Genomic DNA, 57,671 nt, shown 5'->3' with positions numbered 1-57,671 from the left:
CGATTTCATTTAGGATATCCTTGGCAACGGCGGCCTTGGTTTTTAATTCAAACGTTTGTATAGACAAATTGGTATCCAAAAAGCTAATTTTATTGGTATTGCCCCCAAATCCGGCTCCTGGGTCATTGAGTGAATTGAGTACGATGGCATCCAAATTCTTACGCTTTAGCTTGGCTTTGGCATTCTCAAGTTCATTTTCCGTTTCCAGGGCAAAGCCTACCAGATATTGGTTTTTTTTCTCCTGACCGAAGGAATACAGGATATCCCTGTTTTTTACCAGATCGATTTGTAGCTCGTTATTGGATTTTTTAATTTTCTGTTCTGACCTAACCTTCGGTTTGTAATCCGCCACCGCGGCGGCACAGATGACGATATCCGCATTGGCATAATTTCCGTAGGCAGCCTCATACATGTCATCCGCAGAAACGACCCGAATCAATTGTATCCCGTCATTTTCAACATTGTATTTTGAAGGCCCCGATACCAAAATCACATTAGCACCCAGCGCTGCTGCAGCCCTAGCCAATTCAAAGCCCATCAAACCGGAGGAATGATTTCCTATAAAACGTACAGGATCAATGGCCTCATAAGTAGGACCTGCAGTTATCAGAACCTTTTTTCCTTTAAGAGGCAGTCCTTCCGATAGATAATCTTTGATAAAAGTAACAATGTCTTCCGGCTCCGCCATTCTTCCTTCCCCGTGCAGACCACTTGCCAATTCGCCCGAAGTAGCGGGTATCATAATATTCCCGAAGGATTCCAAGGCCTTAAAGGATTTTTTGGTCGTGGGATGTTGGTACATGTCCAGGTCCATTGCCGGGGCAAAGAAAACCGGACACTTGGCGGAAAGGTAGCACGCCAACAATAGATTATCCGCAGCACCATTGGCCATTTTGGATAAAGTATTGGCGGTTGCCGGGGCAATCAGCATCATATCTGCCCAAAGGCCCAAGGCCACATGGTTGTTCCAATCCGTGGTATTGTTTTCCACCTTTACAAAATTGGAAACTACCGGATTTTTGGAAAGGGTAGCCAGAGTCAATGGGGAAACAAAAGAACTGGCGCTATCGGAAAGAACAATCTTCACGTTAGCGCCAGCTTTTATCAATAAACGGACGAGAAAGGTCGTTTTATAGGCTGCTATCCCTCCGGTAATGCCTAAAAGGATGTTTTTGCCGCCTAACATAATCCTTATGCGTCTTTCTCCGTATTTCTGTGATAAATTTTATCGTTCAACCACTCCTCTACGGCCAGAGCATGTGGTTTGGGAAGTTTTTCGTAGAACTTGGAAACCTCAATTTGTTCCTTGTTCTCAAAAACCTCCTCCAAGCTATCGCTGTAGGTGGCGAACTCTTCCAATTTTTCCAACAATTCCTTTTTAATTTCGGAATTGATCTGTACGGCACGCTTGGCCGTTATGGAAATGGCCTCGTAGATATTATTGGTAGGGGCATCAAATTCATTTCGATTGACGGTTACCGTTGAGACGGGCGCTTTGGAACTTTTTAAATCGTTCATGTTCATAATGAAAACTAGTTATTTAGATTCTTCTATTGTATTGAATTTCTGTAATTCCCTGTTGATCCGCTCCAATAGCTGCGCGGATTCCTTTTCATATTTGGTACTGGGATATTGCTTTTTTAAGGTCTGATAGGCTTCCATGGCTTCCGTGAGACGTTCCTCCTGAAGGCTTTCAAAACTATTCATCGCCAAATGGGTTAGGGCTTGTACCTTTACAAAATAAGCATCCTCCCTGTATATGGAACCTGGAAAATCCGAAATGAAATTATCGCTTGCGGCTATGGCCGATTTCAACATGTCATAATTAAATTCCCCCAGCTTGTTATACTGCTTTAATATCTCAAACGCCTTTTTCTCCTTTTTTCTTGTAAGCTCCTGTGCCATGGCATTGGCTTCGGCAAAAAATTCCGACTCGGAATACGTGTTAATAAAGTTCTGCAGTTTTAAGAGGGCCTTGTCCGTATCGGTCTGATCCAAGGAATAGGTCGGGGAAAGCTCATAATAACTCTTTGCCCCTAAAAAGGTTGCCTCGGCCAACTTATCACTCTTGGGATAGGATTTTATGAAACGCTCAAATTGATAACCAGCCATGTTATAGTCCCCTCGCTTGAAATAACTATCGGCCAAAAAGAACATAACCCGCTCCCCTTGGGGCTTGCCCACATATTTGGGTGCTATTTGCTCGAAGAGGCGGTTGGCACGCTTGAAGTCCTTTTCTTCGTAGAATTTTTCGGCCATATCATACTTGGCCTTTAAATCCTCGTTCTTGAGTACTTTTTGGTACTCGCTACAGGATTGGAGAACCATTAGAAACAGCCCTAAAACAAAAAAATGTCTCATTTTAAAAAACATTTTGCAAAATTAGTGATTATCAACGGATTTAAAAAACATTTTTAATCGGTCAAAAATAAGGGCATTCACCGTTACATCCACTTCATTTGGCATGGATTTAACGCACCGTTCTAAGCAGGAATTTTGGTAAGCGAAGCGATAAAGTTGGCGATTTTATTCTTTAGGCCTGGGGTTGCCTCCAACAACGGCAATCGTACAGACGCCCTGCAAATACCCAGAATCTCGAATATAGCCTTGATGCCGGCTGGATTCCCCTCCTCAAAAATAAGGCCCATACCCTCCTGCATCATATAGTGCAGCTCGTAGGCTTCTTCACTGTTGCCGTCCATACCCAAACCTACCATTTGTGAAAATGCAGATGGCAATCCCTGGCCGATTACGGAAATTACCCCTTCCCCACCGGCCAATATGGTGGGCAAAGCCGTAATATCGTCCCCTGAAAGAACCAAAAATCCATCCGGTCTCTGCTCAATCAACTCCATGACCTGAACCATATTCCCACTGGCCTCCTTAATTGCTACGATATTGGAAAAATCACGTGCCAACCTCAGGGTTGTATCGGGTAGCATATTACTGCCGGTCCTCCCGGGCACATTATACAGTATGATCGGCAAGGGAGAAGCTTCCGCGATTGCCTTGAAATGTTGATAAATACCCTCTTGGGTAGGTCTGTTATAGTAGGGCGAAACGGAAAGAACGGCATCAAAATGGGAGAGGTCCGTTGTCTGAAGTTCCTCGACAAGGGCCGCCGTATTATTCCCCCCAATGCCAATGACCACCGGAAGCCTTCCACTATTGGTCTCCAAAATGGTGTCTATGACCATTTGTTTTTCTCGTTTGGTAAGCGTAACGGATTCTGCCGTTGTTCCCAAAGCCACCAGGTAGTCCACGCCCCCTTCAATATTAAAGGATACGATTTCTGCCAAAGCATCCACGTCCACTTGGCCCTCCGTTGTAAACGGGGTTATCAGCGCCACTCCTGTTCCCTTTAATTTTTCCATACTAAATTTCCTTAAAAACGCTTAAATATTTTTTCAATTCTTGTTTGAACGTTTTAAAATCGGATATTGGGGTGTTCAAGATAAGATCATTGTAAGCAGGGCCCACCGACCCAAAACCTACTTTGATCCTTGCCTTTGTCCTAACGGACATTAGGTTCAACAACAGGTTATTATCATCATAGTAGTTCACCAATAAATCGTATTCCCTGTTTAAGAACTCCAACGCGTAGCTATTTTGGATCTCACCGTTCCATCCCAAATCCTTATTTGAAAATATGGGAGTGGAATACGGGGAATTTTTGTCATAATAACTTTTATAGCCTATGATCTTTACCGCATTGGGCCTTAAGGAGAAATCATCCAAAAATTGATAGAACACGTCAGAGGTATCAAACTTGTCCAGATCCACAATACAACCCAAAGAACGTATCCCTTTCCCACGGGTACTTACATACCCCGGTTTTTCCAGCTCCTGCTTTATAAATTTAAGCCCGGATTTCTGTTTAAACTTGTCCTTAATTCCTTTTAAAAACATGTATTTTTACATTTCTACAAATGTAAATAATATCCGTTCAACTGTATGGCGAAGTTAAAACACTTTGAATGTTTAAAAATACAACATTTTGTTATATTTACAACAATTCTTGGGCTTGTATCCTGTAGCCAGACCTCCAGAAACTTACGGAAAATCAACGGGATTAAGGTAGTGGTGGACAGCGCCTTTGCCCCTGTAGATTCCATTTCAGAATATATACTTCCGTACCATGAGCATGTGGAGTCGGTTTTGGACAGTACTTTGGCATACGCCTCATGGGACATTAGCAAAACGGATGGTACCTACAATACCAGTGCCGGGAATCTAATGGCGGATATCATTCTGGAACAGGCAGCCCCCATTTTTAAAAGCCGAACCGGTAAGGATTTGGATTTTGTGTTGTTGAACCATGGCGGTATCCGTTCCAATATATCAAAGGGAAGTGTATCCGCTCGAACGGCCTTTGAGGTCATGCCCTTTGAGAACACTACCGTGGTAGTGGAATTAAGCGGTAAATCCGTCAAGGAAATGCTAGCCTATCTCATCAAATCAAAAAGGGCGCATCCCGTGGCCGGCATACAATTGGTTTTGGACAAGGAGGATCGTATAAAATCCCTGGATATTAGAGGCGAACCCTTTGATGATAATAGAAATTATTATGTGGCCACATCAGACTACTTAGTGTCCGGCGGTGATGATATGGTGTTTTTTAAGGATGCCTTGGAAGTGACGGACATCGACTATAAAATTAGGAGTGCCATGATCGATTATTTTAGAAAGGTAGATACGCTTTCGCCCAAGGTAGATCTAAGATATTATAAGGTGGAATGAATGTTGGATTTTGGTAGTTAGTGAACTAGGGGTTAAAAAATTAGTGGACTAGTGGGTGAAAACAGATTTGATACTTGTATTTGGTATTTTCATCTTACAACCAACAACGAACAACCAACAAAGAACAACCCACAACTAAATTGAACTTGATTTTTGAACTTAAAAATGGATAGAAGAAAATTTGTTTCACGAACGGTGGCGGGGTCGGTAATGGTATCGGCAGGAGGGCTTTGCCTTAATTCCTGTACGGACAGAAAAAAACACCTCACCGTCCTGCACACCAATGACGTACATAGCCACATTGACCCCTTTCCAAAAAATCATGCGGATTTTCCAGGTTTGGGAGGGCTAGCCAGAAGGGCGGGTTTGGTGCAAAGCATACGGAAAGAAAATCCAAATACCCTGCTGCTGGATGCCGGTGATATTTTTCAAGGTACCCCTTATTTTAATTTTTACGGCGGCGAGTTGGAGTTCAAGCTGATGAGCAAATTAAAATATGATGCCTCTACTATTGGGAACCATGACTTTGACAATGGTATAGACGGCCTTTTGGCCCAGCTGCCCTATGCTAGTTTTGATTTTCTCATCGCCAATTATGATTTTTCCAATACGGTCCTGGACGGTTACACAAAACCCTACAAAACCTATATACGGGATGGTATCAAAGTGGGCATATATGGTATTGGAATCCGATTGGCAGGATTGGTGACCAAAAATTTGTACAAGGAAACCGAATATCTGGATCCCTATGAAATAGCTTCGGACATGGAAACCCTGTTAAGGGAAACCGAAAAATGTGATGTGGTTATTTGCCTATCCCATTTGGGCTATAGCTACGAAAACGAAAATAGACCAGACGACCTTACCCTAGCCCAGCGAACCAGGTATACCGATTTGATCATCGGCGGCCATACCCATACCTTTTTGGAACGCCCCACGATTGTGGCCAATGCCGTCGGACGTGACATTTTAGTGAATCAAGTGGGTTGTTTTGGTGTGAACCTGGGCAGGATCGATTTTTATTTTGATGCTGGTGGCCCTAGTGCCCAAGGCATCTCCATTTCCGTTTAAATAAATGAAACAGGAAGAATTTCTTAGAACGGATTCCGGGAACGGCGACTTTCAAAAGTTGGTTCAATTGTTGGATGCGGATTTGGCCGAGCGCGATGGTGAGGACACTGCCTTTTATTCCCAGTTTAATGGCATTACCCAGCTAAGGCACTGTATAGTTTATTGGGCAGATGGCATTGCGCTAGGCTGCGGAGCCTTTAAACGTTTTGATGAACATAGTGCGGAGGTAAAGCGCATGTACGTGGACCCAGAAATGAGGGGCAAGGGCATTGCCTCCAAAATTTTGAAGGCCCTAGAGGAGTGGGCCCGTGAACTGGGCTTTACCTATTGCGTACTGGAAACAGGGCTTCGGCAACCGGAAGCCATCAGTCTGTATAAAAAGAACGGTTATGCCGTAACGGCCAATTACCCACCCTACGTGGGCGTGGGGAACAGTGTGTGCTTCAAGAAGAAAATTGGACAATCAAAAAATTAGGAATTTAAACACCATACCGTTCTTAAACCTACTTCTCATCACTATTCTTGGGATCATAGATAACAATTATCTGAATTAGTATGGCGAGAACAATCAGCACATAGATTTCAAGTTGGGTAAACAATTCTACAGCGTCCACCGCCTTTTTACTAATATTCATTTGTCGGTTACCTTCGCTCAACTGAATTTGTGAAAGGTCGTATAGATTTTCATTAATATCATTAATACTTGATTGAAGAAGTTCCTTTTGTGTCTTCCCAGATTCAACAAATTTCGTTTCTTGAGCTTCCAGTTTCACAAGATTTCCTTTGAGTTCGCCAAAGACTTTTGCTTCTTCTTTGGTCAATTTGGTTTCTTGATATCGAAGCATCAAATTTTGAATCTTGTCATCTATCACCATGGTCCTGCCTGTGTAAAAAGTGGAGTCCTTCCGTACCATGGCAAGCTCCTTTTCCTGTAGATATCGGGCAATTTCATAAATGATATCCTTGACTACCAGGCGATCCTCATAGATAGAGGTGACGGAATCCCTAACCCTTAAAAAATTATTTCGGTCAATGAGATTTGTGGCAATGATCAGTACAAAAATCATTAATATACCCAAAACCCATTTAATCTTGTTCAGTATGGTCATTTCCAATCCTTTTAAGAGTTATTATTTAAAAATACAAAACGATTCTGAATTACATTGGCTTTTAAACATCCTAGAAATTAATTTGATATCACTTAATCTAATTAAGTATTCGGAGTTTGTATTTTATTTAAATAGAAAAATCAATGATAGTTATGCTACCAAAAATGACCTGTATTTTCATAATGAAGCAGTGAAAGTTTTTCAATAATCCCTTATAAAAAGGAATTCATACATAAAACCAGAAAACAATTTAATCCTTAAATTTCCTGTTTTTAAGAAATTAGAAAATCCAAATGGGAAAAAAGTTGCCAGGAATAGGTTCCGAACACAGGTCATTTATAGAAAATCAGCATATATTCTTCGTTGGGACGGCCGCTTCTGATGGCCGAGTGAATATATCCCCAAAAGGAACCGATAGTCTTAGGGTTATCGATAAAAATAAAGTAGTTTGGTTAAACTTGACCGGGAGCGGTAACGAAACGGCTGCGCATCTTATCAAAGATAATAGAATGACTATCTTGTTCTGTGCTTTTGAGGGAAAACCTATGATTTTAAGGCTTTACGGGAACGCAGCAATTTTCCACAAGCGTGATGAAGGATTTAAAAAATATGTCCATTTATTCCCCCCAAATGCTGGTGCCAGACAAATTATAGAAATGCAAGTGGATTTAGTCCAAACGTCCTGTGGCTTTGCCGTACCCTTTATGGATTACAAAGAGGAACGCACCACCTTAAACCTCTGGGCTGAAAAACAAGGCGAGGAAAACATCAGGGAATATTGGAAAAACAAGAACACCCAAAGCATTGACGGATTCGAAACGAAGATTTTAGAAGAATAAATAATAAGGTTTGTAACACCAAAACAACCAACAAAAAATGAAAAAACTATTAAGCATTGTCCTAATTTTCGGCCTAGTTTGTTCCTGTGATTCCAACAAAAAGAAATCCTTGCCCAAAGCTAAGTCCCATGCCTAGAATGATTGGATCGTCATTTTTGATGGATCATCCACCAATGCCCTAAGAGGGTACGGAATGGATGAGTTTCCGAAAGAAATCTGGTATGTTGAAAATGGGGCTTTAATTGCCAATCCGGATACGACCAATAGGGATTTGATTACAAAAGAACGTTTTAAGGATTTTGAATTGGAGTATGAGTGGGCCGTGGATACTGCCGCCAATTCCGGTGTCTTCTTTCACATGCAGGAAGACTTGACCATGGAATCTGGAAACGGAAACAGTCCCAATTGGTTGGACAATTATGAACTACAAATCTTGGATGACGAGAATTTTTATGATACCCTCGCTGTGCGGTCCGCTGGTTCCTTGTATGATTTAATCAAACCCGTAAACAAAGAATTGAAACCCATTGGAGACTTCAATACGGCCAAGCTTATTCATAATAATGGCCATGTTGAGCATTGGTTAAATGGTAAAAAAGTGATTGATTTTACCATGGACAGTCCGGAAATGAAGGAATTGCTGGGGCAAAGCAAGTTCAAGGAAAATCCAGAGTTTCATTCAGATAAGGAAGGGCACATTATGTTTCAACATCATGGACAGCGGGTATATTTTAAAAATATTAGGGTAAGGCGACTTGAACATTAGAATACTCTAAATTCCTTATTTCTTACGCTTCATCAATTCGGCTTCAATATCCTTCAAGGTAAATCCTTTCGCCTGTAGTAGAATCAAATAGTGAAAAAGTAAATCGGCACTTTCATATAGAAACAAATCATCGTTATTGTCCATGGCCTCGATAACGGTTTCAACAGCCTCCTCCCCTACTTTTTGCGCAATTTTGTTGATTCCCTTTTCAAAAAGGGACGCAACATAGGAAGTGTCGCCTTTGGCCGCTTTCCTACGTTGCTCAATCGTATTTTCCAATTCTGAAAAAAAACCGAAACTAGAAGTATTTATCTCATTCCAACAGGTATCGCTTCCGGTATGGCAGGTAGGTCCAACCGGATCGACAGAAATCAAAAGCGTGTCGTTATCACAGTCGTTCTTTATGCTTACCAAGTGTAGAAAATTTCCGCTTTCCTCCCCTTTGGTCCACAGACGTTCCTTGGTTCGGCTAAAAAAAGTAACTTTTCCACTTTCTTGGGTCTTTTGCAAAGCTTCCTCGTTCATATAGCCCAACATGAGCACATTTTTTGTTCTGGCATCTTGGATGATGGCAGGAACAAGTCCGTCCCTATTCTTTTTAAAATCAACTTTCATGTGATAGTTCTATTTGGCCAGTGAAAATTTCACGGCTGCATTTGCATGTATTTGTGTCGTATCAAAGGTAGGAATATTGCAATGTTCCTGTTGTATCAACAGCGGGATTTCAGTGCAGCCTAAGATTACTCCTTGTGCCCCAAGTTCTTCCGCTTTACCTATAATGGCTTGGTACTCCTTTCTGGAATCTGGCAAGATAATTCCTTTTGCAAGTTCTGTGTAAATGATGTTATGGACCAACTCTTGGTCCGTTTCACTGGGAACCATGGTCGTTATTCCAAATTGATTCTTTAGGATATTCTTATAAAAATCAAGCCCCATGGTATATTTGGTACCCAACAAGAGCACTTTGTCCAACTCTTGGGCTATAATGGCCTCCCCAGTGGCTTCGGCTATATGCAATAGAGGGATACTGGTACTTTCCTTGATGCTGTCCGCACAAAGATGCATGGTATTGGCGCCGATTAGAATAATCCCAGCCCCCGCATTTTCCAATCTCTTTCCAATTTCGGCAAAATCAGTATTCAAGGATTCCCAATCTCCCCTACTTTGCTTTTCCGATATTTCTTGAAAATCCACCGACTCCAGTATCAACTTGCAGGAATGCGATTCGCCCAGGGCTTTATTCACGGCTTCGTTTAAGTACCGATAATACAATTGCGTCGATTGCCACGTGATACCACCAATTAGTCCAATTTTTTTCATCGATTCTTTATTGCTTGATTCTAAATCCTAACTGGGATTCCTTGGTTGTTTAATTCCTCCTTTAAATCTTTGATGTTTATTTCCTTAAAATGAAATACACTGGCGGCCAAGGCTGCATCGGCCTTTCCTTCCTTAAAGGTATCTATGAAATGTCGCATCGTTCCGGCACCACCCGAAGCAATGATAGGAATATTAAGTTCTGTGGACAACTGGGCCAACGCCGTATTGGCAAAGCCGTCCTTGGTGCCATCGTGATCCATGGAGGTAAACAAAATTTCTCCGGCTCCACGTTGTTCAACTTCTTTTGCCCATTCAAACAACTTACGTTCCGTAGGTACTTTTCCACCCACTAGGTGCACAATCCATTCTCCTTCTATCATTTTGGCATCGATTGCCACAACGATACATTGGGAGCCGAATTTGGCCACCAAATCGTTGATTAATTGGGGATTTTTAACTGCCGAGGAATTAATGGACACCTTGTCCGCCCCATTCTGAAGCAAAATATCAACATCCTCCACAGAGGATATTCCACCACCTACCGTAAAGGGAATACTCACCTTTTCCGCTACGTGATACACCAAATCCGCTAAGGTTTTCCTTTTTTGCTCCGTTGCCGAAATATCCAAAAATACCAACTCATCGGCACCTTCCTGGCTATAGATTTCCGCTAATTCCACGGGGTCTCCCGCATCTCTTAAGTCTACAAAATTGACTCCCTTTACGGTTCTTCCGTCCTTGATGTCCAAACAGGGTATAATTCTTTTTGCTAACATAATTACAGGTGGAAAGTTAAAAGTACAAGGTACAAATGTGAAATTTTAGGAAAATCAATCAATTTTTGTTCTTTCTGGCAGTTTTAATGGAAGCCACTGTAATTGCCAATAATTCTTTCCCTTCGCCTATCAGTTTATTTATTTCTGTTTCATAGTTGGGCAATATTTCAAGTAATAATTCCAGCCAATAGACGGACTCGTCAACTTCTTCTTCAACAATTTTTAATTTATTGATAAAATCCGCAGTAGATTTAGCTCTCTGAGAAGCACGGTAGTTCGCTCCAACCGAACTGGAACTTTTAATTAATTGTCTTACCCAAGCATCAAACTCCCTTGATTTGGGTAATTTTTCACATAAAACCCAGCAGTCTATAGCAAATCTTTTGGTCCTAGATTTCAAATCTTGCATACCTTTCTTTAAATAAAAAACTATTACTTCTAATCTCGTATTTTCAACCTTGTTCCTTAGAAATTAATTTTCATTTATAGAGTTTAAATCAATTCCATCATAAAATCCAAGATCCTTGTCCCTCATAAACTTTACCCAAAAAGCGATTTGGCCCGTGTGGTAGGAAAAATGCTCCACCGCATGCATAATGACCCCTACCCCGGAAAAGGAAAAGCCTTGAACGGACCGAATCTTAATCAGTTGCTCCGGCTTGGCATCAAAAATGACCCTTTTGGCATCATCCACCGTATTCTCCAGTTTTTTAATCAATTCCTCCTTGGTAAGTCCCCCTTTGGTTTGAAACTCGGCATCCCTATCTCGCACATCGTCCACTTCCCCCAGGGAAGAAATTATGTATTGGGTCATATTTCCACATAGGTGAAGGATAAGGTTCCCGATACTATTGAGGGAATCATTTGGTTTTTGCCAAATCTCCTTATCTGTTACGATTCCAAGGCTTTTTTTGATCATCCGTGTACTTTCGTCCATCCGGTACAGGGCGTTTTTGACCAGTTCCTCTATTAACTGTGATTCCTTATCCATTGTTCAAAATATATTCTTCCAATTGTTTTAACGTAATTCGGTTTTCATAAATGGCTTTGCCAATTATGGTCCCCTCACAACCTAGCTCCGCCAGTTTTGGAAGCTCGTCAAAAGTTGAAATTCCACCTGAAGCGATTAAATTTATGTTATTTTCAGGTGAAGTTTCCTTAAGTATTCTTTTATACAATTGAAACGAAGGTCCTTGCAGCATTCCGTCCTTGGAAATATCGGTACAGATCACATAGCGAATACCTTTCTTTTGATATTCCTGAATAAAAGGAATGAGGTCTTCCGTCGATTCTTCCTGCCATCCGGAAACTGCCACTTTTTCGTCCATCGCATCGGCCCCAAGAATTATTCTTTCCGACCCATGTTCATTCAGCCAACCAAGAAATACTTCTCTGTTTTTTACAGCGATGCTTCCACCGGTAATCTGGTTTGCGCCACTTTCAAAGGCGATTTGCAAATCCTTATCGGTTTTCAAGCCACCACCAAAATCGATTTTTAATGTCGTACGTGATGCAATTTGTTCCAATACTTTATGGTTTACGATATGCTTGGATTTTGCACCATCCAAATCCACTAAGTGGAGGTATTTTATACCATGAGCCTCAAACTCCTTGGCGACCTCAAGCGGATTCTCATTATAGATTTTCTTGGTATCATAATCTCCTTTGGAGAGTCGTACACACTTCCCTTCAATGATGTCTATGGCTGGGATTATCCGAAGCACTTTAGCTCCCAAAGGGGGGGTACTGTTTTCAATTTCCATTTTTATAGGGCTAAAAAGTTTCTTAATATGTTTGCTCCATAATCCCCAGATTTTTCCGGATGGAATTGGGTGCCATAGAAATTATCCTTTTGCAGTGCGGCGCTATAGTCCGACCCGTATGTACATTGGGCAATCGTTTCCTTGCACAGCGGAGCATAAAAGCTGTGCACCAGATACACATAATCCTCTTGAAGCCCCTTAAATAAGTCTGATTCTAAATGTTCTATTTTATTCCATCCAATTTGGGGTATTTTTATGGTGCCCTTCGGGCTTTGCGGGACGAATCTTTTAACATCAACATCAAAAATTCCTAGGCCATTTGTATTGCCCTCTTCCGAACGGTTGCACATCAACTGCATCCCCAAACAGATACCCAAAACCGGTTGGGTAAGATTGGGAATCAATTGGTCCAATTGGCTTTCCCTTAGTTTTTTCATGGCGCTGCTGGCCTCGCCTACCCCAGGAAATATAACTTTTTCCGCATTTCGTATTTCGTCGACATCACTGCTTAGCACAGCATCGTACCCCAATCTTCTTATTGCAAATCTGATGCTTTGGATATTGCCAGCTCCATAATTTATTATAACTATTTTCATAAGACGCCCTTGGTTGATGGTAATACCATTTTCTCAACGTCCCGCTTCACGGCCATTTTAATACTCTTTGCAAAGGCCTTAAAAATTGCCTCTATTTTGTGGTGTTCATTGGTGCCTTCGGCCTTGATGTTCAGGTTTGCTTTGGCACCGTCCGAAAAGGACTTAAAGAAATGATGGAACATCTCCGTAGGCATGTCCCCGATTTTCTCTCTTTTAAATTCAGCATCCCAAACCAGCCAATTTCTGCCTCCAAAGTCGATAGCTACCTGTGCCAAACAGTCGTCCATCGGTAAACAAAATCCGTAGCGCTCGATACCCAATTTATTGCCCAAGGCATTGTAAAAAACTTCCCCCAACGCAATACCGGTATCCTCAATGGTGTGGTGTTCGTCCACTTCCAAGTCCCCGTCTACCTTAATTTTTAGATCCATTTGTCCGTGACGGGCCAATTGGTCCAACATGTGATCGAAAAACGCCAACCCGGTTTTAATATCGCTTTTTCCAGTTCCATCCAAATTCAATTCGATAAGGATATCCGTTTCGTTGGTTTTTCGGTGGGTTGCCGTTGTTCTATCCTTCAGTTTTAAGAACTCATAGATTTTTTCCCAATCGTTGCTTTCCAGAGCAATGATATTATCCAATGCTTCCCGTTTTACCGTAATCTCACCGGTTCCCAAATTCGTTTGGTCATTGATAAAAATACCTTTGGCTCCTAAATTCTTAGCGAGTTCAATGTCCGTTAGTCGGTCGCCAATTACAAAGGAATTTTCAAGGTCGTATTCGTTGGAAAAATATTCAGTAAGGAGTCCAGTACCAGGTTTTCTGGTATCTGCATTCTCATGTGGAAAGGTTCTATCTAAAAAAACCTTATCAAAAACAACTCCTTCGTTTTCGAACGATTTTAAAATGAAATTATGCACGGGCCAAAAGGTATCTTCTGGAAAGGAGTCAGTACCCAAACCATCCTGATTGGTAATCATGACAAGTTCATAATCCAGTTCCTTGGCAATTCTACCCAAAAAAGTAAATGCCTTGGGATAGAAAATCATTTTTTCAAAGGCATCAATTTGCTCGTCCGCAGTTTCCTTAATGATGGTACCGTCCCGATCAATAAATAGGACTTTGCGGCCCCCTCCGCCCCCAATGGGGGAACTATTTTTTGCACTTTCTATTTTCATGGTAATTCTTTTAAGGCCTTTATCAAAAATTCATTTTCCTTATGCGTCCCAACCGTAAATCTCAAGGTGTTTTCACAAAGGGGCTGGGTAGTTCTATTTCTAATGACAATGCCTTTCTCCAGCAATTGTCCATATCTAAGTGACGCATCATCCACTCTAGCAAGAATAAAATTAGCATCTGTTGGATAGACTTGTTCAACAAATTGAATGGTTTTCAACGTTTGTTCCAATACCCTTCTTTCTTCAAGGATGTTTTCGACTTCTTTGTTAATTTCCTCACGATTCAACACCCTTTCCATAGCGCGCTGTTGGGTAAGTTCGTTTACATTATAAGGAGGTTTTATTTTGTTCAATACCGATATTATTTCTTCAGAAGCAATGCAAATTCCCAAGCGAATTCCTGCCATTCCATAGGCCTTGGAGAGCGTTTGCGTTACCACCAAATTTGGGTGTTCAGATAATTTGGAAACCCAACTTTCATCGGAAGAAAAATCAATATACGCCTCGTCAATGACGACTAGACCCTTGAAAGAGGATAACAATTTTTCAATTTTTGAAATATGGAAGCTATTCCCGGTGGGATTGTTGGGATTGCAGAGAAATACCATTTTAGTACTTGTATCCAAGTTTTTCAAAATGGACACTACATCCGGTTGAAAATTATCCATTAACAATACTTCCCTGTTTTCAACCACATTTATATCCGCCAAAACCTTATACATTCCGTACGTGGGTGGTAGGGTAATAATGTTGTCCGCATTAGGTTCACAAAAAGTCCTAAAAAGGAGATCCAGTACTTCGTCACTTCCATTGCCCAAGAGTATATTTTCCTGTCTGATACCTTTCTGTTGGGCCAAGACGGACTTTAAACTTCTTTGTTGGGGGTCAGGATATCGATTGACACCATTCTGAAATGGGTTTTCATTGGCGTCCAAAAAAATCATTTCCGAACCATCCGACACATATTCATCCCGAGCAGAGGAATAGGGTTTTAAACCTTTTACGTTTTGACGAATCAAATTATTTAAATCGAACATTTTCATATTAGGATTTCTCGACTTCACTGGAAATGACACTATTTATTTCATTCAATCGTAAGGTTACCGCATTTTTATGTGCCTGCAACCCTTCGGCCTCCGCCATTAGTTCTATCGCTTTGCCAATGTTTTGAATGCCTTTTTGGGTTATTTTCTGAAAGGTCATACTTTTCATAAAACTATCGAGATTCACCCCACTATACTGTTTTGCATATCCATTGGTAGGCAGTGTATGGTTGGTGCCCGAAGCATAGTCGCCAGCACTTTCAGGGGTATAGTTCCCAACAAATACCGATCCGGCATTCTCCACATTTTCAATAAAAAAGTCCTCATCTTCGGCACAAATAATATAATGTTCGGGTCCGTATTCATTGATCAAGTCAACGGCGGATATTTTATCATTTACATAGATGAGTTTGCTATTTTCTATAGCCTTTTTGGCGATTTCTTTTCTTGGCAAATCCGTCAATTGACTTTCTACTTCAACTTCTACCTTATCCAACAGGTCCTTTGAAGTAGAGACTAAAATAACCTGGCTATCAACACCGTGTTCAGCTTGGCTCAACAAATCAGAGGCTACAAAAGCCGGATTTGCGGAATCATCCGCAAAAATCAATAACTCACTGGGTCCTGCCGGCATATCAATGGCCACCCCATATTTGGTCGCTATTTGCTTGGCAACCGTTACATATTGGTTGCCGGGACCAAAAATCTTATAGATCTGTGGAACCGACTCCGTTCCAAAAGTCATTCCCGCAATGGCTTGGATGCCCCCTACTTTAAAAATTTTAGTGACCCCACACAGTGCTGAAGTATACAAAATAGCGGGATTTACTTTTCCTTCCTTGTTTGGTGGCGTACAAAGTACTATTTCCTTGCATCCCGCCAACTTGGCCGGGATGGCCAACATGAGAATGGTAGAAAACAAAGGTGCAGTACCTCCAGGTATATATAGCCCCACCTTTTGAATAGGTCGCTTTTCTTGCCAACAATCTACCCCAGGTGCAGTAGTTACGAAAAGCCTTTCCGTTTTTTGGGCCTTGTGGAATTCTTCAATATTCCTTTTTGCCAATTGAATGGCTTTTTTCAGTTCTTCCGAAACATGCTGCCTCGCCTGATTTACTTCCTCTTTGGACACCCTTAGGGTGTCCAAAGAAACTCCGTCAAACTTCTCCGTATACCTTTTCAAAATGGAATCCCCTCCTTTTTTTACTTCGGCAAAAACAGTATCCACTATATCCTCAATGTCCGACACGGCCTGCGTTGGACGTTTAAGTATAGTGGACCACGATTCTCTACTAGGATTATAAATCTTGTTCATTTCTTAAATAGCAATTAGCGCTGGGCAAATAATTAATAATAATGTAAGGTGGATAGCAAAAAGCTAACAGCCAATAGCCTTTTATAAAACCATCTTTTCAATAGGACAAACCAAAATACCTTCAGCACCGGCCTTCTTCAATTCATCTATTACCTCCCAAAAAGTATCCTTATCTATTACCGTATGAACCGAGCTCCACCCTTCCTCTGCAAGGGGCAATACCGTTGGACTGCGCATTCCAGGCAATAACTTCAGTATTTCCTGTAATTTCTCGTTAGGGGCATTTAAGAGTACGTATTTTGATTTCCTGGCTCTTAAGACCGATTGTATCCTAAATTGTAGTCTTTTAAGCAAAGCTGTTCGTTCTTCCGATATTTGGGGCGAAACGGCCAAAACGGCTTCACTGGTCAACATCACTTCTACCTCCTTCAAATTGTTCTTGAACAGCGTACTGCCACTGGATACGATATCACAAATGGCATCCGCTAAGCCAATATTTGGGGCAATCTCTACAGAACCATTTATGATATGAAGCTCGGCATTTACTCCTTTTTCCTTTAAATAATTGGTTACAGTATTGGGGTAGGAAGTAGCGATGCGTTTTCCTTCAAAATCCTCAACGGATTTGTATTTGACGGACTTTGGTACCGCCAAGGACACCTTGCATTTTGAAAAACCAAGTTTTTCCGCAATGGAAATGTCGGCGCCCTTTTCTATCAATACGTTTTCACCAATGATGGCAACATCCACCACACCGTCCCTTAAATACTGGGGAATATCACCATTACGTAGGTAAAACACTTCCATGGGAAAGTTTCGGCTAGAGGCTTTTAACTGATCTTTCCCATTATCTATGGAAATTCCGCAGTCCTTTAGAATTTGAAGGGAGTCTTCATTGAGTCTTCCCGATTTTTGAATAGCAATCCTAATCTTTGTCATTATCGATTTATAATTTTAGTTGGCAAATACTATCAGAGCCAAAAACAAAACCCGTTTGATTGCTCAAACGGGTTTTAAAATATGTTTGTAATACTACAATACATTTTTACCTCGCTTGAGAGCAAGTATAAAAATGATGATGTGTATTGTTGTTTTTTCTCATTACGACGTAAAAGTAAAATTTAATTTTCTTGTGTAAAAGAATATTTTTGAAAAATAACAATTTAAACAAATTAGTTATTTCCTAGAATTAAGGGCAATCCGGATTCTCCACCACCTATTACGATGACCTTGGCGTTTGGGGATTCTGACATACGAAGCGTAGCATCTATTCCCTTATCCCTTAAAATTTGATCGTTCAACGATGCACTCAATATCCTATTGGCATCTGCCTTACCCTGAGCTTCAATCCTAACTTTTTCGGCTTCCTTTTCTGCCGTAATCAGTCGAAACTCATATTCCAGCGACTCTTGTTCCTGCTTTAATTTACGCTCTATGGCGTCTTTTATAGTAGGAGGTAGCGTTACATCACGTACCAAGATTTCATTTAACTGAATGTACTCATCATTTACAATTTTTTTGGTTTCTTCAAAGATTTCCATTTGAATGGCATCCCTTTTACTTGAATAAAGCTGTTCTGGAGTATAACGGCCAACTACCGATCTTGCCGCAGATCGTATGGTAGGCAGTAAAACGCGTTGTACATAATCCTCTCCCTTTTGTTGATGCAATTTACCCAGGTCGTCGTATTTGGGTTGAAACCATGCGGACGCATCCAACTTGATATCCAATCCATTGCTAGAGAGTACATTCATTTTTTCGAACACCTCCTGTTGTCGTACTTCATATATAAAAACCTTGTTCCATGGGGCAACTAGGTGAAATCCTTCACCCATGGGCGGTTGGTCCGTTACGACCCCGTTACCAAAAGTTTTGTAGAGTACACCCGCTTCTCCGGAACCTATGGTCACGGCAGATTTGGAAATTAAGATAACCAACACTATAAATATAAATATCGCCGGTAAGGCAATTTTTGGTAATTTGTCCATTATAAATTTGTTTAGATTAAACCGTTATACTTTCTGAGGAACCACTCTAATGTGAAGGCCAAAATGATTATGGCCAATAGTATCCTGTAATCTATCAAAGATACGATATTTTCAACGCTTTTCTGTATGGGAACATAGTTGTTATTGGCACCTAAATCGTTTATCAAAACATCTACTTGATCCGGAAAATAGGAAGAGCCTCCTGTATTGCCGGCCAACAAGGCCATTTTTTTATAATCACTTGAAACAAATTGTTTCTCAAGGTCGAAATCGGAAATAACAAAGCTTCCTTTTTTAGCAATTTCCTCGCCTACAACTTCTACCAAAAACTCATAGTCCCCAGGTGCCAGGTCGCTTAGATCCGCTTCATAGTACCCATTCTTAATAGCCATGGATCGTGAAGTTGAACGCCCACTCTCCAAATGGGTCAAGGTGATGTTCAAGATGGCATTGGGATCGAACAAATAGGCTTTGTCAAAATAGGTGGCCGTAATTATCGCGGCATTGCTACCTTCGTACAAACTATTGTATTCCAAGTTTAGCCTTTCCTTTTTTGCACTTCCAGAAAGATATCTTACCAGTGTACCCAAAAAACTATCGAAATTAGAAAAATTTCCCGTATTGCGGTATGTTTGTGCCCTCCATCTCCAAATATCCGTACCTACCCATAGTCCTTTTTTCCAGGAATCGTTTTCAAAGACACTTAGCATTGGTGAATTAATATTCACACCCTTTATTTCCGAATCCATTAACACATCGAATGGGGAATTGAACACTAAGGGACCGGCATCGCTCGTTAAGGGAGGAAAAATATCGGTATCAAAATCGGAAATATCAAAATTGGAAAAACCAACATTTAGCCGACCGAACACTTCCTGCGCTGGATAACCCAACTCAACCTCAAAATCGTCCTGAACCTGGTTAAGGAAACTAAAGTCCGTATTGACCCCGGTAATGATCAGGTAGTTGGATTTTTTGTTCTTGATGTATTGGAATATGGAATTGAAACTTCTGGAGGGTTCGTAAAGGAAAAAAATATCTATTTCTTCCAACTCATTGGTCGGGGAATTTGGTTTTAGCACATAGACTTTGCGCTGTTCATTACTTTCTATGGCCTTTTTGAATGCACCCAAATCAGGATGTAGTACCTCAGAAACAATCCCAACGTTTGTCTTTTCATCAATGACTTCCACGGTGGTCTCACGTGTATTATTAATGACATTCCTTTCGGAAGGTAATACTGAAGCGGTTACTAATATTCGTTTTAGTCCTACACTACTAGCATCGACAAGAGTATTTATAGTCTGAAAATTTTTGGATTCCGATAACTTTAGATTATCGGAAAAGACAATTGTATTGCCAATTTTAACATCAATCTTGGTTGTTATTTCCCCACTTCCCTGATATCTAACATAGGTTTCCAGGGGAAATTTATTATTTAGGAAGGCATAGGTGTTGGTTATTATAGAGCCTAATGCCAAATCCCTATAGGCCGTGGTATCGCCAACGGTTACGGTGTAAATGGCTTTGTTTTTTCCTGTAGTATAGGTGTAGTCCCTCCCAACATTCTGGTTTCCATCAGAGATAAGAAGCATTGCACCCTGTTTTCGTCTAAACGCCTCATTTACATTCGAAATGGGTAGGTGAATATTGGTCAATTTATCCGTAAAGGATAGGCTGTCCATGGGCTCTACGTCTTCTCCAAAAACATAATGATTAATTGAAAACCTATCCTTAAGTCCTACGGCATTATCAAGCTTGGACAAAATGGATTTGATCTCGTTTTCATTGTTTTTTACCGATGCGGAATTGTCCACCAAGACGTTCAAAACCGGATTTTCTATGGTAAACGAGGATTTGGAAAATTGTGGATTAACAAGTAAAAGTAAAATCCCAAATACCCCTAAAAAACGTAAAATTGCCAAGTAAATTGATAATTTGGCCCTTTCTTTCTTTCTAAAAAAATATTGAAACAGCGCCACCAAAATAGCCGCCAAGGCGGCCAATATAATAAGTAGGACTGTTTCAGTTCGCATTAATTAAAATTGTATTGATGACTTTTAGATGTCCATAAAAACAGGAATGCCTAGGTTAGCATACCACCATCCACATTAAGGACTTGTCCGGTGACATAGGCCGATAGATCAGAGGCAAAGAACAGGCATGCGTTGGCAATATCCTCTGTGGTTCCCCCTCGCTTTAAGGGAATACCATCCCGCCAACCTTGGACCGTTTTTTCATCCAGCTTTTCCGTCATTTCAGTTTCTATGAAACCTGGGGCGATGGCATTGCATCTAATATTTCTGGAGCCAAGTTCCAAGGCGACGGATTTTGTAAACCCGATCATTCCGGCTTTGGAAGCTGCGTAATTGGTCTGTCCGGCATTTCCTTTCACCCCTACCACACTGCTCATATTGATAATAGACCCTTTGCGTTGTTTTAGGAAGGTACGCTGTGTGGCCTTGGTCATGTTGAAGACGGATTTTAAGTTGATGTCCATCACAGAATCAAAATCCTCTTCTGACATGCGCATCAACAAATTATCTTTTGTAATGCCCGCATTGTTTATTAGAACATCGATTACCCCATCAAAATCCTTCAACACCTCTGTTACAAGTGTTTCGGCCTCGGCATAGCTTGCCGCATTACTTTTATACGCTTTCGCCTTTACACCTAGCCCACTTAGCTCTTTTTCCAATTCCAATGCAGGAGTTTCGCTAGAACTATAGGTAAATGCTATGTTGGCACCATGTTGGGCAAATACTTTGGCTATTCCTTTTCCAATGCCACGGCTGGCACCGGTTATGATTACATTTTTTCCTTCTAAAAGTTTCATTTAATAGTTATTTCTATGGTCGATTATCAAATATAAGTATATAGGCGAAAAAAAATCCCGCAAAAACGGGATTTTACTATAGATTTTAAGTGTGTTTTATGACATTACTTCTTTTACCTTGGCACCTATCTCGGCAGGGGAATCCACTACATGAATTCCATGTTCCCTCATTATCTTCTTTTTGGCCTGGGCCGTATCGTCACTTCCACCCACAATGGCTCCCGCATGCCCCATGGTTCTACCTGCTGGGGCGGTTTCCCCGGCTATAAAACCAACAATCGGCTTACTGCTACCACTTTCCTTATACCATTTTGCGGCATCAGCCTCTAACTGACCGCCAATTTCACCGATCATTACTACACATTCGGTTTCTGGGTCGTTAATCAAAAGCTCAACCGCTTCCTTGGTCGTTGTTCCAATTATCGGGTCACCTCCAATACCTATGGCCGTTGTAATACCCAATCCTTGTCTTACCACTTGATCAGCAGCCTCATAGGTAAGTGTACCAGACTTAGAAACGATTCCAATAGTCCCTTTCTTAAATACGAAACCAGGCATGATACCTACCTTGGCCTCTCCAGGCGTAATGACACCTGGGCAGTTTGGACCGATCAATCTACAGTTCCTGTCCTTGACATAGTTGGCAGCGATGACCATATCGGCCACGGGTATGCCTTCGGTAATGGTAATAATAACTTTGATTCCAGCATCGGCAGCTTCCATAATGGCATCGGCGGCAAAAGCAGGTGGTACAAAAATGATGGAAGTATCGGCACCTACTTTTTCAACAGCTTCGCTTACAGTATTAAAAACAGGTTTTCCCAAATGCTCTTGGCCACCCTTTCCCGGAGTTACGCCTCCAACGATATTGGTGCCATATTCGATCATTTGCTCGGCATGAAAAGTACCTTCACTTCCTGTAAATCCCTGTACAATTATTTTGGAATCCTTGTTTACTAAAACGCTCATACTGCTGTTTGGTTTTTATTGGCACCGCCAACGCGTTAAATACCAGTTGACTTGCCTAGAAATTAAAAATAGTTCCTTGTGAATGCCTCGTAGGCTAGCCCCGAGGTAGAATTCTTTTGCAAAAATATATGATTGACAAAGAATACTAAAGTATTCCGCTTCTTATTTATCTTCAAGTTTTTTTAATATTTCCGGAATTCTTTTAGTGTAAGCCAATTGCTTCAGCTTTTCCCTTGATTCTTCTATAGGAGTTCCAAAATAGCTTTTACCTCCTGCAACCGACTTGGTAACTCCTGTCTGTCCCATAATAACCGCCTTTTTTCCTATAGTAATGCCACTATTGGTCCCAACCTGGCCCCAAAGGGTCACTTCATCCTCAATGACCACACAACCGGCAATACCGGTTTGGGAAGCGATCAAACACTTTTTGCCTATAACGGTATCATGACCTACATGTACTTGATTGTCCAACTTGCTACCTTCTCCTATGGTCGTGTCGCCGGTAACGCCCCTATCTATGGTGCACAGGGCGCCAAGGTCCACATTGTCCTCTAGAACCACCCTTCCGCCGGATAGTAATTTATCAAAACCCTCTGGCCTATTTTTATAGTAGAAGGCATCGGACCCAAGCACGGTACCCGCATGGATAGTAACTCCGTTCCCAATAATACAATTGTCATAAATGCTCACGTTGGAATGGATCACACAATTGTCGCCGATGGTAACGTTGTTTCCAATAAACACATTGGGTTGTATCACGGTATTTTTTCCGATTATGGCCGAATTGGATATCATTCTGACCGAAGCAACAAAGGGACTAAAATACTGCGTGAGTTTGTTGAAATCCCTGAAAGGATCATCTGAAACCAAAAGGGCCTTGCCAGCAGGGCAATCTACCTCTTTATTGATAAGAATTACGGTAGCCTTGGAATTCAAGGCCTTATCATAATACTTTGGATGATCCACAAATACGATATCCCCTTGTTCCACCACATGGATTTCGTTCATGCCCATCACAGGAAAATCAGAATCACCAACATAGTCGGTTTGTATGATTTCTGATATCTGTTTAAGCGTGAATGTAGTTGGAAATTTCAAGGACGTCGTTTTATTCCTTTACGCGTTCCATATAAGAACCGCTGGAGGTATCTATTTTAATTTTATCGCCCTCGTTGATGAATAAGGGTACATTTACCTCGGCACCCGTTTCAACCTTTGCAGGCTTCGTAGCGTTGGTGGCCGTATTTCCCTTTACACCAGGTTCCGTATACGTTATTTCCAAAACCACGCTGGCAGGCATTTCCACGGATAAGGGCATGCTATCCTCCGTATTGAACATGATCTTTACGACTTCACCCTCCTTCAAAAGTCCCGGAGCGTCAAGAGCACCCTCTGATAATGTAAGCTGGTTGTAGTCCTCCGTATTCATAAAATGATATGTCTCCCCTTCTGCGTACAAAAATTGATAGGAGCGTGTCTCCACACGCACGTCCTCAATCTTGTGACCTGCGGAGAACGTATTGTCCAAAACTTTTCCGGTAGTAACGCTCTTAAGTTTCGTTCTTACAAAGGCTGGGCCCTTGCCTGGTTTAACATGCAAAAATTCGATAATCTTATAAATATCGTTATTGTATCTAATGCACAATCCTTTTCTAATATCCGATGTAGATGCCATTCTTATTTACTTAAAATGATTTATGATAAACTACTATTTAAAAACAAGCAGCTGCAAAATTAAGGTAATTAACTATTACTGAAATACCCTTTCATGATTCCTCGTTGAGAATCCCTTATAAACTGAAGTATTTCGTCCCGCTCCGGAGTTGCCTCCATCTCTGCTTCCAAAATTTGGACCGCTTGGGTGTTGTTGTAATTTTTCTGATATAGAATTCTATAGATATTCTGAATCTCCCTTATTTTTTCCGATTGGTATCCTCTGCGCCTAAGTCCAACGGAATTTATACCTACATAGGAAAGTGGCTCCCTGGCCGCCTTTACATATGGTGGCACATCCTTTCTAACCAGCGATCCCCCGGTAACAAATGCGTGCTGCCCTACCGATACAAATTGATGTACGGCAACCAAACCGGCCAAAATGACGTTGTCGCCAATAGTCACATGTCCGGCTAGCGTAGAATTATTCGAAAAAATACAATTATTTCCTACCAAACAATCATGGGCGACATGGCAATAGGCCATGATAAGACAATTTTTGCCAATGACCGTTTTCATGCGGTCCGAAGTTCCTTTATGGATGGTGGCACACTCCCTTATGGTGGTTCCGTTTCCTATGACCACGGTTGTTTCCTCGCCTTTATACTTTAGGTCTTGCGGAGGTGCGGAAATGACGGCACCCGGAAAAATGTTGCAATTTTTCCCGATTCTAGCACCCTCCATGATGGTGACGTTGGAACCGATCCAGGTACCTTCACCAATCGTTACATTGTTGTGTATGGTGGTGAATGGTTCAATGACCACGTTCTTTGCAATCTTTGCGCCTGGATGGACGTATGCCAGCGGCTGATTCATATAGTTTCGATTATTTTGATTTTACGATTTGGGCCATCAGTTCAGCCTCCGAAACCAATTTATCATTGGCGTACGCATAGGCTTGCATATGACAGATACCTCTTCTTATGGGCGAGATTAAATCGCACTTAAAAATTAAGGTATCCCCGGGAAGCACCGGCCTTTTAAACTTCACATTGTCCATTTTCATGAAGAACGTTAAATAATTTTCGGGGTCCGGTACGGTACTCAAGACCAATATCCCTCCCGTTTGGGCCATTGCCTCCACTTGTAAAACCCCCGGCATAACGGGTGCTCCAGGAAAATGACCTACAAAGAAAGGCTCGTTCATGGTAACGTTTTTCACACCTACAACGTGTGTATCTGATAATTCCAAAATCTTATCGACCAACAAAAATGGTGGCCTATGTGGCAACATCTTCATAATTTGAGTGACATCCATCAATGGAGTTTGGCTCAAATCATATTTGGGCACATTGTTTCTTTTCTCCAACTTTATGATTTTGGATAATTTTTTAGCGAACTGGGTGTTTACAAAATGACCCGGTTTGTTGGCAATTACCTTTCCCCTGATTCTCATACCTGCAAGTGCCAAATCACCAACCACGTCCAAAAGCTTGTGACGTGCGGCCTCATTGGGCTGATGCAAGGTTAGGTTGTCCAATATACCATTGGGCTTAACGGAAAGTTTCTCTTTGTTAAAGGCCTTTTCCAATTTTTTCATGGTTGCCTCTGAAATTTCCTTGTCAACGTAGACGATGGCATTGTTCAAATCACCTCCTTTGATCAGTCCGTTTTCCAAAAGCATTTCAAGCTCGTGCAAAAAACTAAAGGTACGTGCTGCGGAAATCTCCTTTTTAAAATCGGATAATTTTTCAAGAGTAGCGTTTTGGGTACCCAAAACTTTTGTTCCAAAATCCACCATGGTGGTGACTTGATACTCATCGGCGGGTATTACGGTAATTTCGCTACCGCTGGATTCATCCTTATAGGTCAATACCTCCTTTACAACATATTCTTCTCGCAATGCTTCCTGTTCCACAATGCCTGCCTTTTCAAGAGCCGCTACAAAAAACTTTGCGGAACCGTCCATAATTGGAGGTTCCGGAGAGTCCAATTCTATGAGGACATTGTCTATTTCGAGACCTACAAGGGCGGCCAATACATGCTCCGAGGTATGGATTTTCACCCCGTTCTTTTCAAGATTGGTGCCTCGCTGGGTGTTTACCACATAATTGGCATCAGCCTCAATGATCGGTTCTCCTTCAAGGTCTACACGCTTAAATTTATAGCCATGGTCTTCAGGAGCGGGAACAAATTTTATGGTTACGTTCTCTCCAGTATGCAAACCAACACCTGTAAGGGAAACCTCTTCCCCAATGGTGCGTTGTTTTTCGTTTGTGTTCATCGTCGATCCTTATTTTCCAAGTTGTCGATTCTGTTAATTATTTTAGGTAAGTTTTTAAAGTGTACGTAGGATTTATTGAAGTCGCCATAATTAAGGGCAGGCGATCCCTGTAGGACTTCATTGTCCTTTATATTTCTTCCTATCCCGGACTGTGCTTGAATCTTGACATAATTGCCAATAACAATATGTCCCACGATTCCAACTTGTCCCCCTATCATACAATGCTTTCCTATCTTGGTGGAACCCGCTACTCCGGTTTGGGCCGCAATCACGGTATGTTCCCCTATTTCCACGTTGTGGGCAATCTGAATTTGATTGTCCAGCTTCACACCTTTTCTCAATATGGTAGACCCTAAGGTGGCCCTATCGATCGTAGTGCCTGCCCCAACATCCACATTGTCCTCAAGAATGACGTTTCCCGTTTGTGGCACCTTGCTGAATTCCCCTTCGGAATTTGGGGTGAAACCAAAACCATCGGCACCTATAATAACACCACTGTGCACCACACAGTTATTACCGATGATGCTTTCCGAATAAATCTTGGCCCCGGCAAAAACAACCACATTATCACCAATACGCACATTGTCGCCAATATAGACGTTTGGATAGATTTTAACGTTATTCCCAATGACTACGTTACTGCCTATATAGGAAAAGGCCCCTAAATATAGTCCGTCCCCGAAGGTTGCGGAATCCGATTTATAAACCGGTTGTTCAATACCTATCTTATTATTTTTTACCTGGTTGTAGTATTCCAGCAATTTGGAGAATGATTTGTAGGCGTCCTCAACTTTAATGAGGGTGGTTTCCAAATGTTGTTCAGGAATAAAATCCTTGTTTACAATGGTAATGGAAGCTTTTGTTTTGTAAATATGGGCCGTGTACTTGGGGTTGGCCAAAAAGGTCAAAGAGCCCTTTTCACCCTCCTCGATCTTGGCCAATTTATGAACGGCTATCTCTGGATTTCCATGGACTTCACCCTCTAAAATACCCGCAATTTGACCTGCTGTAAACACCATGGGCACAAATGTAAGAAAAATTGTTATACGGCCTCTTTAGGGTAACAGATATAATATTTGGTGACAGTTTTTGACAGTGCTGTAATATTCAAGTGGTCCGAAAGTTTTGCCACATCTACGATCTTGCCATTTTTTCGTAATATATGGATGTTTTGGCTTTCCTGATTGTAGGCCCTATTCTCGATTTCTCCCGTAAAAAAGAAATAGGAGATATCATCGTCCGTAGTTAGCCCTAACAACGCCCCTACCCTTTCTTTTTTTTTGGATAATTTCTCCTTCTTAATGGGTTCCTTCTTTACTTTTATGTGCAAGAGTTTTCTATTGATAAGCATTTTGCAAAGTGTGGCCAATACTTTATCCTCGGCATCCTGCCAATTTTTTATGGCCGAAAGGATATCTACATCGTCCAGTTTGGAGAACAATTCAAGAACCTTGGCGTCAAAGTTTTCACGATGTATATCGTTTTGTAGAAAAAACAGCAATGGCCTACTGGCATAAAGATCTATGCCATTATCGATTAAATATCGGGCCCTTTTCAAAATACTGATCAGTATCTGTTCCGCTACTACCCCTGTTTTATGTAGATACACCTGCCAATACATAAAACGGCGGGCCATTAAAAACTTTTCCACGGAGTAAATCCCCTTCTCCTCCACTACGAGATTACCGTCTACCACATTCAACATGGTGATGAGCCTATCGGCATTGGTATTTCCTTCAGAAACCCCGGTATAAAAACTATCCCGCTTTAGATAGTCCAATCGGTCCATATCTAGCTGACTTGAAACCAATTGATTCAAAAACTTTTTGGGATGTTTCCTAGTAAATATTGCGATGGCCCCATCCAACTCCCCTTTAAAGGCAACATTCAGTTCTTTCATGAACTGCAATGATATATGCTCGTGGCTAACTCCGTTTACGATACTATGTTCCATGGCATGTGAAAATGGTCCATGACCTATATCGTGTAAAAGAATCGCCCCCAAAAGTCCCTTCTCGTCCGCCTCCGAAATATCCACCCCTTTATAGCGAAGTACCCGTATCGATTTTTGCATAAGGTACATGCTACCCAAGGCATGGTGAAACCGGGTATGGTGAGCACCCGGATATACCAAATAAGAAAGCCCCATTTGGGAAATTCTGCGCAATCTCTGAAAATACGGATGTGCAATCAGGTCAAAAATCAAATCACTGGGAATGCTAATAAATCCGTAAATTGGATCGTTGAATATAGTAAGCTTGTTGGGTTTCATTTAATACAAAGAAATGACATCTGATTTTCAAAGTTATGCAAATAATTGAGGCAATACCATGTGGTTAGAATTGAGATGTCAGCATTGAGATGTGAGACTTGAGATAGTTAAAAGTGAAAAGTGAAGAATGAAAAGTGAAAAGTAGTTTCTTTAACCACCAACAACCGACAACGAACAACGAACAACGTATAAGAATTCTGAATGAATAAAATAAAAATACTTTGGGTGGACGATGAAGTGGATCTGTTAAAGCCTCACATTCTCTTTCTACAAAATAAAAATTATGACGTGATTACCTGCCAAAGCGGACAGGAAGCTTTAGAAGAACTCGAAAAGACACGCGTGGATATCGTTTTTTTGGACGAAAATATGCCCGGCATTTCCGGACTTGAAACGCTAAGCGAAATAAAGGTCATCGATTCCTCCTTGCCCGTGGTGATGATTACCAAAAGTGAGGAAGAATTTATTATGGAAGAGGCCATTGGTTCAAAAATCGCCGATTACCTCATAAAACCAGTAAACCCCAATCAAATACTGCTCTCGCTGAAAAAGAGTCTGGACCATTCCAGATTGGTATCGGAAAAGACAACCAGCAATTATCAGCAGGAATTTCGGAAAATTGCCATGAACCTTTCCATGGTCAATTCCTTTGAGGAATGGGCGGAACTATATAAGAAATTGATTTACTGGGAACTACAATTGGAACAAATAGAGGATAGCGGTATGTTCGAAATTCTGGAATCGCAAAAGATTGAAGCCAATAACCAATTTGGAAAGTTCGTGGATAAAAATTACGAAGATTGGTTCCATGGTGCAGAGGCACCCGTAATGTCCCATACCCTCTTTAAAAATTGGATAGCCCCAGAAATGAAGGAAGGAAAAACACTTTTGATCGTTGTGGACAATCTGCGATACGACCAATGGTATTCCTTTGAGGATGCGGTAGGTTCCTTTTACAAAAAGACCACGGAAAAATCCTATTATAGTATTTTGCCCACAGCCACCCAGTATGCACGAAATGCGATTTTTTCTGGACTTACCCCTTTGGATATGGAGAAAAAATATCCGGATTGGTGGAAGAACGATACGGATGAAGGAGGGAAAAATCTTTACGAGGATAGGTTTTTGGAGTCACAGCTAAAACGCCTAGGATTAGATTTAAAATGGGAGTACCATAAAATCAGTAGTTTAAAACAGGGGAAGCAATTATCTCAAAATTTCAAATCCCAAAAGGACAATGACCTTACGGTGATTGTCTACAATTTTGTGGACATGCTCTCTCACTCCAAAACCGAAATGGAGGTAATCAAGGAACTGGCTTCCAACGATAAGGCCTACCGGTCACTTACCCAAAGTTGGTTTAAGAATTCCCCTTTGCTTGAAATCATACAGCAAGCACAACAATTGGGTATGAAATTAATCATTACAACGGATCATGGAACCATCAATGTAAAATCACCGTCCAAAGTAATAGGAGATCGGGATACGAGTTTAAACCTGCGCTACAAAACGGGGCGGAGTCTAAGTTATGAGGAAAAAGATGTATTCGCCGCCAAAGACCCTAAAACTATTTTTCTTCCCAACATTAACGTAAGCAGTTCCTTTATTTTTGCCAAGAACGATTTTTTCTTTGCCTATCCCAACAATTACAACCATTACGTAAGCTATTACAGGAATACCTACCAACATGGGGGTGTTTCCTTGGAAGAAATGATCGTGCCTTTTGTAGTTTTGGAACCCAAATAGTCTGCAATGGAACGGGTTTATAAAGAAAGTAACATTCAAGAAATCGCGAAATCTATCTTAAAAGAAGTTCCTTTTAAAACATTTGCTTTCTACGCTCCCATGGGTGCCGGAAAAACTACCTTGATCAAGGCCCTTGTCAAGGAGTTGGGTGGTGTTGACGAAGTAAGCAGTCCTACCTTTGGACTGGTCAATGAATATGCTGATAGCCAGGGGAACCTTATCGCCTACCATTTTGATTTTTACCGACTGAAGGACGAAATGGAAGCCCTGGATTTTGGACTGGAAGACTATTTTAGTACCGATGCCTATATTTTTATGGAATGGCCAGAAAAAATTCCTTCCCTTTTGCCCGATGACTTGATTGCCTTAAAAATTGAAATTCTGGATGCTACAACAAGAAGACTAACATCATTTGGATAGATCCCAACTAGAATTACCTTTGTTTTCTAAAATAAACCACATCGTTTTTAAGAGGTTTTTATTGTATTTTTTCGATGAAACACATTGAAATCGATAAAATGCACAATTTTCACGTTGAAATACATAATTTTAACGATTAAATACATTTTGTTTGTCCATTTTTTCTTACGTTTGTACAAGAACAAGTAGAGTACTAACTAAAAACCCCTAGAGAAAATGAAAAATAAAAGAACTTTTTTAGCCGCCATGGTGTTAGGCTTCTTCCTCTTAGGACTTATATCTCCTATAGTAGTAGACCAAAAACTAAGTGTGGATAGAACACTTATCAGAAAATCAAATAAGAATTAATAGTACTATTTTTAATAGTTTATTTAAATTAACAAAAGGACAATCAATAAATTGTCCTTTTTTTCGTTGTATTATTCTAGCATACGTTTTAAGCGAAGTAATATTGACGGAGAAAATGAATAAGTCAGAAAGAAAGCAAGCGAAAAGGAAGTTGTTTCTGGACTCCTTAATGGTTTTTTTAATTCTAGCCTCGCCCTTCATTTTTAAACTACATGACTATGTTTCGTCTGAGGAAGGTGCTACAATTAACTTCTTGGGATTCGAAATCGACGAAAATGGGTTTGCAAATCTTAGTGTTTATGCATGGTTTCTACTTGGTAAAATTGTACCTCTATATCTTCTATTAATTTGGTTTTTTACATGTAAGCATTGGTGGTATCATATCATTTTAATACCAGTTACTATGTATGTATTTCAACTTTTTGAAGTTCTATATTCAAAAAATAAGTACATAGATTCTGAGAATGTTTTATGGCTTCTGCCAATATGCATGGTCATAATTCCATTTGTATACTTTATTAGGATAAAACTTTACGACAAGTATGTCCATGGTATCGATTTGGAGGCTATGGAAGCGGAATTGGAGGAATTAAAGGAAAAAAATATTTCGGATGGCTATACATCCAATACTTTAGAGAAATCGAATGATTCCCCGGACGAACTAAAGGCCGAATCGCTTTCCGAAGAAATAAACCGAAAACTCTCCACGGACAATATTGAACAGGGCCTTAAAGTTTTTCAGGATAAAATACAAAGCTGGTTTCATTTTAAGTTTTAAGAATCTGGGTTACCCATGATTTTTGGGAACTAACGTTTATCTAAAAATCGTACATTTGATTTAGGACTAAAAATTCCTTTTTTAGATACCCATATATGAACCAACCTAGCTCTCCTTTTAGTAAACAGCAATTACTGCCGCAAGAGGAAACCCTGGAAGTCCTTAGACAAAAAGGGGAACTATTTATTGGTATACCCAAGGAGAACCAATACCAAGAAAAACGTATTTGCCTAACCCCAGACGCAGTAAACGCCATTACCTCCAACGGACACAGGGTTCTATTGGAATCAGGTGCTGGTGAAGGGGCCAACTTTACTGATAAGGATTACGTGGATGCCGGTGGTGAAATTACAAGGGACACAAAAAAAGTATTCTCCTGTCCGTTACTATTAAAAGTGGAGCCCCCCACCCTTTCAGAGATTGCCATGATACACCCACAGACAACGGTGATATCGGCCTTGCAAATCAAAACACAAAACAAAGGTTACTTTGAGGAGTTGGCCCAAAAAAGGATTACGGCCATTGCGTTTGAATACATTCGCGATGAAGATGGCAAATATCCCGCAGTACGGTCATTAAGTGAAATTGCAGGAACGGCTTCCGTTCTTATCGCTGCAGAACTCATGGCGGCGACCAATAAAGGAAATGGACTCATGTTTGGCAACATAAGTGGGGTACCACCTGCGGAAGTGGTCATCATTGGTGCCGGAACCGTTGGGGAATATGCCGCACGATCGGCCATAGGACTTGGGGCCAATGTGAAGATTTTCGATAATTCCATAACCAGGCTGCGAAATATTCAGACCAATCTTAAACAAACCGTTTATACTTCTACCATTCAACCTAAGAATCTTTTAAAGGCCTTAAAACGCTGTGATGTGGCCATTGGAGCTACCCGAGGTAAAGGTAGGTCTCCTATAATCGTTACGAGTACCATGGTGGAACACATGAAAAAAGGAGCGGTCATTATTGATGTAAGTATTGATACGGGCGGCTGTTTTGAAACCAGTGAGATTACCAACCATAATAAACCCACTATCGAAAAATCTGGTGTACTCCACTACGGAGTGCCCAATATACCCTCAAGGTATCCTAAAACGGCTTCGGTTTCCATCAGTAATATTTTCACCCCATATCTACTAAAAATCGGTGAGGACGGAGGTTTGGAAAATTCGCTTCGCTTTGACAAGGGGCTTCGCAACGGACTCTATATGTACCATGGTATACTAACCAATAAATCTGTTGGGGATTGGTTCGACCTCTCTTATAGCGATATCAACTTCCTAATTTTTTAGAATTACCCCAACTTACTTTCAGCATCCAATGTGATCCCATAATTTTACGCCCTTTAACCTTGATTTCTTGCAATGAGTTTTTTTAAACGTTTGGGATTTTATATGGGCGGACTTGCCATCGGGATTGTTTTTTTGGCAATGTTTTTACGAAAAAAATCGGACGAAACCGGAGTCAGTTTTTGCTATTTCCCCAACTGTAGAACCTTAAAGGACATTCGGTCCAAATCATTATATTATTCCAACGAGGTAGAAAGACAACTAGCGGAAAAGGAATTGGATAGTTTGGATATCGTTTATCTCCTCACTGAAGGAGATGTGGATTTCTCCACAAGCAACACAAAAAGTTCACCTTGTAAATCGTACTTTATTGAAGGTGAAAAGGAGGATTTAAAATTGGAAGCTTGGGTGAAAAACTGTCCGGATAAGGCCAGTATTGAATCAGTCTCCGTTAAATAACTAGATTTTTCTCCGTTTACGTTCCTTTTTCAATAAGGAAAGTTCCCTACTAGTTTGCCCCGCTACCGATGTGTTCTCCTCCGCCCTGCGGATCAAATAGGGCATAACGTCCCTAACCGGTCCAAAAGGAAGGTACTTTGCCACATTATAACCATGGGCAGCGAGGTTGAAGGAAATATGGTCGCTCATACCGTAAAGTTGTCCAAACCAAATGTCCTTGTGATCGTTGTCAACTTTCTTTTCCTTCATCAACTGCATCAGCTTATAACAGCTATTTTCATTATGTGTTCCTGAAAATATAGACATTACCTCCAAATTTTCGAGCATATAGGCGATAGTGGCATCAAAATTTTCGTCGGTAGCCGCTTTTGACTCACAAATAGGGCTTGGGTATCCCTTTTCCCTGGCCCGCTCATTTTCCTTTTCCATATAGGCGCCACGAACTACCTTGATTCCAATCTTAAATCCTTCCTTGTCCGCACTTTCGTACAAATCCTTTAAATAGGGTAACCTATCCCATCTATAGGTCTGTAAAGTATTGAAAACAATCGCTTTCTTCTTGTTGTATTTGCGCATCATGTCCTCGGCAAGCTGGTCTGCTGCATCTTGCATCCAGCTTTCTTCCCCATCTATCAACAAAGAGACATCCAGGTCATGCGCCTTTTTGCACACTTTATCAAATCTATTGATGACCCGTTGCCATTCGGCCTCTTCCTTTTCGGATAATTTCCCGCCTTCGCTTATCTTTTGGTATAGGGCAAATCTTCCAAATCCAGATGGTTTGAATACGGCAAACGGAATGGCATCCTTTTCTTTTACAAAATCCAAGATTTTCAAGATCATTGCCGTGGCGTTGTCAAAAGGGTCTTCTTCATCCTTGCCCTCTACCGAGTAATCCAAAACGGAACATACCCCCTTTTCGAACATTTTGTCCACAACCGGCATGCAGTCGGCTTCATTGACACCTCCGCAAAAATGGTCGAATACGGTAGCCCTAATGAGACCTTCGACAGGAAGATGTGCCTTAATGGCAAAATTGGTCATTGCCGTTCCAATCTTTACAAGCGGCTCATTGGCAATCATCTTAAAGAGAAAATAGGCCCGTTCCAGTTCAGAATCCGTCTTTAAAGAAAAAGCGGTTGCCGTATTCTCAAAAATAGCATCCATATGCAGACAATTTTTAAGGCACCAAAGATAAAGACAGGATTTATATTCTATTGATTAAAATAACCATTATTTTGCGCTCTTAAATTAAAGATTTTTGGTCTATATATAATTTAGGTTCCATGCAGTCCATAGTATCAGATTCTTATTCGGTCCATTTTGACAAAATGGCATTTGAAGTTCTAAATTCACACTTAGCTTCCCATAACTACTCCACTATTTTTATTTTGGTGGACGAGAACACCCATGAATTGTGTTTGCCACAATTTATGTCTGAAATTGCAGGGGAGTATACTTTTGAAATCATTGAAATAGAATCAGGGGAAATCAACAAGACCATAGAAACTTGTGTAGGTGTTTGGGAAGCCCTTTCCGAACTTGGAGCGGACCGAAAGAGTCTTATGATCAATCTGGGCGGAGGGGTCTTGACGGATCTTGGGGGGTTTGTGGCCTCTACCTTTAAAAGAGGGATTCACTTTATAAACGTACCTACTACCCTCTTGTCCATGGTTGATGCTTCCGTTGGCGGAAAAACGGGTGTTGACCTAGGGCCCTTGAAAAACCAGATCGGGGTCATCAATCAGCCGGAAATGGTTTTGATAGTATCGGATTTCCTGGAAACATTGAACGAAAGACAGATTACCAGTGGCTTTGCAGAAATGCTCAAACATGGTCTTATTGGAGATGCGGATTATTGGGAATCGCTAAAAGAGGTTCGTTCCATCAACGAATTAAAGAATCATATTTTTCCTTCCGTAGAATTTAAGAACAAGGTCGTGCTAGAGGACCCTACCGAACAAAACATTCGGAAAATCTTGAATTACGGACATACCTTGGGGCATGCCGTAGAGTCCTACTTTTTGGAAAATGAAAACAAGGAAACCTTGCTACATGGCGAGGCAATTGCCATTGGAATGATTACGGAGGGATACCTTTCATACAGGATTACAGGATTGTCCCAAGAGCAGCTGGCGGATATAAAGACAACCTTTTTGAAGTACTACAAAAGGGTTGAATTTACCGAAAAGGATATCACGGCTATTCTCGAACTTCTGAAATATGATAAAAAGAATTCACACGGAAACATCAATTTTGTCCTCTTAAGTCGTATTGGTAAAACCCAAATTGATGTAACCATTTCTCCCGATTTATTTCAGCAAGCCTTTGCATACTACATGGAATAAAATTTTCATATACTAAAACCACTGTTTCACAACTCTTTACATTTACGAGTTGATTAAATAATTAGTTTAGGTCAAGAATAAAATAAAACCACAACTGACCTAAACTATTATGACCAGACGACTTATCGACTACAAAAAATTGGACCATAGGCTTGCGTCCCTGTTAATCGAAAAATATCCCTATGGCTATGGTGATGAAGACATTATCGTATTCAAAAATGCCCATGGCGAATATGTGGAAGCCGTGGAACTTAGAACAGAGGATACGCTGTACCTAGTTAAGATCAGTAAAAGTCTTTCCAATTTCATTGCCAACTTTGAAGATACCATTGAAAAGGAACTTGAAAGTAAAACTCCCGAAGAAGTAATGCAGGAAGAAGAAGAAATCATTCCTGAAATGGAGATGAACTATGAATCCGATGAGGATGCGTATTCAGAGTATGATTAGTTTAGGAATATTTTTCCATTAGGATATTGGCGTGATGCTTTTGGTGCCCGCTAATGGCAAAACCCAATGCTGCGACACTCCATGAAATTCCACTTGCAGTACCCACACGACCCAATTGGGCATTTCCCAAATTTTTAAAAAGGGTGATAGTAGCGTTGCGAACGGCCAGGTAGTCCTCAAGGATATCCTCTTTGGTCCTATTGAGACTATTGCTTTCCAATATGTAGGCATCCTGATCAAAACCGGGCAATTCAACCTTGTCGTTTCTCGAAAACCGGAAGGCCCTATATTGGAAAATACGCTCCGTATCGATGATATGTATCAACACCTCTGCAATGGTCCATTTATTTTCCCCATAGGCATACCCAAGTTGCTCCAGGGGAAGGTCCTTTACATAATCTAGAAACCACTCCTTTCCTTCATAAAAGGCATCCATAAGATTAACGTCCTCCAACGTATTTATATACGTATCATAAAAGTTGGAAGTACCTAAATCCGGTAATTCTGATTTTCTCATACTTTTTGGCCCAAGGTTACGTCAAAAAAGCCCAATCAAAAATTGATTGGGCCTTGCAATATCGTAAAAAATAAACTAAAGTTCGTTAAAAATGGTGTGCATCAAACGTTTCTTATCATTGAAACTTTCTTCCAAGGAAATCATGGTCTCCGTTCTACTGATACCATCGATATCATCAATCTTGAAAATGATGTTCTTGGCGTGTGTGGTGTCCTTTGCCCTGATTTTACAGAAGATATTAAACTTCCCCGTGGTAATGTGTGCAATGGTCACGTTTGGAATCTGGTTCAAGCGTTCAAGCACAAATTTGGTCTGATGCGTTTTCTCCAAGAATATACCTACATAGGCAATAAAAGCATAGCCAAGTTTAACATAATCCAATGTAAGCGATGAACCTTTAATAATTCCGGCTTCCTCCATTTTCTTCACCCTCACATGTACGGTTCCTGCGGAAATTAAAAGTTTTTTTGCAATATCGGTAAAAGGTGTTCTGGTGTTATCGATTAACATATCCAGAATTTGGTGGTCAATTTCGTCTAATTTAACTTTACCCATAGTTGATTAATTTTATGCAAAAATAAAAAATATTAAAAAGAATTATAGAGAATATTATGTTTTTGTACGAAAATCGTAATGTCCGTAAACCTAACCATAATTAATCTTACTATTTTATCAATTCAGGGATTTTTTGGGAACTCAACCATTGCATGTCTTCCTCATTAAGACAATCCACCGTTCTATGACCAAAATATTGCCCTGTCCTAAAGCCTTTTTCAGCAATGGAAGGAACGAATGTTATTCTATTTTTTGTCAATATTTCCTTGTAAATCAATGAGATACAATCCTTTTCCCGCAAAGATTTATCCAAGACATGGGCATTTTCCAAAAGGATATCCACATATAATTTGTTGTTTTGGGGTATTTTAAAATAGGCCTCCAATGGATAGTCGTTCATTTGCTCATTGGCTATGGTATCTATAGCCTTATAAAGGGATTTGAAAATATATTCACGCGTCTTTTCCCTTTGGTAATCTTCGTAATAATGACCTGCTTCAAAAAGAATGGTGGGAATTCCTTCCATTTGAAATGCATCTCCAACACAATTTGGATTAAAAGAATCATCAAACCGACCAACTTGACCTGGTATCAATTTTTGCAGCTCATAATCCATGGCCGCGATAATGTTCATGGCGACACCCCTGAATGATGAGTTGTTTCGTCCTTCATCAAAGGAAGGAGCCAAAAAAGACACCGTTGCGGGTCTTTCTTCATTGCCTACGTTGAAAATGGTCCGTTGATCATGTAGATTAAAACAATAGTTAGGACTAAAATCTTCAAATGCTTTTCTTAGCACTTGGCTCTCAGGTTGGCTTTTTTTCTGGGCATCCCTATTTAGGTCGATTTGATTTGCATTGAATCTAGTGTAAGCCTTTGCGCCATCCGGATTAAGAACGGGAATTATTTTTAAGGTCACTTTTCCCAAAAGTTCGCTGGCCAACGACGATTCGTTCTTTAGAAAACTGAGCAAATCAAGTACCGCTTTGGTCGTAGTGGATTCATTTCCATGCATTTGCGACCACATAAAAACGCGTTTTGCTCCATGACCAACGCTTATTCCATAAATCGGTCTTTCTTCTACGGAGCGCCCTAATACCTCCAAATTAAATGGGTCGCCCAAGGAATTTAGGAATCCTTCAATATGTGCATTGGTTACATACCTACCTTCAACGGTAGTCACTTTAAAATTCAAATAATTTGTGTAGTCCCACATACGTTTTTACTAATTGAGCGAAAATAATATAATCTTGTAACAAAGCTTCCACTTTATGGAATACCATTCAATATGTGTTTTCTAAACGTATTCAGCACCAATAGTGCTTATAAGAAAAACCCAAAAGTAGACAATAGACATAAAACAAGTTTAGTTATGGGATACAATAACAAGAGGTCCCAATAAAAGCCATACAAACTTTAACAAAAGTTTTGGCAGTCTTACTGGTTTTCCAAGAATTGGGAAACGCCAATTTTATTTAAATTGCAACCATGTTGAAAAAAATGTTTTTTGTTGTATTTCCATTAATTTCCCTGATATCTTGTTACAGCCCCAATAGGGATTGTCAAGCGTATAAGACCGGCGAATTTCTTTTCAATTATAGCATAGGGGATTCCCTTAAACAAGGACGTTTTGTACGAGGGGATAATTACAGTATAGATTATTATGACAATAAGATCGACAGTGCTTCCATTCGTTGGCTCAATGATTGTGAGTTTGTCTTACAGGATTTAAAAAGCAAAGTAGGCATTCACTATAAAATTATAGGGACAACGGATACCTCGTACACCTTTGAATACAAAAATGCGGTTAAAGACCCAAATAGAAAGAATGTTGTAAAAATTGGTACTGCTTATAGGGTTCAATAAATAATTAAGTACAATCTTAAATACACATATCAATTTGTGATCCAAAAACAGGTACATTCAATATTGTATGTAAACCTATAACTATTTCCCCATTACACTTCTTTAGTAATTCACTTTTTCAATACTTCACATCTTCACTTCTTCACCTGGGCATTTGTAAAATTCGTTCGTAACTGCATAATCCGAATTTAAAGAAATTAAAATTCTTGAATTTTAAGTACTATTATCAATAGAAAGGAATTTTGATGGTTTCACACCAAAATTAATTAGTACCTTGAGGAATAGGTAACTAACAAAACGAAAACACGTATTTAATCAAGATGAAAAAATCAAACAAAAAAAAGCAATCAATCAGCCGGAGGGACTTTGTGAAGAAAAGTGCAATGGCCTCCTCTATTTTCATTGTTCCTAGAAACGTTCTAGGAGGTCCTGGTTTTATTTCACCTAGTGACCAACTGAACCTAGCGGCCATTGGCTCTGGCGGTAAAGGGTTTAGTGATATCACCAATGCTTCCGTCAATGGCAGGGAACGTGTGGTAGCACTCTGTGATGTCGATTTTAAGGGATCCGCTTCCAAGGCCGTGGAGTCCTTTCCAAAGGCAAAACTTTTTGATGATTTCAGGGAGATGTTGGACAAGAAAAAAAATATTGATGCCGTAACTATATCAACACCAGACCACGTGCATGGTCCAGCCGCAAAATATGCCATGGAAAGAGGTATCCATGTGTATGTGCAAAAACCTATGACCCATAATATCAAAGAAGCCAGAAAACTAACCCAAATGGCACGTGATAATAAAATTGTAAGCCAAATGGGAAACCAGGGAGGTTCCAATCCGTTATTGGGAATGGTCCAAAAATGGATCGACGATGATAAAATAGGTGCCATCAGTAAAGTTCAAATTTGGACGAACAGACCTGTGTGGCCCCAAGGTATTCAAATGCCAAAGGCCAATGCCAGCCTAAAACCAAAAGACTTGAATTGGGACCTTTGGTTGGGACCTGCCGAGGAACGACCTTATGTTCCCAATTTGCACCCCTTCAATTGGAGAGGCTGGTGGGATTTTGGAACCGGAGCGCTCGGAGATGTAGGTTGTCACTTGGTAGATATACCGTTTAGAACCTTGAACCTAAAATATCCAACGGCCGCAGAATGTAGTGTGGGTTCCGTATATACGCAAATGTGGACACCGGACTATTATCCAGAAGGATGCCCCCCATCTTCGTTTATTACGCTAAATTTCGATGCAACCGAGAAAACAAAATCACCCATTGAAATGACATGGAGCGACGGCGGTATCAGACCGGCACATCCAGATATCATTCCCGCCAATGACGATATAGGTGGAAAGAACAGTGCCAATGGGGTACTTATTATTGGAGAAAAAGGAATCATATCAACCAATATCAATGATAGTTCCCCATTGATGCCAAAATTGTATCTGAACGATGGTACAACGGAATTTGGCCCTGAAGTTGAGGAAAGTCTAGAACCGGAATATGGACACCAACGCAAATGGGTGGACGCCTGCAAAGCCGGATTTGGAAGTGAGGAGCACTTGGCCCTTACCTCTTCCTTCGATTATGCCGGTCCTATGACCGAAACCGTGCTTATGGGCAATCTGGCCATACGCAGCTATATGCTCCGCAAAGAAAATGAACAAGGCCAAATGGACTTTTTCGCACGCAAGAAATTATTATGGGATGGCGAAAACATGCGCATCACCAATTTAGAAGAGGCCAATCAGTTTGTAGGCAGAACCTACAGGGCAGGTTGGGAAGTATAATCTGTATTTTTGGAATTAATTAGGTCTATTAAAGACCACCTCCGGGTTGGCGTTCCTTTGCGCTTCAAATAGCCGTTGTTGTTGTTTTACGGTCATCGTACTGCCATCATGGCTCCAACCCGGAGGTCCAAAAATATACATGAATTTATGGGACCACTTGTCTGATTTTTTTACATCGTTCCAAATATCCTTGAACTCATGGGTTAGTATAACTAGCGGATTATAGGAATTTGGAGCATGAATAACCCCAAATTTCACATCAATATCATCATCGAGTTCCTTCCATGTGCCAAACATTTTGTCAAAAATGTTCAAAAAACCACCATGGTTTTTGTCCAAGTATTCCACGTTCTGTGAGTGGTGCACCTGGTGCATCGTATGCGTATTGAAAATCTTTTCTATCCAACCCATTTTAGGCACATACTTACTATGTAACTGGAATTGCCAAAACGATTCTATGGCCAGGCAGAATATTACTACTTCCACGGGAAAACCTACAGCGGGCATCCACATATAGAAAAAGGGCTTATATAATAGGGTAAACCACCCATTTCTGATAGCCGTCCCTAAATTAAAATGGTCCGATGAATGGTGCACTATATGCGCGGCCCAAAGAATCCTAATTTCATGGTTTGCCCTGTGGAACCAATAATAGGTAAAATCATCGGCGAGCTGGCAAAGGAGAAAAATATACCACTCATAGCCAAAGGACTTATATCCCATGATGTTCATCCTAACACCATCGACCATGGGATTAAACAATTCATAGGTGAAATTAAAGACTACGATCAATACCGTAACCTTGATCAAGGGCCCCAATATAGCCGATCCAATTCCCATGGCCCCACTGGCCATTAAGTCCTTCCAGACGTAAAGTTCCTTATCTCCATGGGTATGACTGTATGTTAATTCCAATAAGATAAAAGCTATAAAACAGGGTACACCGTAAATCAGGGGGTTCGTTAAATCCATTTATTATTATGATTTCGCCAAATATAATTAGAAAAGGTTCTTATGATACGTAAATAGAATAATTCATTTCTATTAAACTATAAATAAATCAAAAAATTAACGTTGTTGCTGATTTCTTAAAATGGCATTCTGCTCCTTCATGAGACTTTCCAAATTGGACAAAAGCTCAATGTTTTTTGGGGTAGCGACTTCAGCATTGGCTGGATCTTCTGATTTTTCCTTAAACTTATTTATAAATTTGAGCATCATAAAAATGGTGAAGGCGATAATGCCAAAGTCGATGATTACCTCTAAAAACTCACCATATCCTATTGCGACTTCTTCCATATTTTCATTGCCCTCCCTTAGAATCCATTTTTTGTTTCGAAGATTTACGTCATCGGTCATTAGGGATAAGGGTGGCATAATAACTTTTTTTACCAGGATATTCACCACTTCATTGAAGGCAGAACCGATAATTATACCGATGGCCATATCGATCATGTTGCCCTTTACCGCAAAATTTTTGAACTCCTTAAAAAGACTTTTCATTTCCTTTCAATTTTAAAACAGGGTAATCTGTCCTTCTTCTCCATCATTATCCAAGGGTTCATTTTGACTAGTGGTACCATTCCCTTGCTTTCCTTCCATTTCCGAAGAAATATTCTCCTCATCCACAACTTCTATTTCTTCCGCGTCTTCAGGTTCTTTCTCCTCAAAAGGAAGCGGCTCCAACAGGTTGATGTTCTTGACCTTTTCAGAAGTCAATTGATTCCCCATGGCCTTAATTCCCTTTACGGCAATAAAATCCTCAAGTTCCACCCTAAGGTTTTCCCTTGGGTCTTTACCTCTGGGTTTTGGGAATTCAATTTCTACCACGGGCAACCAATCCGTTGAGATTATTTCCAAATAGGATTTTGGATGTTCCGTAATGAAAGTCTCCTCCTTATTTTCGTTTTCGATCAAAAATCTTTTCACGTAAAAACGTTCCTTTTCACCTTCCCAATAAATGGCCGAAATTGGTTTTTTGGGATTGTACTTTTCCAGAACGATCATATTCTCGTCAAAATGCGAGGTAAGTACGGGCTGAATGGTTTTCGCCACACCCTTTTGTGTGATGATCAACAGCAAATCGTCTCCCTTAAATTCCCCGATCAACTCTCCCCTACCGTCTACGTTCAGTCTTCTGACCACATCATCAAACCAAATCTTTCTGGGCTTTAAGGTGGAGACACCCTTTTCCTTAAGCTCTATACGCTTCACGGAATATTTGGTAACGATATTCCCTTTGGAGCTTCGGCCTTTTATAAGAACATCGGCAAAATCCACATCCCATTTTAGTTTTTTAATACTTCCGGCTTGCCGCAGATTAATGGTAACAACTTCTGCTTCTCCATTTGGATTGGCCGAAAAATATAGTACTTGTGAGTTTGGGGTTCCCGCGGTCAAATCATAGCTTTTATCCCGGGTCATGGACGTTACGTTGAATCGCTTTATGTAAGAAGCTCCACCCTTACCGTCCTTGTAAATCATGTTGTAAATGGTACGCTTGTCCCTTTTCTTAAAAACGGCTACGTGGATAATGTTTTTACCCACAAATGTCTTGGCATCCACCTTTGTTACCTGCATGGAACCGTCCTTGGTGAAAACTATGATATCGTCAATATCGCTACAGTCCGTTACATACTCATCCCGCTTTAGGGAAGTTCCCACAAAGCCTTCCTCCCTGTTCACATACAACTTTGTGTTTCTAATGACTACTTTTGTGGCCTCAATATCATCGAAAATGCGAATCTCAGATTTTCTTTCCTTGTCCTTTCCGTAGGTGGTCTTCAAGTTCTTAAAATAATCGATGGCATACTCCACCAAATGTTCCAAGTGGTGCTTTACTTGGGCAATTTTATCCTCGAGACTCTCCAGATACTGTTGGGCCTTTTCCAAATCGAATTTGGAAATGCGCTTTATTCTAATTTCTGTCAGGCGTACGATATCCTCTTCGGTCACCGCTCTTCTTAAATGTGTGGTGTATGGCTTTAAGCCCTTGTCAATAGCTGCGATGACACCTTCCCACGTTTCCTCTTCCTCAATATCCCGATAAATCCGATTTTCTATAAATATTCGTTCCAAGGATGCGAAGTGCCATTGCTCTTCAAGTTCGGAAAGTTGAATTTCCAACTCTTGCTTCAACAATTCAACCGTGGCATCCGTTGAACGCCGTAGCATTTCCGTTACCCCTATAAATAATGGCTTATTGTCTTCAATGATACAACCCAACGGGGAAATTGAGGATTCGCAAGCAGTAAAGGCATACAGTGCGTCTATCGTTTTGTCCGGTGATATTCCTGAGGGCAAATGCACCAATATTTCGACTTCCGCGGCCGTATTGTCCTCAATTTTCTTGATCTTGATTTTACCCTTGTCATTTGCCTTAAGAATGGAATCAATCAAGGAAGAAGTATTGGTTCCATATGGTATTTCATTGATGACCAAGGTGTTTTTGTCCAATTGCGATATTCTTGCCCTAACCCTGATCTTACCTCCTCTTAAACCGTCATTGTAATTGCTTACATCTATAATACCCGCAGTAGGAAAATCAGGGAAGAGTGTAAACCGCTTTCCTTTCAGATGTTTTATGGAGGCATCGATCAGTTCGTTGAAATTATGGGGCAGGATTTTGGTCGAAAGGCCTACGGCGATACCTTCCGCACCCTGTGCCAATAACAACGGGAATTTTACGGGCAGGTTAACCGGTTCCTTTTTCCGTCCGTCATAACTTAATTGCCACTCCGTAATCTTTGGGCTGTATACTACTTCGAGCGCAAATTTGGACAATCTGGCCTCAATGTATCGGGATGCGGCCGCACTATCTCCAGTATGTATATTTCCCCAGTTTCCCTGGGTATCTATCAATAGGTCCTTTTGGCCCAATTGCACCATGGCATCCGCAATACTGGCGTCCCCATGCGGGTGATACTGCATGGTATGGCCCACTACATTGGCAACCTTATTGTACCGTCCATCATCCAATTCCTTAAGCGAATGCATGATGCGCCTTTGAACGGGTTTGAATCCATCCTCAATGGCGGGTACGGCACGTTCTAAAATAACATAGGAAGCGTAGTCCAGAAACCAATCCTTGTACATACCGGTAACCCTTGTCAAGGCTTCGGATGATTCGTCTTTATTTGTTTCTTGACCATCCGATAGATTATCGTTCTGTCCTTCGTTCAATTCTTCATTTTCTTCCATTCAGAAGCAATCGTATTTCAAGTTTATTTTTGATTTTCATCGATCAGGTCAATCTCTACTTTCAAATTTTCTATGATAAATTCCTGTCTGTCCGGTGTGTTCTTACCCATATAAAAGTTCAACAATTCCTCAATGGACATGGCTTTGTCCAGCATTACAGGCTCCAGACGAATGTCGTCCCCAATAAAATGTTGGAACTCACCAGGAGAAATCTCCCCCAATCCCTTAAACCGCGTTATTTCCGGTTTACCGGATAGCTTTTGGATAGCCGCCTTTCGCTCCTCATCACTGTAACAATAAATGGTTTCCTTTTTATTGCGCACCCTGAACAATGGGGTCTGTAATATATATAGGTGGTTTTCCTTGATCAATTCTGGAAAGAACTGCAGAAAAAAGGTAATGAGCAATAAACGAATATGCATCCCGTCCACATCCGCATCGGTAGCAATAACTATATTGTTATACCGAAGGTCTTCCATGGACTCTTCAATGTTCAAGGCCGCCTGCAGCAAATTGAATTCCTCATTTTCATACACTATTTTCTTAGACATTCCGTAGGAATTGAGCGGCTTCCCACGAAGACTGAATACGGCCTGTGTATTGACATCCCTGGATTTCGTAATGGAACCGGATGCCGAATCACCCTCTGTAATAAATAGGGTGCTTTCCAACCTTCGTTCATTTTTCATATCGCCCAAATGCACCCTACAGTCCCTCAATTTTTTATTGTGGAGACTGGCCTTTTTAGCTCGGTCCCTTGCCAATTTTCGTATGCCGGAAAGTTCCTTTCGCTCTTTTTCCGCCATGATGATCTTTCGCTGAAGTTTATCTGCGGTTTCAGGATTCTTATGTAAATAGTTATCCAGTTGCGTACCTAAAAAATCATTTATATAGGTTCTCACCGTTGGAAAGTCGCCACCCATTTCCGTAGAACCCAATTTTGTCTTGGTCTGACTTTCAAAGACGGGTTCCATTACCTTTATGGAAATGGCGGATATGATGGATTTTCGAATATCGGACGGGTCGTAATTTTTTCCATAAAAATCCCGTATCGTCTTCACGATGGCTTCCCTAAAGGCCGCTTGATGGGTACCACCCTGTGTGGTATGTTGACCGTTTACAAAAGAATGGTATTCTTCACTGTATTGGGTCTTGCTATGTGTAATGGCCACTTCTATATCATCGCCCTTTAGATGGATGACGGGATACAACATATCATCCATGTTGTTGTTGTCTTCCAATAAGTCCTTTAAGCCATTATCAGAATGAAATTTCTCCCCATTAAAAACGATGGTCAATCCCGGGTTCAGATACACGTAATTTTTGAGCATACGTTCCACATACTCGTTACGGTACTTGTAATTTTTAAAAATGCTCTCGTCCGGAACAAAGGTAACTTTGGTGCCCTTTCTTTTTGAAGTATCCTCCGGTCCTTCCTCCTTTTCCAAATTCCCTAAACTAAATTGGGCGGTTTTCAAAAGATTGTCCCTAGAAGACTGGACCTCAAAAAAACTGGAAAGGGCGTTGACAGCCTTGGTACCTACTCCGTTAAGACCTACGGATTTTTTAAATGCCCGACTATCGTATTTACCGCCGGTGTTCATTTTGGAGACGACGTCCACCACTTTTCCAAGAGGGATGCCCCGTCCGTAATCCCGCACCTTAACGGTTTTGTCCTTTATGGTAATTTCAATGGTCTTCCCGGCACCCATTACGAATTCGTCGATACAGTTATCGATGACTTCCTTTAGCAAAATATAGATACCGTCGTCTGCAGAGGAACCGTCACCCAATTTCCCGATGTACATACCAGGCCGTAATCGGATGTGTTCCTTCCAATCGAGCGAGCGTATGTTATCTTCGGTATATTGAGATTCTTGGGACATTTAACTAAAATTTATGAAAGTGCTGCTAAAGATAGCATGACTCCCACAAAGATAAAACCCAATACCAGTAAAGTAATTAACAATAGAACGCCCTGTATTGTTGATATATTAGCCCCCCTATCCCCCAAAGGGGGAACTATTACGCCCATGTTTTCAACATGATCACAATACAATTTTTTATCCTAAAAGCCGGTGTATATTGTGCAAATTGAGACCTTGCTATTGATAGACCAATCAATAAGGCTATATGTAAGCAAAAACAAGACTCCCCCTTTGGGGGCTAGGGGGCTTTACACATTGAATCTGAAGTGCATGACATCACCATCCTTCACAATATACTCCTTGCCTTCCACACGCATTTTACCTGCTTCCTTGACTTTGGCCTCACTGCCAAATTTCACATAGTCGTCATAGGCTATTACTTCTGCACGAATGAAACCTTTTTCAAAATCGGTATGGATAACACCTGCGGCTTGAGGTGCCGTAGCACCTACGGGAATGGTCCATGCCCGTACCTCTTTGACCCCTGCCGTAAAGTAGGTTTCAAGATTTAGGAGTCGGTATGCACCACGGATCAACTTGGCCGACCCTGGCTCTTCCAAACCAAGGTCTTCCAAAAACATCTGTCGTTCCTCATAGGTTTCCAATTCCGTGATATCGGCCTCTGTACCTACGGCCAGAAAAATCACTTCGGCATTCTCATTGGCAACGGCTTCCTTAACTTTTTCCACGTAGGCATTACCAGAAGTTGCCGATTCTTCATCGACATTACAAACATACATGACCGGTTTATCAGTAATGAACTGAAGCGGTTTTACAAATTCCGCCCGATCTTCCTTGGAAATCTCAATAGCCCTTATGGAAACCCCGGATTCCAAACCGTTTTTTATTGCCATCAAAACCGCCTCCTCCTTTTGCGCTTCCTTATTTCCTGTTTTGGCAGCTCTTTTTACCTTGTCCAACTTTTTGTCCACGGTTTCCAAATCCTTCAATTGAAGCTCCATATCTATGGTTTCCTTATCCCGAATAGGATTGACGCTTCCATCCACATGGACGATGTTGTCATTGTCGAAACACCTTAGGACGTGTAATATAGCATCGGTTTCACGGATATTTCCCAAAAACTGGTTCCCAAGACCTTCACCCTTACTCGCCCCTTTGACCAATCCGGCAATATCTACAATTTCAACGGTTGCAGGTAGCACACGCTCCGGCTTTACCAGCTCCTCAAGTTTTTCAAGTCGTGCATCCGGTACGTTCACCACACCAATATTGGGCTCTATGGTACAAAATGGAAAATTGGCACTTTGTGCCTTGGCATTGGACAAGCAATTAAAAAGGGTCGATTTTCCCACATTGGGCAATCCTACAATTCCTGCTTTCATTCTTTCAGATGTTAAATTTTAGATGCTAGGTTTTAGTTAAATGTGTCAAAAACAACGTTTTTGAGGTTCAAGAGCGGTTTTTGAATTTTGGGATTTGGAATTTAAATATTTTTTTCGGGCGCAAAGATAACTTTTACTCCGTTATTATTTCTATTAAATAAAAAACCCGAACAACGTTCGGGTGAATCAATTGAAAATCATTTGTAATTCAAAATTTTTTCCGTCTACTCTTCCGGATGCATAAAGGCCTGTTTGGCCAGCAGGGTCTCCTCTGATTCCACATGGTCTTCATCGGGTACGCAGCAATCCACGGGACAAACGGCGGCACATTGTGGCTCTTCATGGAAGCCCATACATTCCGTACACTTGTCCGGGGCAATGTAATAGACCTCGTCACTTATGGGTTCTTGGGCATACTCTGCGTTCACCGCCTTGCCATTTGGCAAAACCACTTCCCCTTTGAGGGAAGTGCCATCACCATATCGCCATTCATCAGCACCTTCATAAATGGCGGTATTGGGACATTCTGGTTCGCAGGCCCCACAATTTATACATTCATCAGTTATTATAATTGCCATAATTCTATTTTTATTTTATACCGAGACGAAAATTAATAACCCCTTTGGGTACCAACATTCGGCTCTTTTTCAATTCAGAATCTTACTTTTGCACAAAAGTAAACCCTAGTAAACTTGTATACAAATATAATGGCAGAACAACCAGAAACTATAAAAGCTTTTGTTAAACTCGGAGAATTTTTGGGTGATTATTGTCATTTTACCAAAGGAAACCAAAATTTTGAGGATGATCAAATGGGTTGGTATGGAAAACTGGACCAAGTTGTCAATAGGGCTTCAAGTCAAAATGGTTGGTTTACCCAAGAAAATATATTGTTTGCCTTTGAACAATGGTCGCATGCGTTGAAAACCGATAATTTAAAAACCTGGTTGGACCGTTACAAAATTAAAAAAACGAACCCAATGACCGTAGCCATTATTATGGCAGGAAATATTCCTTTGGTCGGGTTCCACGATTTTTTATCGGTCCTGGCAACGGGAAACAAGGCGCTTGTAAAATTATCCAGTAATGATAAAGTGTTGTTACCCTTTTTCGCCGAATATCTAATATGGCTAGAACCTTTACTTTTAGGACACATAAATTTTTCCGATGAAAAATTAACGAATTTTGACGCGGTTATTGCCACGGGAAGTAACAATACCGCTCGCTATTTCGAATATTACTTTGGTAAAAAGCCAAATATTATTCGAAAAAACAGAAATTCCGTGGCTATCATCCATGGTGGCGAAACAAAGGAAGAACTTGCACTTTTAGGCGAAGATATCTTTAGATATTACGGTCTAGGATGCAGAAGTGTGTCCAAAATTATGGTTCCCAAGGGATATGATTTTGACCTACTCTATAAGGCCATATACACGTTTAAGGATATCATACAGGAGAACAAATACGCCAATAACTACGATTACAACAAGGCCGTCTATTTGATGAGCGAATTCAAGTTTTTGGACAATGGTTTCCTACTGTTGAAGGAGGATACGGGTTTTGCCTCCCCTATTGCCTCCCTTTTCTTTGAATATTATGAATCCAAGGAGTCCCTTGAACACAGGTTGGATCAAAATATCGATGAAATTCAGTGCATCGTTTCATCTGATTCAAACCCGGATCATATTGCTTTTGGCAATTCTCAACAACCAGCGCTTTGGGACTACGCAGATGGTGTTGATACTGTTGAATTCCTGTTAAAAACATCCCTTAATAATTGATTTTTGTGTATCCATAATCAATAGAAATTTCTGACCTTTAACCCCTTAATCAAATTAAAAAAATGCAAAAACATAATTTTAGTGCCGGACCTTGTGTTCTTCCTAGGGAAGTACTTTTAAAGGCCTCTGAGGCCGTTATGGATTTTAATGGATCTGGCCTATCTTTAATAGAAATCTCCCATCGAAGTAAGGATTTTGTGGCCGTGATGGAACGGGTACGTTCCTTGGTATTGGAATTATTGAATCTAGAAGGCAAAGGGTATCATGCCCTATTTTTACAGGGCGGGGCCAGTATGGAGTTCTTAATGGTAGCCTATAATCTTTTGGAAACAAAGGCCGGTTACTTGAATACTGGTACCTGGAGCGATAAGGCCATAAAGGAGGCCAAACTCTTTGGGGAAGTGGTGGAAGTAGGTTCTTCCAAGGACGAAAATTTCAATTACATTCCAAAGGGCTATGCCGTTCCCTCCGGATTGGATTATTTACATCTTACGTCCAACAATACGATCTTCGGAACACAGTTTAAAAAATTCCCTACGACCGATGCTCCGTTGGTCTGCGATATGTGTTCTGATATTTTCTCACGTGTCCTCGACTTCTCAAAATTCGATTTGATTTATGCCGGGGCACAAAAGAATATGGGTCCTGCCGGAACGACCTTGGTTGTTGTCAAAGAGGAAATATTGGGCAAGGTATCCAGAAAAATACCTTCCATGTTGAATTATCAAGTACATATTGACAAAGAAAGCATGTACAACACTCCCCCTGTTTTTGCCGTATATACCTCCATGTTAACCTTGGAATGGCTGAAAAATCTTGGCGGTATCGCAGCCATTGAGGAAATAAATGAGAAAAAGGCCCAGTTGCTTTATTCTGAAATCGACTTGAACCCGGTTTTTGAGGGATATGCCAATAAAAACGACCGTTCTATCATGAATGCCACTTTCAACCTAACGGAGGAAGGCCTTAAGGAAACTTTTGAAGCTATGTTGAAAGAGGCCGGAATCAATGGCCTTAATGGACACCGTTCGGTAGGCGGGTATAGGGCGAGCATGTATAATGCCCTATCCTTGGAAAGTGTTGGTGTTTTGGTGGATGTAATGAGCGAAATGGAACGGAAAGCATAAAACAATGAAAATATTGGCGAACGATGGGATATCTGCAAAAGGTATTTCTCTTCTTGAAAAAAACGGATTTAAGGTTATGACAACCACTGTCGCTCAGAATCAGCTTGGTAATTTCATTACCAGTAACAATGTTCAAGGGCTTTTGGTTCGAAGTGCCACCAAAGTTGATAAAGACCTAATTGACGCTTGTCCCAATTTGAAGCTCATTGGCAGAGGTGGGGTTGGTATGGACAATATTGATGTGGCCTATGCCCAGCAGAAAGGAATTCATGTAATCAATACCCCGGCAGCCTCTTCCAAGTCAGTGGCGGAATTGGTGTTCGCCCATTTGTACGGTGGCGTTCGGTTTTTGTATGATGCCAATAGAAACATGCCCTTGGAGGGCGATAGCAAATTCAAACAGCTAAAGAAATCATACGGGAACGGCAAGGAACTTTCTGGCAAGACATTGGGTATCATTGGATTTGGCAGAATTGGCCAAGCAGTTGCCAAGTTGGCCTTAGGAGCCGGCATGAAGGTACTGTTCTTCGACCCGGTATTGGATGAAGTTTCGTTGACTTTGTCCTTTTTTGATGGACAATCGGTCACTTTCAATCTTTTGAGGACAGAAAAGGAAGAACTGTTAAAAGCATCTGACTTTATTACCGTTCACGTACCTGCGCAAAAAAAATACGTCTTGGGCAAAAAAGAATTTGACCTTATGAAGGACGGAGTGGGCATCATTAATGCCGCTAGAGGCGGTGTAATCGATGAAGTTGCCTTGGTAGATGCCTTGGAAAGCAATAAGGTTTCATTTGCGGGAATGGACGTTTACGAATCTGAACCCAGACCGGAAATCAGGATCTTGATGCACCCGAAAATATCATTGACCCCACACATTGGTGGTGCCACGAACGAAGCTCAGGATAGAATTGGAATAGAGCTTGCCGAGCAGATTATTTCTTATTTTAAATAGTGCTTTATTGCAACTTTTTTGAACTCTTTTTGTACATTACAAACCAAACATTAAATTAACTATAAAAATGGCAGGATTATTAGATTTATTAAATAGCCCTATTGGGAAACAAGTAATTAGCGGAGTAGCGGGACAGACCAATCAACCGGAAAGTAAAACAGCAGATGTGTTGAGTATGGCCATGCCCCTTATTTTGGGAGCAATGAAAAAGAACGTAAAGAATCCACAAGGTGCCGAGGGATTGATGAGTGCCTTGAGCAACAAACATGATGGTAGCATTTTGAATAACCTGGGAGGATTGTTCCAAGGTGGCGTGGATGACTCCGTAATAAATGACGGTGCGGGAATTCTTGGCCATGTTTTTGGAGGCAAGCAACCACAGGTAGAAAATGCCTTGAGTCAAAAATCCGGATTGGATGCTGGAACGGTCAGTCAAATACTCAAGATCGCCGCACCCATAGTTATGGGCTATTTGGGAAGGGAAACTTCTCAAAACAGGGTAAACGATTCAAACGGGATGAATGCCCTTTTGGGAAGTATGTTGGGAGGACAGCCTCAACAAAACCAAAGTTTGATCACTACATTGTTGGATGCCGATGGTGACGGAAGCATTTTGGACGACGTTGCAGGAATGGTCATGGGAAGTAATAAGAAGAAGGGTGGACTTGGGGGTCTTTTAGGAGGTCTTTTTGGCAAGTAAGCTCTTTTTAAACCATATTTAACGGAGGCCGTTTGAATGTTCAAACGGCTTTTTTTGTATCTTAAACAAGATGAAAATGAAAATTTTAAAAACATCAATAAAAATTATAGGAATTTTTGGGCTTTGCCTATTTCTTGTGCATTGTGGAGGATCCAAGGAGGCTCTCTCCATTTCCGACCAAGAAAAGAATGCCTTTGAGGCAACCGAGGGCGACACCGTTAGAATAGCCAATGAGGAAACCGAATATGAAATCATTATCATTGACCCAGGTTTCTATACTTGGCTCAATTCCATAGCACGACCGGAAGGCTATTATTCCCAATCCTTTTTGGAAAACAGGAATATTCTTATGGTCATGGAGTGGAACAGGAGAGTTCTACAGCCTGGACAATTCAATCCAAATTTATACGAGTTGCAAATCAATTATGAAAGGGAAATTGATTACGGTTATGAAGTGAATTATAAACTGTATAATTACTTCATTTACTTCCAGCGCAAGTACAATCAAAGACTGGGTCCTTTTTTACCTAGAATATAGGTTCTATCTTTGTATCGAAAATCGATAAAAATGCAAAGACTTAAGGAACGCTGGGGCATACGGAATAATTTTCAGCTCATGATTATATTCATAGTATTTGCTATTACTGGTTCTTCTTCTGTATATGTTGCCAAACCGTTTCTGGAATTGATAGGTCTACAAAAGGAAAACTTCCAGGAAACTTGGTGGAGTGCCCTAGTATATTGGACGTTACGTATTTTTCTGATATTCCCATTTTACCAAGTGCTTTTGGTAGTATATGGATGGTTGTTTGGCCAATTTAAATTCTTCTGGGCCTTTGAAAAAAAGATGCTCAAAAGAATGGGGTTGGGCTTTTTCTTCAATAATTAATAGTTAAGTTTTATTTAACAAATAATGCTAATGCATTTGCTAGTTTTGCATCTATGAAAAGAAAGATATTCACATATCTCTCAGCTTTTATATTATTCACCTTAATGCTCTTTAAGGTGAGTTCCTTTCATATCTACACGCATCAAGACGGTACGGATACTATAGAGAATTGTGAAACCTGTTACTTTTCCTTTCAAAATCAGAAAATTGATTTCAGGGTCGTTTCGGTATTGATTCTGGCACCAATTGTGCTGATTCTTGTCAACAATAAGATTATAAAGGAGACCCCAATACTTCGGCCTTCTCAAAAACTACTTTATTCACATTTTGGGAGGCCTCCCCCAAAGTTACGCTAATATATGTCTCTTTAAATCGGTGTATAGATATATCGATATCCGTTAGCGTAAACATAACTTAATGAAGTATTCTTTAATACTACTTATTGTACTTATGGGCATCAGCGTAAATGCCCAGGATTGTAATTCCATTTTGGTGGGAGAGGTCTACGATTTCCATGATAATCGCCCTTTGGACGGGGCTACCATTTCTATATCGGGTATGGATAGAACTACACTTTCCAAGGAGGATGGTAAGTTCAGTTTTAGAAACCTTTGTAATGGTGTTTTAGAATTGGAGGTCTCACATCCTTCGTGTACCACGAAATTCGTGCTTATTTCCATCAACGGGGATACGTTTGAAAAAATTCTTTTAGAACATCATCTTGAAGAATTAAAAGAGGTAAAGGTTGTAGGGAATACTCCAAAAAACACGAATTCCGGTCAGGAGGAACAATTATCCTTGAAAGATATTGAGCGGAGCAGTGGCAACAGCCTTGGAGATGCCTTGAAGAAAATTGCAGGAGTATCTACCTTGAATACAGGGGGCAACATTGTAAAACCTGTGATACAAGGGTTGAACGGCAGTAGAATTTTGATACTCAACAACAACGTACGTATGCAGGACATGGAGTGGGGAGATGAGCATGCGCCCAATGTGGATATTAATGCCAATCAGGGGATAAGTGTCATCAAAGGTGCCGCGGCCCTCAAATATGGTGGTGATGCCGTTGGAGGTGTGATTGTTTTAGATCCTTTGCCCATTGTAAGAAAAGATACGCTTTTTGGAAAGACACAAATGAGCCTCTTTTCAAATGGCCGTGGCGGAAATATAACCAGCACGCTCACCAAATCCTATAACTCCGGGCTTTTTATTAAAGCGCAAGGATCCTATAAGCTTTTGGGTGATTTGGAAGCACCGGATTATGTATTGTCCAATACGGGAATACGTCAAATGGGTGTTTCTTTCAATGTTGGCAAAAGGGATTTTGAGCAAGGTTGGGAGGCCTATTATTCCTTTTTCGATACCGAAATTGGAATTCTTAGGGCTTCTCATATTGGCAATGTGGATGACCTGATCCAATCCATCAATAATGAACGTCCAAATGTCATTAACGACTTCACCTATGATATTGCCAGGCCCAATCAAGAGGTTTCCCACCATCTTGCAAAACTGAATTACTATAGGAGAATAGAAGGATTTGGAAAGTGGAACGTACAATATGATTTTCAGAAAAACCGTAGGTTCGAATATGATATTCGGGTTGGTGACGATGCGGATAAGGCATCCTTGGATCTACAACTGACTACCCATTCCGTTTTAACGGACCTCAAGTTCGATGCAAAGGAGGGCTTTGACCTAAAGGTAGGAGTTTTGGGAAGGTATCAAAACAACTTTGCTAATCCCGATACAGGCGTTAGACGACTCATTCCAGATTACGATAAGTATGATTTGGGCGCTTATGGAATTGCCGAGTACCACCTAAATGATTCTTGGACCATAGATGGAGGTTTACGCTATGATTTCAATAGGATAAACGCCAAAAAGTTTTACCGCAACTCTAGATGGGAGGAAAGAGGCTATGACCAGGATTTCGGAGAAATTGTAATAGAGGATTTGGGAACCCAACTCCTTACGAATCCAATATTCAATTTTCACAATTTTTCCGGTAGTACTGGCCTTAATTTTGAAATGGATGGCGAAAACTTATTAAGGGTGAACTATGCCTATTCCCAAAGGTCACCCAATCCATCTGAACTGTTCAGTGACGGACTCCACCATTCAGCGGCAAGAATTGAATTGGGCGATTTACGCATACAGAGTGAAAAATCGTCAAAGATTTCGATTTCGTTGGAAAGGAATTCCTTGGAATGGGGATATACCCTGGCACCGTATGTAAACAGCATTAACGATTTCATCATCTTGGAGCCGACCGGTGCAGAATTTACCATTAGGGGCGCATTTCCTGTTTGGTCATACAGACAGACGAATGCTTCATTTATTGGTATAGACGCATCGATTTTTAAAAATTGGAACAATAATATACGCACGGAACATAAATTTTCTTGGGTTCGCGGTACCGATACGGAAACCGATATTCCTTTGATAAATATTCCGGCGGCAAACTTGAACAATAGTATTGAATTTAAAATTCCTTCGTGGAACAATTTTACGTTTGGCATGGAAAGTCAGTTCGTATTTGAGCAAAAAAGATTTCCCCCAAACATTACCGTCTTCTCTCCAGAACAACAACAAGATGTTCTTTTGGACATCAATACACCACCACCGGCCTATCATCTACTTGCCTTTAACGCGGAAACATCCTTCTCGCTTAATAACGATAAGGATTTAACCGTAGGTCTTGGTGCAACCAACCTATTAAATACTTCCTACAGGGATTATTTGAACAGGTTGCGATATTTTGTTGATGACATGGGGAGAAACATAAATCTAAGAATAATCTATAATTATTAATAAAAACAAATGACTATGAATACAATTAAATCTAAAACGCAAAACAACAACGCTATCAAATCGATTCTCTTACTTTGCTTCGTTGCATTTGGCCTTGTGTCCTGTGACAATGACGATGACAACCCACCACCAATTGATGAGGAAGAGGTGATAACCACCATGAACGTGACCTTGAGCGGCGCGGGAAGTACAATTACATTGCAATCCCAAGATTTGGACGGGGACGGTCCTAATGCGCCAGTTATAACTGTTTCTGGCAACCTAATTGCCAATACAACCTATAATGGTAGCCTGGAGCTTTTGAACGAAACCGAAACTCCTACGGAGGATATTACCGAAGAAATAGAAGAAGAAGATGAGGAACATCAATTCTTTTTTACGGCCACAGGTGCAATTACGGGTGTAGATTATGAAGATTTGGATGGTAACGGCAACCCCGTTGGATTGAGTTTTACCTTGAGCACGGGCGATGCTGGAAATGGTACTTTACAAATCACTTTACGCCATGAGCTCAAAAAGCCAAACGATGGAACATTGGCCGATGCTGGCGGAGAAACCGATATTGCCCAAACCTTTAATTTAACGGTGGAATAAATCACCCATTTAGTTCTTCGGGGTTTTATATAATACAAGTACTTCTAAAATTGTTCAAGTTGTAAAAAAGTCTTTCCTATTCAATGGAAAGACTTTTTTCGTTTAGACCTTTAAATAATTGATTGACTTAGGCATTTAACCACTAATATTTTTGATATAGCATGGCGGGGTATTTACCATCCTGAGCATCAGGTTGTCGAATATGCCCTCCTTCATGAAGCTGCGGTTGAACCTGTAGCAATATTCGTCGAGATAGTCCTG

The 57,671-nt window shown here is 40.8% G+C and carries 60 protein-coding genes and 1 pseudogene (1 of these 61 running past the window's edge); 23 read left to right on the top strand and 38 right to left on the bottom strand.

Annotated elements, in window-relative coordinates; translation table 11 throughout:
- The 5 genes from coaBC to BFP75_RS07565 form a co-directional block, all read right to left on the bottom strand.
- Positions 1-1,186 carry the 5' portion of a bifunctional phosphopantothenoylcysteine decarboxylase/phosphopantothenate--cysteine ligase CoaBC gene (gene coaBC / locus BFP75_RS07585; RefSeq protein WP_099544643.1) on the bottom strand. It extends 20 nt beyond the left edge of the window, so the window shows 1,186 of its 1,206 coding nt (coding positions 1-1,186); its start codon is at positions 1,184-1,186; the stop codon falls past the left edge of the window.
- 5 nt (positions 1,187-1,191) lie between these two features.
- The gene (locus BFP75_RS07580) at positions 1,192-1,524 is read right to left on the bottom strand and encodes a DNA-directed RNA polymerase subunit omega (protein WP_410504080.1); all 333 of its coding nucleotides are present in this window, start codon (positions 1,522-1,524) and stop codon (positions 1,192-1,194) included.
- Between the two features lie 12 nt (positions 1,525-1,536).
- Positions 1,537-2,373: an outer membrane protein assembly factor BamD gene (locus BFP75_RS07575; RefSeq protein ID WP_099544641.1), complete on the bottom strand. Its 837-nt coding sequence runs from the start codon at positions 2,371-2,373 to the stop codon at positions 1,537-1,539.
- Positions 2,374-2,483: 110 nt separating this feature from the next.
- Positions 2,484-3,374 carry a 4-hydroxy-tetrahydrodipicolinate synthase gene (dapA, locus tag BFP75_RS07570; protein WP_099544640.1) on the bottom strand — a complete coding sequence of 297 codons (891 nt, stop codon included), beginning with the start codon at positions 3,372-3,374 and terminating at the stop codon, positions 2,484-2,486.
- Position 3,375: 1 nt separating this feature from the next.
- The gene (locus BFP75_RS07565; protein ID WP_099544639.1) at positions 3,376-3,909 is read right to left on the bottom strand and encodes a DUF6913 domain-containing protein; all 534 of its coding nucleotides are present in this window, start codon (positions 3,907-3,909) and stop codon (positions 3,376-3,378) included.
- 45 nt (positions 3,910-3,954) lie between these two features.
- Between BFP75_RS07565 and BFP75_RS07560 the strand changes: the two genes are divergently transcribed.
- The 3 genes from BFP75_RS07560 to BFP75_RS07550 all read left to right on the top strand — a co-directional run bounded on the left by BFP75_RS07560 (position 3,955) and on the right by BFP75_RS07550 (position 6,286).
- Positions 3,955-4,740, top strand: coding sequence for a 5'-nucleotidase C-terminal domain-containing protein (locus BFP75_RS07560; RefSeq protein ID WP_099544638.1), 786 nt, complete (start codon positions 3,955-3,957; stop codon positions 4,738-4,740).
- 165 nt (positions 4,741-4,905) lie between these two features.
- Positions 4,906-5,811 carry a bifunctional metallophosphatase/5'-nucleotidase gene (locus BFP75_RS07555; protein WP_099544637.1) on the top strand — a complete coding sequence of 302 codons (906 nt, stop codon included), beginning with the start codon at positions 4,906-4,908 and terminating at the stop codon, positions 5,809-5,811.
- A gap of 4 nt (positions 5,812-5,815) precedes the next feature.
- Entirely contained in the window at positions 5,816-6,286 is a 471-nt protein-coding gene (locus tag BFP75_RS07550; protein WP_099544636.1) for a GNAT family N-acetyltransferase, read from the top strand.
- 28 nt (positions 6,287-6,314) lie between these two features.
- Here the strand turns inward: BFP75_RS07550 and BFP75_RS07545 are convergent, their stop codons facing one another.
- Positions 6,315-6,920, bottom strand: coding sequence for an MCP four helix bundle domain-containing protein (locus BFP75_RS07545; protein ID WP_099544635.1), 606 nt, complete (start codon positions 6,918-6,920; stop codon positions 6,315-6,317).
- Positions 6,921-7,213: 293 nt separating this feature from the next.
- Between BFP75_RS07545 and BFP75_RS07535 the strand changes: the two genes are divergently transcribed.
- On the top strand, positions 7,214-7,759 hold the full coding sequence (locus BFP75_RS07535; RefSeq protein WP_099544633.1) for a pyridoxamine 5'-phosphate oxidase family protein: 546 nt from the start codon (positions 7,214-7,216) through the stop codon (positions 7,757-7,759).
- Between the two features lie 145 nt (positions 7,760-7,904).
- Entirely contained in the window at positions 7,905-8,525 is a 621-nt protein-coding gene (locus BFP75_RS07530; protein WP_099544632.1) for a DUF1080 domain-containing protein, read from the top strand.
- 15 nt (positions 8,526-8,540) lie between these two features.
- Here the strand turns inward: BFP75_RS07530 and hisIE are convergent, their stop codons facing one another.
- The 21 genes from hisIE to BFP75_RS07425 form a co-directional block, all read right to left on the bottom strand.
- Positions 8,541-9,140: a bifunctional phosphoribosyl-AMP cyclohydrolase/phosphoribosyl-ATP diphosphatase HisIE gene (gene hisIE / locus BFP75_RS07525; protein WP_099544631.1), complete on the bottom strand. Its 600-nt coding sequence runs from the start codon at positions 9,138-9,140 to the stop codon at positions 8,541-8,543.
- Positions 9,141-9,149: 9 nt separating this feature from the next.
- Positions 9,150-9,845, bottom strand: coding sequence for an aspartate/glutamate racemase family protein (locus BFP75_RS07520; protein WP_099544630.1), 696 nt, complete (start codon positions 9,843-9,845; stop codon positions 9,150-9,152).
- Positions 9,846-9,865: 20 nt separating this feature from the next.
- The gene (gene hisF / locus BFP75_RS07515; RefSeq protein ID WP_099544629.1) at positions 9,866-10,621 is read right to left on the bottom strand and encodes an imidazole glycerol phosphate synthase subunit HisF; all 756 of its coding nucleotides are present in this window, start codon (positions 10,619-10,621) and stop codon (positions 9,866-9,868) included.
- 58 nt (positions 10,622-10,679) lie between these two features.
- Positions 10,680-11,030, bottom strand: a complete 351-nt coding sequence (locus BFP75_RS07510; RefSeq protein ID WP_099544628.1) for a four helix bundle protein — start codon at positions 11,028-11,030, stop codon at positions 10,680-10,682.
- 63 nt (positions 11,031-11,093) lie between these two features.
- Entirely contained in the window at positions 11,094-11,612 is a 519-nt protein-coding gene (locus tag BFP75_RS07505; RefSeq protein WP_099544627.1) for a DinB family protein, read from the bottom strand.
- Entirely contained in the window at positions 11,605-12,384 is a 780-nt protein-coding gene (gene hisA, locus BFP75_RS07500) for a 1-(5-phosphoribosyl)-5-[(5-phosphoribosylamino)methylideneamino]imidazole-4-carboxamide isomerase (RefSeq protein ID WP_099544626.1), read from the bottom strand. The genes BFP75_RS07505 and hisA overlap by 8 nt, the downstream gene beginning before the upstream one ends.
- Positions 12,385-12,386: 2 nt before the next feature.
- On the bottom strand, positions 12,387-12,980 hold the full coding sequence (hisH, locus tag BFP75_RS07495) for an imidazole glycerol phosphate synthase subunit HisH (RefSeq protein WP_099544625.1): 594 nt from the start codon (positions 12,978-12,980) through the stop codon (positions 12,387-12,389).
- Entirely contained in the window at positions 12,977-14,158 is a 1,182-nt protein-coding gene (gene hisB / locus BFP75_RS07490; protein WP_099544624.1) for a bifunctional histidinol-phosphatase/imidazoleglycerol-phosphate dehydratase HisB, read from the bottom strand. The genes hisH and hisB overlap by 4 nt, the downstream gene beginning before the upstream one ends.
- On the bottom strand, positions 14,155-15,201 hold the full coding sequence (gene hisC / locus BFP75_RS07485; protein ID WP_099544623.1) for a histidinol-phosphate transaminase: 1,047 nt from the start codon (positions 15,199-15,201) through the stop codon (positions 14,155-14,157). The genes hisB and hisC overlap by 4 nt, the downstream gene beginning before the upstream one ends.
- A 1-nt stretch (position 15,202) precedes the next feature.
- Positions 15,203-16,516 carry a histidinol dehydrogenase gene (gene hisD, locus BFP75_RS07480; protein ID WP_099544622.1) on the bottom strand — a complete coding sequence of 438 codons (1,314 nt, stop codon included), beginning with the start codon at positions 16,514-16,516 and terminating at the stop codon, positions 15,203-15,205.
- Positions 16,517-16,597: 81 nt separating this feature from the next.
- Positions 16,598-17,455 carry an ATP phosphoribosyltransferase gene (gene hisG / locus BFP75_RS07475; RefSeq protein ID WP_099544621.1) on the bottom strand — a complete coding sequence of 286 codons (858 nt, stop codon included), beginning with the start codon at positions 17,453-17,455 and terminating at the stop codon, positions 16,598-16,600.
- A 233-nt stretch (positions 17,456-17,688) separates the two neighbouring features.
- Positions 17,689-18,504: a prohibitin family protein gene (locus BFP75_RS07470; protein WP_099544620.1), complete on the bottom strand. Its 816-nt coding sequence runs from the start codon at positions 18,502-18,504 to the stop codon at positions 17,689-17,691.
- 11 nt (positions 18,505-18,515) lie between these two features.
- The gene (locus BFP75_RS07465) at positions 18,516-20,540 is read right to left on the bottom strand and encodes a hypothetical protein (protein ID WP_099544619.1); all 2,025 of its coding nucleotides are present in this window, start codon (positions 20,538-20,540) and stop codon (positions 18,516-18,518) included.
- 50 nt (positions 20,541-20,590) lie between these two features.
- A complete protein-coding gene (fabG, locus tag BFP75_RS07460) occupies positions 20,591-21,340 on the bottom strand; it encodes a 3-oxoacyl-[acyl-carrier-protein] reductase (protein ID WP_099544618.1) in 750 nt (249 codons plus the stop codon).
- 96 nt (positions 21,341-21,436) lie between these two features.
- Complete coding sequence (gene sucD / locus BFP75_RS07455) at positions 21,437-22,309, bottom strand: succinate--CoA ligase subunit alpha (protein ID WP_099544617.1); 873 nt, start codon at positions 22,307-22,309, stop codon at positions 21,437-21,439.
- 162 nt (positions 22,310-22,471) lie between these two features.
- Complete coding sequence (locus BFP75_RS07450) at positions 22,472-23,407, bottom strand: UDP-3-O-(3-hydroxymyristoyl)glucosamine N-acyltransferase (RefSeq protein ID WP_099544616.1); 936 nt, start codon at positions 23,405-23,407, stop codon at positions 22,472-22,474.
- Positions 23,408-23,417: 10 nt separating this feature from the next.
- The gene (efp, locus tag BFP75_RS07445; protein WP_099544615.1) at positions 23,418-23,984 is read right to left on the bottom strand and encodes an elongation factor P; all 567 of its coding nucleotides are present in this window, start codon (positions 23,982-23,984) and stop codon (positions 23,418-23,420) included.
- A gap of 68 nt (positions 23,985-24,052) precedes the next feature.
- Positions 24,053-24,838: an acyl-ACP--UDP-N-acetylglucosamine O-acyltransferase gene (lpxA, locus tag BFP75_RS07440; protein WP_099544614.1), complete on the bottom strand. Its 786-nt coding sequence runs from the start codon at positions 24,836-24,838 to the stop codon at positions 24,053-24,055.
- Between the two features lie 10 nt (positions 24,839-24,848).
- A complete protein-coding gene (locus BFP75_RS07435; protein ID WP_099544613.1) occupies positions 24,849-26,246 on the bottom strand; it encodes a bifunctional UDP-3-O-[3-hydroxymyristoyl] N-acetylglucosamine deacetylase/3-hydroxyacyl-ACP dehydratase in 1,398 nt (465 codons plus the stop codon).
- On the bottom strand, positions 26,243-27,265 hold the full coding sequence (lpxD, locus tag BFP75_RS07430) for a UDP-3-O-(3-hydroxymyristoyl)glucosamine N-acyltransferase (protein ID WP_099544612.1): 1,023 nt from the start codon (positions 27,263-27,265) through the stop codon (positions 26,243-26,245). Before lpxD ends, BFP75_RS07435 begins: the two co-directional genes overlap by 4 nt.
- Positions 27,266-27,288: 23 nt before the next feature.
- A complete protein-coding gene (locus BFP75_RS07425; protein ID WP_099544611.1) occupies positions 27,289-28,518 on the bottom strand; it encodes an HD domain-containing protein in 1,230 nt (409 codons plus the stop codon).
- A 201-nt stretch (positions 28,519-28,719) separates the two neighbouring features.
- On the opposite strand from BFP75_RS07425, the gene BFP75_RS07420 reads away from it, so the two are divergent.
- The 5 genes from BFP75_RS07420 (at position 28,720) to BFP75_RS07400 (ending at position 33,561) form a co-directional block, all read left to right on the top strand.
- Positions 28,720-30,264, top strand: coding sequence for a response regulator (locus BFP75_RS07420; RefSeq protein ID WP_099544610.1), 1,545 nt, complete (start codon positions 28,720-28,722; stop codon positions 30,262-30,264).
- Positions 30,265-30,270: 6 nt separating this feature from the next.
- Entirely contained in the window at positions 30,271-30,684 is a 414-nt protein-coding gene (gene tsaE, locus BFP75_RS07415) for a tRNA (adenosine(37)-N6)-threonylcarbamoyltransferase complex ATPase subunit type 1 TsaE (protein WP_099544609.1), read from the top strand.
- A 751-nt stretch (positions 30,685-31,435) separates the two neighbouring features.
- Complete coding sequence (locus tag BFP75_RS22330; RefSeq protein ID WP_240531725.1) at positions 31,436-31,810, top strand: hypothetical protein; 375 nt, start codon at positions 31,436-31,438, stop codon at positions 31,808-31,810.
- 95 nt (positions 31,811-31,905) lie between these two features.
- Positions 31,906-33,105, top strand: a complete 1,200-nt coding sequence (locus BFP75_RS07405; protein ID WP_099544607.1) for an alanine dehydrogenase — start codon at positions 31,906-31,908, stop codon at positions 33,103-33,105.
- Positions 33,106-33,177: 72 nt separating this feature from the next.
- The gene (locus BFP75_RS07400) at positions 33,178-33,561 is read left to right on the top strand and encodes a DUF4258 domain-containing protein (RefSeq protein ID WP_099544606.1); all 384 of its coding nucleotides are present in this window, start codon (positions 33,178-33,180) and stop codon (positions 33,559-33,561) included.
- Here the strand turns inward: BFP75_RS07400 and BFP75_RS07395 are convergent, their stop codons facing one another.
- A complete protein-coding gene (locus BFP75_RS07395) occupies positions 33,562-34,728 on the bottom strand; it encodes a proline dehydrogenase family protein (RefSeq protein WP_099544605.1) in 1,167 nt (388 codons plus the stop codon).
- Between the two features lie 119 nt (positions 34,729-34,847).
- Between BFP75_RS07395 and aroB the strand changes: the two genes are divergently transcribed.
- Together aroB and BFP75_RS07385 are read left to right on the top strand one after the other, a co-directional pair.
- The gene (gene aroB, locus BFP75_RS07390) at positions 34,848-35,909 is read left to right on the top strand and encodes a 3-dehydroquinate synthase (protein ID WP_099544604.1); all 1,062 of its coding nucleotides are present in this window, start codon (positions 34,848-34,850) and stop codon (positions 35,907-35,909) included.
- Positions 35,910-36,018: 109 nt separating this feature from the next.
- Positions 36,019-36,357, top strand: coding sequence for a hypothetical protein (locus BFP75_RS07385; protein ID WP_099544603.1), 339 nt, complete (start codon positions 36,019-36,021; stop codon positions 36,355-36,357).
- A gap of 1 nt (position 36,358) precedes the next feature.
- On the opposite strand, the gene BFP75_RS07380 is transcribed toward BFP75_RS07385, so the two are convergent.
- The 3 genes from BFP75_RS07380 to BFP75_RS07370 all read right to left on the bottom strand — a co-directional run bounded on the left by BFP75_RS07380 (position 36,359) and on the right by BFP75_RS07370 (position 38,645).
- Positions 36,359-36,874, bottom strand: a complete 516-nt coding sequence (locus BFP75_RS07380) for a DinB family protein (RefSeq protein WP_099544602.1) — start codon at positions 36,872-36,874, stop codon at positions 36,359-36,361.
- Positions 36,875-36,949: 75 nt separating this feature from the next.
- Positions 36,950-37,429 (bottom strand): Lrp/AsnC family transcriptional regulator, encoded by a 480-nt coding sequence (locus tag BFP75_RS07375; RefSeq protein ID WP_027066901.1) that lies wholly within the window; start codon positions 37,427-37,429, stop codon positions 36,950-36,952.
- Between the two features lie 109 nt (positions 37,430-37,538).
- Positions 37,539-38,645: a M14 metallopeptidase family protein gene (locus BFP75_RS07370; protein WP_099544601.1), complete on the bottom strand. Its 1,107-nt coding sequence runs from the start codon at positions 38,643-38,645 to the stop codon at positions 37,539-37,541.
- A gap of 272 nt (positions 38,646-38,917) precedes the next feature.
- Between BFP75_RS07370 and BFP75_RS07365 the strand changes: the two genes are divergently transcribed.
- Positions 38,918-39,295 carry a hypothetical protein gene (locus BFP75_RS07365; protein ID WP_099544600.1) on the top strand — a complete coding sequence of 126 codons (378 nt, stop codon included), beginning with the start codon at positions 38,918-38,920 and terminating at the stop codon, positions 39,293-39,295.
- Positions 39,296-39,615: 320 nt separating this feature from the next.
- Positions 39,616-41,082: a Gfo/Idh/MocA family protein gene (locus tag BFP75_RS07360; RefSeq protein WP_099544599.1), complete on the top strand. Its 1,467-nt coding sequence runs from the start codon at positions 39,616-39,618 to the stop codon at positions 41,080-41,082.
- Positions 41,083-41,097: 15 nt separating this feature from the next.
- Here BFP75_RS07360 and BFP75_RS07355 read toward each other — a convergent pair whose 3' ends face one another.
- The 6 genes from BFP75_RS07355 to BFP75_RS07330 all read right to left on the bottom strand — a co-directional run bounded on the left by BFP75_RS07355 (position 41,098) and on the right by BFP75_RS07330 (position 49,131).
- A complete protein-coding gene (locus tag BFP75_RS07355) occupies positions 41,098-42,054 on the bottom strand; it encodes a sterol desaturase family protein (protein ID WP_099544598.1) in 957 nt (318 codons plus the stop codon).
- Positions 42,055-42,150: 96 nt separating this feature from the next.
- Entirely contained in the window at positions 42,151-42,585 is a 435-nt protein-coding gene (gene mscL, locus BFP75_RS07350; RefSeq protein ID WP_099544597.1) for a large-conductance mechanosensitive channel protein MscL, read from the bottom strand.
- Between the two features lie 12 nt (positions 42,586-42,597).
- A complete protein-coding gene (locus BFP75_RS07345) occupies positions 42,598-45,282 on the bottom strand; it encodes a DNA gyrase/topoisomerase IV subunit A (protein WP_099544596.1) in 2,685 nt (894 codons plus the stop codon).
- Positions 45,283-45,305: 23 nt separating this feature from the next.
- Positions 45,306-47,168, bottom strand: a complete 1,863-nt coding sequence (locus BFP75_RS07340; protein WP_099544595.1) for a DNA topoisomerase IV subunit B — start codon at positions 47,166-47,168, stop codon at positions 45,306-45,308.
- Between the two features lie 290 nt (positions 47,169-47,458).
- Positions 47,459-48,553, bottom strand: a complete 1,095-nt coding sequence (gene ychF / locus BFP75_RS07335) for a redox-regulated ATPase YchF (protein ID WP_099544594.1) — start codon at positions 48,551-48,553, stop codon at positions 47,459-47,461.
- 224 nt (positions 48,554-48,777) lie between these two features.
- Positions 48,778-49,131 carry a 4Fe-4S dicluster domain-containing protein gene (locus tag BFP75_RS07330; RefSeq protein WP_099544593.1) on the bottom strand — a complete coding sequence of 118 codons (354 nt, stop codon included), beginning with the start codon at positions 49,129-49,131 and terminating at the stop codon, positions 48,778-48,780.
- A gap of 129 nt (positions 49,132-49,260) precedes the next feature.
- Between BFP75_RS07330 and BFP75_RS07325 the strand changes: the two genes are divergently transcribed.
- From BFP75_RS07325 to BFP75_RS07285, 9 genes are all read left to right on the top strand, one after another.
- Positions 49,261-50,334 (top strand): acyl-CoA reductase, encoded by a 1,074-nt coding sequence (locus tag BFP75_RS07325; RefSeq protein ID WP_099544645.1) that lies wholly within the window; start codon positions 49,261-49,263, stop codon positions 50,332-50,334.
- A gap of 62 nt (positions 50,335-50,396) precedes the next feature.
- Entirely contained in the window at positions 50,397-51,461 is a 1,065-nt protein-coding gene (serC, locus tag BFP75_RS07320) for a 3-phosphoserine/phosphohydroxythreonine transaminase (protein ID WP_099544592.1), read from the top strand.
- Between the two features lie 4 nt (positions 51,462-51,465).
- Positions 51,466-52,416, top strand: coding sequence for a D-2-hydroxyacid dehydrogenase (locus tag BFP75_RS07315; RefSeq protein WP_099544591.1), 951 nt, complete (start codon positions 51,466-51,468; stop codon positions 52,414-52,416).
- Positions 52,417-52,483: 67 nt separating this feature from the next.
- Positions 52,484-53,116, top strand: coding sequence for a DUF937 domain-containing protein (locus tag BFP75_RS07310; RefSeq protein ID WP_099544590.1), 633 nt, complete (start codon positions 52,484-52,486; stop codon positions 53,114-53,116).
- A 70-nt stretch (positions 53,117-53,186) separates the two neighbouring features.
- Positions 53,187-53,654, top strand: a complete 468-nt coding sequence (locus BFP75_RS07305) for a DUF6146 family protein (RefSeq protein WP_099544589.1) — start codon at positions 53,187-53,189, stop codon at positions 53,652-53,654.
- A 30-nt stretch (positions 53,655-53,684) separates the two neighbouring features.
- A complete protein-coding gene (locus tag BFP75_RS07300; RefSeq protein WP_099544588.1) occupies positions 53,685-54,005 on the top strand; it encodes a DUF6787 family protein in 321 nt (106 codons plus the stop codon).
- Positions 54,006-54,058: 53 nt separating this feature from the next.
- Entirely contained in the window at positions 54,059-54,361 is a 303-nt protein-coding gene (locus BFP75_RS07295) for a hypothetical protein (RefSeq protein ID WP_099544587.1), read from the top strand.
- Between the two features lie 61 nt (positions 54,362-54,422).
- Entirely contained in the window at positions 54,423-56,816 is a 2,394-nt protein-coding gene (locus BFP75_RS07290) for a TonB-dependent receptor (RefSeq protein WP_099544586.1), read from the top strand.
- Positions 56,817-56,831: 15 nt separating this feature from the next.
- Entirely contained in the window at positions 56,832-57,410 is a 579-nt protein-coding gene (locus BFP75_RS07285; protein ID WP_240531724.1) for a type 1 periplasmic binding fold superfamily protein, read from the top strand.
- A 135-nt stretch (positions 57,411-57,545) separates the two neighbouring features.
- On the opposite strand, the pseudogene BFP75_RS07280 reads toward BFP75_RS07285, so the two are convergent.
- A pseudogene (locus tag BFP75_RS07280) lies at positions 57,546-57,671 on the bottom strand (IS1595 family transposase); the annotation flags it as partial.

Origin of the sequence: Maribacter sp. 4G9 (assembly GCF_002742265.1) — a bacterium.
In the GTDB taxonomy this organism is placed as follows: domain Bacteria; phylum Bacteroidota; class Bacteroidia; order Flavobacteriales; family Flavobacteriaceae; genus Maribacter.
Note: the sequence above shows the minus strand (reverse complement) of the source record. Positions and strands in the feature narration are given on the sequence as shown.

Excerpts from the sequence above, each read along its gene's own strand:
- BFP75_RS07315 (WP_099544591.1), top strand. The coding sequence starts at position 51,466 with ATGAAAATATTGGCGAACGATGGGATATCTGCAAAAGGTATTTCTCTT.
- BFP75_RS07340 (WP_099544595.1), bottom strand. The coding sequence starts at position 47,168 with ATGTCCCAAGAATCTCAATATACCGAAGATAACATACGCTCGCTCGAT.
- BFP75_RS07400 (WP_099544606.1), top strand. The coding sequence starts at position 33,178 with ATGAGTTTTTTTAAACGTTTGGGATTTTATATGGGCGGACTTGCCATC.
- hisIE (WP_099544631.1), bottom strand. The coding sequence starts at position 9,140 with ATGAAAGTTGATTTTAAAAAGAATAGGGACGGACTTGTTCCTGCCATC.
- BFP75_RS07380 (WP_099544602.1), bottom strand. The coding sequence starts at position 36,874 with ATGAGAAAATCAGAATTACCGGATTTAGGTACTTCCAACTTTTATGAT.
- ychF (WP_099544594.1), bottom strand. The coding sequence starts at position 48,553 with ATGAAAGCAGGAATTGTAGGATTGCCCAATGTGGGAAAATCGACCCTT.
- BFP75_RS07470 (WP_099544620.1), bottom strand. The coding sequence starts at position 18,504 with ATGGACAAATTACCAAAAATTGCCTTACCGGCGATATTTATATTTATA.
- BFP75_RS07290 (WP_099544586.1), top strand. The coding sequence starts at position 54,423 with ATGAAGTATTCTTTAATACTACTTATTGTACTTATGGGCATCAGCGTA.
- hisD (WP_099544622.1), bottom strand. The coding sequence starts at position 16,516 with ATGAACAAGATTTATAATCCTAGTAGAGAATCGTGGTCCACTATACTT.
- BFP75_RS07435 (WP_099544613.1), bottom strand. The coding sequence starts at position 26,246 with ATGAACACAAACGAAAAACAACGCACCATTGGGGAAGAGGTTTCCCTT.
- hisH (WP_099544625.1), bottom strand. The coding sequence starts at position 12,980 with ATGAAAATAGTTATAATAAATTATGGAGCTGGCAATATCCAAAGCATC.
- hisF (WP_099544629.1), bottom strand. The coding sequence starts at position 10,621 with ATGTTAGCAAAAAGAATTATACCCTGTTTGGACATCAAGGACGGAAGA.
- efp (WP_099544615.1), bottom strand. The coding sequence starts at position 23,984 with ATGGCATCTACATCGGATATTAGAAAAGGATTGTGCATTAGATACAAT.
- hisC (WP_099544623.1), bottom strand. The coding sequence starts at position 15,201 with ATGAAAATGTTCGATTTAAATAATTTGATTCGTCAAAACGTAAAAGGT.
- BFP75_RS07505 (WP_099544627.1), bottom strand. The coding sequence starts at position 11,612 with ATGGATAAGGAATCACAGTTAATAGAGGAACTGGTCAAAAACGCCCTG.
- fabG (WP_099544618.1), bottom strand. The coding sequence starts at position 21,340 with ATGAAACTTTTAGAAGGAAAAAATGTAATCATAACCGGTGCCAGCCGT.
- hisA (WP_099544626.1), bottom strand. The coding sequence starts at position 12,384 with ATGGAAATTGAAAACAGTACCCCCCCTTTGGGAGCTAAAGTGCTTCGG.
- BFP75_RS07330 (WP_099544593.1), bottom strand. The coding sequence starts at position 49,131 with ATGGCAATTATAATAACTGATGAATGTATAAATTGTGGGGCCTGCGAA.
- BFP75_RS07385 (WP_099544603.1), top strand. The coding sequence starts at position 36,019 with ATGACCAGACGACTTATCGACTACAAAAAATTGGACCATAGGCTTGCG.
- BFP75_RS07295 (WP_099544587.1), top strand. The coding sequence starts at position 54,059 with ATGAAAAGAAAGATATTCACATATCTCTCAGCTTTTATATTATTCACC.
- BFP75_RS07310 (WP_099544590.1), top strand. The coding sequence starts at position 52,484 with ATGGCAGGATTATTAGATTTATTAAATAGCCCTATTGGGAAACAAGTA.
- BFP75_RS07305 (WP_099544589.1), top strand. The coding sequence starts at position 53,187 with ATGAAAATGAAAATTTTAAAAACATCAATAAAAATTATAGGAATTTTT.
- BFP75_RS07560 (WP_099544638.1), top strand. The coding sequence starts at position 3,955 with ATGGCGAAGTTAAAACACTTTGAATGTTTAAAAATACAACATTTTGTT.
- BFP75_RS07580 (WP_410504080.1), bottom strand. The coding sequence starts at position 1,524 with ATGAACATGAACGATTTAAAAAGTTCCAAAGCGCCCGTCTCAACGGTA.
- BFP75_RS07575 (WP_099544641.1), bottom strand. The coding sequence starts at position 2,373 with ATGTTTTTTAAAATGAGACATTTTTTTGTTTTAGGGCTGTTTCTAATG.
- BFP75_RS07325 (WP_099544645.1), top strand. The coding sequence starts at position 49,261 with ATGGCAGAACAACCAGAAACTATAAAAGCTTTTGTTAAACTCGGAGAA.
- BFP75_RS07520 (WP_099544630.1), bottom strand. The coding sequence starts at position 9,845 with ATGAAAAAAATTGGACTAATTGGTGGTATCACGTGGCAATCGACGCAA.
- BFP75_RS07465 (WP_099544619.1), bottom strand. The coding sequence starts at position 20,540 with ATGCGAACTGAAACAGTCCTACTTATTATATTGGCCGCCTTGGCGGCT.
- sucD (WP_099544617.1), bottom strand. The coding sequence starts at position 22,309 with ATGAGCGTTTTAGTAAACAAGGATTCCAAAATAATTGTACAGGGATTT.
- lpxD (WP_099544612.1), bottom strand. The coding sequence starts at position 27,265 with ATGGTGTTTACAGCAGGTCAAATTGCGGGTATTTTAGAGGGTGAAGTC.
- BFP75_RS07395 (WP_099544605.1), bottom strand. The coding sequence starts at position 34,728 with ATGGATGCTATTTTTGAGAATACGGCAACCGCTTTTTCTTTAAAGACG.
- BFP75_RS22330 (WP_240531725.1), top strand. The coding sequence starts at position 31,436 with ATGTATGTATTTCAACTTTTTGAAGTTCTATATTCAAAAAATAAGTAC.
- BFP75_RS07565 (WP_099544639.1), bottom strand. The coding sequence starts at position 3,909 with ATGTTTTTAAAAGGAATTAAGGACAAGTTTAAACAGAAATCCGGGCTT.
- BFP75_RS07510 (WP_099544628.1), bottom strand. The coding sequence starts at position 11,030 with ATGCAAGATTTGAAATCTAGGACCAAAAGATTTGCTATAGACTGCTGG.
- tsaE (WP_099544609.1), top strand. The coding sequence starts at position 30,271 with ATGGAACGGGTTTATAAAGAAAGTAACATTCAAGAAATCGCGAAATCT.
- BFP75_RS07345 (WP_099544596.1), bottom strand. The coding sequence starts at position 45,282 with ATGGAAGAAAATGAAGAATTGAACGAAGGACAGAACGATAATCTATCG.
- hisG (WP_099544621.1), bottom strand. The coding sequence starts at position 17,455 with ATGACAAAGATTAGGATTGCTATTCAAAAATCGGGAAGACTCAATGAA.
- BFP75_RS07355 (WP_099544598.1), bottom strand. The coding sequence starts at position 42,054 with ATGGATTTAACGAACCCCCTGATTTACGGTGTACCCTGTTTTATAGCT.
- BFP75_RS07405 (WP_099544607.1), top strand. The coding sequence starts at position 31,906 with ATGAACCAACCTAGCTCTCCTTTTAGTAAACAGCAATTACTGCCGCAA.
- hisB (WP_099544624.1), bottom strand. The coding sequence starts at position 14,158 with ATGAAAATAGAAAGTGCAAAAAATAGTTCCCCCATTGGGGGCGGAGGG.
- BFP75_RS07555 (WP_099544637.1), top strand. The coding sequence starts at position 4,906 with ATGGATAGAAGAAAATTTGTTTCACGAACGGTGGCGGGGTCGGTAATG.
- aroB (WP_099544604.1), top strand. The coding sequence starts at position 34,848 with ATGCAGTCCATAGTATCAGATTCTTATTCGGTCCATTTTGACAAAATG.
- lpxA (WP_099544614.1), bottom strand. The coding sequence starts at position 24,838 with ATGAATCAGCCGCTGGCATACGTCCATCCAGGCGCAAAGATTGCAAAG.
- BFP75_RS07535 (WP_099544633.1), top strand. The coding sequence starts at position 7,214 with ATGGGAAAAAAGTTGCCAGGAATAGGTTCCGAACACAGGTCATTTATA.
- BFP75_RS07285 (WP_240531724.1), top strand. The coding sequence starts at position 56,832 with ATGAATACAATTAAATCTAAAACGCAAAACAACAACGCTATCAAATCG.
- BFP75_RS07360 (WP_099544599.1), top strand. The coding sequence starts at position 39,616 with ATGAAAAAATCAAACAAAAAAAAGCAATCAATCAGCCGGAGGGACTTT.
- serC (WP_099544592.1), top strand. The coding sequence starts at position 50,397 with ATGCAAAAACATAATTTTAGTGCCGGACCTTGTGTTCTTCCTAGGGAA.
- BFP75_RS07375 (WP_027066901.1), bottom strand. The coding sequence starts at position 37,429 with ATGGGTAAAGTTAAATTAGACGAAATTGACCACCAAATTCTGGATATG.
- mscL (WP_099544597.1), bottom strand. The coding sequence starts at position 42,585 with ATGAAAAGTCTTTTTAAGGAGTTCAAAAATTTTGCGGTAAAGGGCAAC.
- dapA (WP_099544640.1), bottom strand. The coding sequence starts at position 3,374 with ATGGAAAAATTAAAGGGAACAGGAGTGGCGCTGATAACCCCGTTTACA.
- BFP75_RS07545 (WP_099544635.1), bottom strand. The coding sequence starts at position 6,920 with ATGACCATACTGAACAAGATTAAATGGGTTTTGGGTATATTAATGATT.
- BFP75_RS07425 (WP_099544611.1), bottom strand. The coding sequence starts at position 28,518 with ATGAAACCCAACAAGCTTACTATATTCAACGATCCAATTTACGGATTT.
- BFP75_RS07365 (WP_099544600.1), top strand. The coding sequence starts at position 38,918 with ATGTTGAAAAAAATGTTTTTTGTTGTATTTCCATTAATTTCCCTGATA.
- BFP75_RS07370 (WP_099544601.1), bottom strand. The coding sequence starts at position 38,645 with ATGTGGGACTACACAAATTATTTGAATTTTAAAGTGACTACCGTTGAA.
- BFP75_RS07550 (WP_099544636.1), top strand. The coding sequence starts at position 5,816 with ATGAAACAGGAAGAATTTCTTAGAACGGATTCCGGGAACGGCGACTTT.
- BFP75_RS07420 (WP_099544610.1), top strand. The coding sequence starts at position 28,720 with ATGAATAAAATAAAAATACTTTGGGTGGACGATGAAGTGGATCTGTTA.
- BFP75_RS07300 (WP_099544588.1), top strand. The coding sequence starts at position 53,685 with ATGCAAAGACTTAAGGAACGCTGGGGCATACGGAATAATTTTCAGCTC.